Here is a 56542-nt window from a genome sequence, read left to right as displayed (position 1 = left end):
CCCCGGCGACCCGGACCCCAGCGACAGTTGCTCCGCAGACCCGGGTGAGTCCCCCTCACCGAGCCCCGGCGAAGACCCGGGTGCGTCCCCCTGCCCGGACGACTCCACCTCACCGGATCCGTCGGGAACCACCTGACGGGACGCCGGCACACGATCGCCCGGTCCGCGCCGGGGCGCCGACCGGGCGATCGGGGTGTGCGCAGGGCGTCGCTCAGACCAGCGTGGCGTTGAGCGTGATGTTCTTGACGCCCGCCAGCGCCTGGCTCACCGGGCAGTTCTTCTTGGCGTCCTCGGCGGCGGCCTGGAACTCCTCCTCGGAGAGCCCCGGCACGGTCGCGCGCACCGTCAGCACGATGCCGGTGATGCCCTCGCCGGGCTGGAACGTCACGTCGGCGCTGGTGTCCAGGGACTCCACGGTGTGGCCCTTGCCGGCCAGGCCGTGCGAGAAGGCCATGGAGTAGCACGCCGAGTGGGCCGCCGCGATCAGCTCCTCGGGGCTGGTCTTGCCGCCGGGCTCGGCGGAGCGGGCCGGCCAGCTCACGTCGTACGTGCCGATCTTGGAGGACTCGAGGGCGACGGTCCCCTTGCCCTCGAGCAGGTTGCCCTCCCAGTGGGTCTTCGCGGTGCGGGTGGTTGCCATGGCGGTCAGCCTCCGAGTCTGGAGCGAAAGACGGTACGTGCCCCAAGTTATCGGTGCCGGGGCGCCCGAGGGCGCCCGGCCCTGGGCCCGGCGCCCGCGTGGCGCAGATCACAGTGAAGCCGGGAAATAGCGGGGAGTGCCTCCCCGTTTAGCTGGTGTCGGAAGAAAGCGGGGAGAGATTCCCCGGAAGCCACCAGGGAGGCAACCATGGGCAGGGGCAAGGGCGCCACGCTCACCGGGCAGCGGCAGCCGCGCATGCGGGCCGACGCCTCCCGTAACCGCGAACGGATCATCGACGCCGCCCGGGAGGCGTTCGTGGAGTGGGGCCCGGACGTCCCGCTCGACGAGATCGCCCGCCGCGCGGGCGTCGGCAACGCGACGGTCTACCGTAACTTCGCCGACCGCCGCGAGCTCATCCTCCAGGTGACCCTGGAGTCCATGCGCCGCATCGCCGACCTGGCGGAGGCCGCGCTCGCCGAGGACACCGAGGCGTTCGAGGCGCTGCGGGGGTTCGTGCACCGGGGCGCCGACGAGCGGATCGGGTCGCTGTGCCCGCTGCTCGTCGACGGCTTCGACCACGCGGCCCCCGAGGTGATGAACATGCGCGAGCGCCTCGACACCGCGCTGGAGGACCTGATGGCGCGGGCCCGCGCCGAGGGGACGCTCCGGTCGGACGTGGGCGTCGGCGACCTGATGGTCGCGCTCGCCCAGCTCACCAGGCCGCTGCCCGGCCTGGAGTGCGGTGTGGGGTTCGACACGTACATGCACCGTCATCTGGAGCTGTTCCTCGACGGGCTGATGAATCCGGCCAGGTCAACGTTGTCCGGCAGCGCCGCCACGTTCGAGGCTCTGCGGCAGAAGGGCACGTAAATGAGGTGATCCGCGAGCGGTGAGTCTGTTCTGATCATCGAGACTCCCTTTTCCGAGCCCTGTGCGGTGATGAGCACCGGTTCGTTCTGATTCATACCAAGATCAACCCTGAACTCGAATGGTGGGTACCCCCATGCCAGAAACGGCACTGCAGCCTGATCCGAGGCGCTGGAAAGCCCTCGCGTTCATCGCTGTGGCCCAGTTGATGGTCGTCCTCGACGCGACCATCGTGAACATCGCGCTGCCCTCCGCCCAGGAGGACCTCGGCATCTCCGACGGCAACCGCCAGTGGGTCATCACGGCCTACGCGCTCGCCTTTGGCGGCCTGCTGCTCTTCGGCGGCCGCATCGCCGACCTCTGGGGCCGCAAGCGCACCTTCATCACCGGCCTCGCCGGCTTCGCCGCCGCCTCCGCGCTCGGTGGCGCGGCGACCGGCGAGGTCATGATGTTCGGCGCCCGCGCCCTGCAGGGCGTCTTCGGCGCGCTGCTCGCGCCCGCGGCCCTGTCCCTGCTCGCCGTCCTCTTCACCGACGGCAAGGAGCGGGCCAAGGCGTTCGGCATCTACGGCGCCATCGCAGGCGCCGGCGGCGGCGTCGGGCTGATCCTCGGCGGCGTGCTGACCGAATACCTGGACTGGCGCTGGACGTTCTTCGTGAACATCCCGTTCGCCGCCGTCGCCATCCTCGGCGCGATGGCCGTCATCCACGACCCCAAGGGCAGCCGGAACCGCTCCACGCTCGACATACCGGGCGTGCTGCTGGCGACCACCGGTCTGGTGGCGCTGGTGTACGGCTTCACCCGGGCCGAGTCGGACGGCTGGACCGACACCCTGACGCTGGTCATGTTCGTCGCGTCCGTGGTGCTGCTGGCCGCGTTCGTGGCGGTGGAGTCGAGGGTGAAGAACCCGCTGCTGCCGCTGCGCGTCCTGCTGGACCGCAACCGCGGCGGCGTCTACCTGTCGCTCGGCCTCGCGGTCATCGCGATGTTCGGCGTCTTCCTCTTCCTCACCTACTACCTCCAGGTCGTGAAGGGGTACACCCCGGTCAAGACCGGCCTGGCGTTCCTTCCGATGATCGTGGGCATGATCATCGGCTCGACCCAGATCGGCGCCCGGCTGATGACCCGCGTACAGCCGCGGCTGCTGCTGGTGCCCGGCTTCCTCGTGGGCGCCCTCGGCATGCTGCTGCTGGCCCAGATAGAGCCGGGCAGCTCGTACGCCGCGGTCGTCCTCCCCGGCCTCGTGCTGCTGGGCCTGGGCCTCGGCACGGCGTTCATGCCGGCCATGTCCCTGGCCACCTTCGGGGTCGAGCCGCGTGACTCGGGCATCGCCTCGGCGATGGTCAACACCTCGCAGCAGGTCGGCGGCGCCATCGGCACCGCGCTGCTGAACACGATCGCCGCCAGTGCGACGACCGACTGGATCTCCTCGCACGCCTCGGAGGCCCGCAGCCTGGGCCGGCAGGGCTTCGAGAACTCCGCGGCCGTGCACGGCTACTCGACGGCGATCTGGTGGGCCGTCGGCATCCTGGTCGTCTCCGCCGCCATCGCCTACGCCCTGGTCAACGCCCGGGCGCAGGCGGGGCACGAGACGGTCGGCGACGGGACGGGTGCGTCGGACGAGGTGCAGGCGCCGGTGATGGTCCACTGACCGCGCCGGTGCACTGACTCGAAGGAGAGTTCAGGGCCGGGTGAGGGCCCCTTTCCGTTCCTCGGGGGGACGGGAAGGGGCCTTCACCATGCCTGGTTCCGCTCTCCGCTGCCGCTCGTGCTCAGCCCAGTTGGAGGGAGCGCTTGGCCAGTCCCATCCAGAAGCCGTCGATGACGCTGCGCTGGCTCGGCAGGTCGTCCTCGGCGGCGCCGAGGGTGACGAAGAGCGGGGCGAAGTGCTCGGTACGGGGATGGGCCAGCCGCCCGGCGGGGGACTTGCGCACGAAGTCCAGCAGCCCGTCCACGTCCTGCGCAGCCAGCGCCTCGCGGCCCCAGGCGTCGAACTCCGCGGACCACGCGGGCGGCCCGTCGCCGGTGTGCCGCAGGGCGGCGAGGTTGTGGGTGAAGAAGCCGCTGCCGACGATGAGCACGCCCTCCGCGCGCAGCGGCGCGAGCCGGCGGCCGAGCGCGAGCAGCCGCTCCGGATCGAGGGTCGGCATGGAGAGCTGGAGCACCGGGATGTCGGCGTCCGGATACATCTCCACCAGCGGCACGTACGCGCCGTGGTCGAGTCCGCGGTCGGGGAAGTCCTGCACGCTCTCGCCGGGGGTGCGCAGCAGTTTGCGTACGGACTCGGCCAGCTCCGGGGCGCCGGGGGCGGGGTAGCGGACGCGGTAGTAGTGCTCGGGGAAGCCCCAGAAGTCGTAGACCAGCGGGACCGTGGTGGTGGCGCCGAGGGCGGCGGGGGCCTCTTCCCAGTGCGCGGAGACCACGAGGACGGCGCGCGGACGGGGCAGGTCCGCGGCCCAGGCGGCCAGCTCGGCGGGCCAGACGGGATCGTCCGCGAGCGGCGGGGCGCCGTGGGAGAGATAGAGCGCGGGCATGGTGGGCATGGGTGGGTCGCCGCCTTCCGGTCCCCTGAAGTTTAGACTTCAACCATACCCGCGCTCGGCCGGATGCTCCCGTGCGGTTCGCTCAGAACGCCGGGTCGATGAGCGCGACGGACTGCAGCGCGGCCACCCGCGCGGTGTCGTCGCCGACGTCCAGCGCGGTGTCGACGAACTTGATCGTGTGCTCGTCCCCGTGCGCCGCCGCCCGGGTCAGCAACTCGTCGGCCGCGGCGGCCGCGTCGCCGGCCGGCGGCGCCGGGATGCGCTCCGGCGGCAGCGGGGCGGCCGGTCCGTACGCCGCGGTGACGGCGGCGCTCGCCGCCCAGGCCGCCGCGTAGCTCGGGACCCACAGGCCGCGGGGGAGCGCGGGCAGGGCGCGGAGCACCGCGTTCGGGGCGGTCGCGGCGTGCACCAGCATCACCGGCTCGCCGTGGCCGTACGCCGCATAGCGGTGGACCGCGGCCCGTACCAGCGAGGCCAGCGCCTCGCGGGCCTCCTCGGGGGTACGCGCCGGGGTCAGCGCGCTCACCGCCGCCGGCCAGCCGGGCGTCGCCTCCGCGGTGAGCTGCGCCAGTCGCTCGCGGATGCCGCCGGCCTGCGCGGGCACGGCGGGCACGGCGGCCAGCGCGGCGTCCGGGCCCGCGGTGCCGGCCGGGACGGGGGCGCTGGGTAGGCGGGCGTAGCGGGCGGCCCAGTAGCCCAGGGCGTGCGCCAGTTCGGTGACGCGGGGGGCGGTGGGGGCGTGGCCCGCGGCCTCGGTGTCCTGGAGGGTCCGTACGGCATGGCCCGCGCGGATCACGGTGTGCGTCGCGGCGCCGGCCAGCCCGGGCAGCAGCCGCGGCCACCACTCCGCCAGCACCTCGCGCCACGGCCGGGCGGCCAGTTCCCGGGCGAAGTACGCGGGCCAGTCCCCGAGCCGGGCCGGATCGCCGAGCGCCTCGTGCCAGGCGGCGGGGTCGATGGGCCGGGCCTGCGGCGGCATGTCCTCCAGCTTGTCCCGGTAGCGGTCCAGCCAGCGGTGCACGGTCGCCGCCCGGTCGCCGTGCACCAGGGCCTCGACGGCCATCGGGCCGTGGTTCGTCAGCCAGCCCTGCCGCTCGGGCCCCGCGGCGTGCAGCCGCTCCAGGGCCTCGTCGAGCACTCCGCTGTCGTCCCGGATGCGGCTGTCGTCCCGGGTGCGGCCGGTCTCCGTACGCGCGTCCTCACGGCTCTTCTCCATGCCGGCGACGCTACGTGCGCCGCCGCCGGTCCGTAACGGCCGCGGGCCCTAGGTCCCCGTAGGTCTACAGGTCCAGGCGCCCACCCGCACTTTCCGGCCGCGGGAGCAACCGGACGGCCCCGCGCGCCGTCTTCACAGGGGGAGGGCGGCGCAGAGCGGCGCTGCCCCCTGGGGGGAGGCCACGATGCCGGATGTGACGGGCATCTCACGGGCCGGCGGCGGCCGGCACCGGTCCGGGCCGGCGACGGGCGCCGGCCGCCCGGTCTGACCAGGCTCCTCTCCGGCCCGTAACCGCGCACCGTACGGCGGCCTGAGCCTGCCTTGAGGCGGGGCAGGATACTGCAAGATCACGAAAATCGGGGCACCCGAAGGGAATTCTGTCCTGATTCTCTGCGTTGGACAGGGTGAAACGGACACCCGGTAGGTGTCGACCACCGGTTAGGAACTCACTCGCAAGGGAGCACGCATGGCAACCCGTGCCGTCGCCCGCCGCCAGGCCGAGACCCCGGCCGGCGGGGCAAGCAGCGCTCGCGGCGCTCGCGCCAAGAGCGGCGAGATCGCCGACCGCGACCTCGTCGGGATGTACCTCGACGAGATCGCGCGCACGCCGCTGCTCGACGCCGCGAAGGAAGTCGAGCTCTCCCTGGACATCGAGGCCGGCGTCTACGCCGGGAAGCTGCTCGCCGGCGAGGCGAAGCCCGAGGCGGTGGACGCGCCGAGCGCGTCGGCGAACCGGGAGGAACTCGAAGCGATCGTGGCCCAGGGCGAGCGTGCGAAGGACCTCTTCATCCGCTCGAACCTCCGCCTGGTCGTCGCCGTCGCCCGGCGCTACCCGCGCAGCGGGCTGCCGCTCCTCGACCTGATCCAGGAGGGGAACGCCGGCCTGGTGCGCGCCGTCGAGAAGTTCGACTACAAGAAGGGCTTCAAGTTCTCCACGTACGCCACGTGGTGGATCCGCCAGGCCATCACCCGCTCCATCGCCGACCAGTCCCGGACGATCCGGCTCCCCGTCCACCTCGTCGAGGAACTGGGCCGTATCCGGCGCGTACAGCGCGAGTTCAACCGCGAGCACGGCCGTGAGCCGGAGCCCGCCGAGGTCGCCGCCGAGCTGGGCTCGACGCCCGAGCGCGTGACGGACGTCCTGGACTGGGCCCGCGACCCGGTCAGCCTCAACATGTCGGTCGACGACGAGGGCGAGACCCAGTTCGGCGACCTGCTGGAGGACACCGGCGCGGACTCGCCGGAGGACTCCGTGCTGGTGATGATGCGCCGCGAGGAACTGGAGGGCCTCATCGGCCGCTTGGAGCCGCGCACCGCGTCGATCATCAAGGCGCGCTACGGCATCGAGGACGGCCGCGAGCGCACGCTCACCGAGGTCGGCAAGCAGCACGGCCTGACCCGCGAGCGGATCCGGCAGATCGAGAAGCACGCGCTGGTCGAGCTGAAGAAGCTCGCCCGCGACACGGGCTTCGAGTCCGCGGCCTGACCGCGCGCCTGACGGCGCACCCCCGAGCAGCCCCCGATGTCTCCCCCCGGCATCGGGGGCTTCCCCATGCCGGTGGGGAGGCGGGATCACGCGCCGAGCGCGGCGTCGGTCATGTGGGCGGCGGAGGCCAGGGCGAGGAGCAGATACACCCCGGGGAACGCGATGTTGTGGAAGACCCGTGCCCTGACGTGCGCGGCGACGGCGCCGACGAAGAAGAGGGTCAGGCCCACCCCGGCCGCGACCCCGAGCCACGGCACCGCCGCCAGCCCGACGACGAGCCCGGCCGCACCGGCCAGCTTCAGCGCCCCGAGGTAGGGCAGGGCGGCGGCGGGAGTGTGCACGGCGGCGGAGTTCTTCATGACGAACCCCGCCTTGGCGAAGTCGGCGACGGCGATGAACGTGTTCGCCGCGATGCACACCACCACGGCGGTGGACAGCGCACTCGTCTGTACGCTCATGGGCCGCAGACCTCCTCCGATGGTGGGCTACCGGGACGCGAGAGTGGTGGTCTCGTCCGTCCCAACGCTCCTGCCCGGGAAAGGTGACACCCGGTGGTACGGGTCGCGGAGTGCGAAGCGGCCCGGCCCGGTCGACCGGGCTCGCCGACGTCGGCCGGCGGCGCCGCCGTACCGGCAACCCCGACGGGCGGCGGATCGGACGGGTGAGCGCGGCCGTTGTCAGGCGGGGGTGTAGAGGTCGGTGTAGGACGGGAAGGTACCGCCTGGGCCGTCGATGGATTCCGCGGTGCGGAGTGCCTTGGCCATCGCCCGGGTGAGGGTGTCCGCGCTGGCCGCGAAGACCTCGTTGAGGGCACCGGCTTCCTGGTGGACCGCGAATGCCGGGTCGGGGGTGGCGGTGTCCGGGGACAGCAGCGGCCGGGCGCCGGTGGCCAGGGCGAACACCGTGTCGCCGTCGGAGAGCAGGTGCGCGGGTCGTACGGCACGGGCCAGACCGTCGTGCGCGGAGCCGGCCAGCTTCTGCGCCTGCGCCTTGCCGAGCGCGGCGTCCGTGGCGACGACCGCCAGCGTCGTGTTCAGCGGCGGCCGGGCCGACGCGGCGAACCGCCGCGCGGTCTCCTCCCGCGCCGCCTCCAACCGCCGCAACGCGGCGGCGTGCACCTCCGCGCCGGGCAGTCCGCCCGCGGCGCCGCTGGAGAAACCCCCGGAAGAAGCCCCGGGGGGGACCCCCCGCCCCCCATCCCCACCCCTTGCTTCGCCGGGCGTCGCGGGTCCGCCCGCTGCCGCGCCGGGCAGTTCCGCGTAGAGCGCGCCCGTGGCCGGGTCGAGGCCCGAGCCGGCGGCGTTGACGACCGCCAGCGCGGCGACCGTGGTGCCGGAGGGCAGCACCGTGCTCGCCGTGCCGACACCGCCCTTCATCGCCCCGCACACCGCCCCCGTGCCCGCGCCGACGTTGCCCTGCGCGACCGGGGCGCCGGACGCGGAGGCCGCAGCCGCGGCGGCGGCCTCCCGGCCCATGGCGGCGTCGGGGCGGGCCCGGAAGTCGCCGCCGCGGCCCAGGTCGAAGAGGGCCGCCGCCGGGACCACCGGGACCACCTGCGCCGGGTCCGGCCCCACCCGGAAGCCGCGGCCCTGCTCCTCCAGCCAGGCCATCACGCCGGAGGCGGCAGCCAGCCCGTACGCGCTGCCGCCCGTCAGCACCACCGCCTCCACCCGCGGCACGATGTTGCGCGGGTCGAGAGCATCGGTCTCCCGGGTGCCGGGCCCGCCCCCGCGTACGTCCACGGAGGCGACGGCGCCGCCCTCCGGCGCGAGCACCACCGTCGTCCCGGTCAGCCACCCGTCACCGACCCGCGACGCGTGCCCGACCCGCACCCCCGCCACATCCGTGATTCCGTCCACGCCCATCCACGCACTTTAACCGCCGACCTCACGGGCCCCGGCGGCAAAGCCCCGGGCCCGCGCATGGGCACAGCGCGCGCCTGCGCCCGCGCACCGACCACGGTGCCTGTCTACGCCCGCGTGCGTACCGCCCGTCCCGCGTGCGCGCCGGGTCGCCGGACGTGCCGCCCCGCTCCGCTCCGGCGCCGCCCCGGCCGCCGACCGGGGCGGCCCCGTACCCTGGGGGCTATGAGCACCGAGCCCGAGAACCCGCTCGTCTTCGACGATCCGCTGGCGCAGCAGAGCCCGGACGACACCGACGAGGGCTGGGGCGAGCGGCCCGCCGCCGAGGGGAGCGCCGCCGATCTGGCCCGCTTCCTCGACGAGAAGCCGCCGCACCACCTCTGACCCCGCACGGGGCCGCCTCGGCGACGACGGCCCCGCCGCTTCCGGGCGGCCGCCCGCCGCGCTACCTCTGCGTCGGCAGCGTGCCGCCTTCGCGGTGCGGCGTCGCGCCGTTCCGCTGGGCCACCAGCTCGTCGCGGATCTGCGTCAGCAGTTCGATCTCCGTGGCCTCCGCGGGGGTCTCCGCCACCGGCGCCTTCGCCGCCTGCCGCTCCCTGAGCTTGTTCATCGGCAGGATCATCGCGAAGTACACGACGGCGGCCGTCATGACGAACGTCAGCGTCGCGCTCAGCACCGGGCCCCACAGGATCGCGATGCCCTTGGTGACCTCGCCCTCCGGGCTCGTCGTGCAGACATCGCTGAAGCACGAGTGGTACTTGTCGAGGTTCTTCGAGCCGAAGACACCGACGATGGGGTTGATGACGCCCTTGACCACCGCGTTCACGATGCTCGTGAACGCCGCGCCGACGACGACGGCGACCGCGAGTTCCATCACGTTCCCGCGCATCAGGAACTGCTTGAACCCGGCGATGACGCCCTGACTCTCCGAGCTGCTCCCGGCGTCCTGCGTGCTCAATGCCCTTCCTCGCTTCACTCTCGACGGGTCGGCCGACCCAGCAAGGTATGGCAGAGATACGGAAGGATTGTCCAATCCTCCCACTCATGCCGGTGACCATCCGCGCAAGTGTCGTCATCGCAGGGTCACCGCCAGCCGCTCGCCGGCCGCCGCACCGGCCAGTGCCGCAGCCGTGGACCGCGGCACGGACAGCACGACCAGCGTCCCGTCGTCCCACCCCGTCAGCCCCGCTGCGCCGGACGGCAACTCCACCTCCGGGATCTTCGCCAAGTCCGACGCGTCCGGCGCCTCTTCCGACCCGTCCGGCTCCTCTATCGACTCCGGCGAGCCCATCGCTCCCGCCGTCTCCGCGGCCCCCGGCGCGTCCGCCCCCTGCTCCGCATCCGGTGCCCCCGCCGTCCCCGGGACCTCGGCCACCCGTGCCGCTCGCGCCACGACCCGCGCCGGGCCCCCGTCGTCGGCATCCACGGCCAGCACGTCCACCACGTCGCCCGGCTTCAGGAGCCCGGCCACCCCCGCGTCCGCGATCCGCACCGGGGCCAGCACCTCGCCGCCGCTGCCCTCGCCTTCGTCACGCGTCTCGCCCGCCGGTCCCGTGGCCTCCCCGGAAGCCTCCCGCTCCGCGCCGTCCGGTGCCGCGGCAGGCGGCGGGTCTTCCGTGTCGCCGCGCGGCGCCGCGGCCAGGGCCGCCGCCGCCATCGCGAGCAGGGCGGCCAGCAGCCGCCGCCGGCTCGCCAGCGCCCGCCGCAGCCGGGCCCCGCGCGCCGGCCGCAGCGGCTCGAAGTCCGGCACCCCGCCCGGCGGCGGCGCCCCACGCGGCAACGAGCCCGGTGCTGCCGGCGGCCACGCGCAGGATCCCGCCGGCGGCGCTGAGCCCAGCCCCGCCGTCGGCCGCGAGCCCGGTCCCGCCCCCGGCGACGGGCCCGGTCCTGCCGCGCCCCCGCCGCCCTCGCGTGAAATCACCGCCCCCGCGGGGCCGTTGCCTCCGGCCCTCACCTCGCCGTACCGCAAGCCGGCCTCGGCGCCGGGAGAAGAAGCCAGAGAAGAGCCGGGAAGAGTGCGGGCCAGGGCGGACATGGCGGTCACCACCTGTTCGTGACGAGTCGGTCGCGTTCCGTAACGCCCTCGACTCTGCCCGATCCCCGCCCGCCCCGCTCCAGCCTGTGGATAACTCCCCAGTTGTGGATAACTCCGTCACCCGTGCCCGGGGGAAGCCGCCCCCACGGCACGGGCGAATCGCCCTACGGCAGCTCGATCCCCGGGTCCATCCCGGCCAGCGCACCCGCGCACAGGCAGTTCCGGTCCTCCGTCGCCGGCAGCCGCCCCACCGCGTCGAAGAGCACGTCCCGCAGCCGCCCGACGTTCGCCGCGAAGACCTCCAGCACCTCCTCGTGGGAGACGCCCTCGCCCGTCTCGGCGCCCGCGTCCAGGTCCGTCACCAGCGTCATCGACGTGTAGCAGAGCTCCAGTTCACGCGCCAGCACCGCCTCCGGGTGCCCGGTCATCCCGACCACGGCCCACCCCTGTGCCCGGTGCCACACCGACTCCGCTCGCGTGGAGAAGCGCGGCCCCTCGATGACGACCAGGGTCCCTCCGTCGACCGCCTCCCAGCCGCTCTCGTGCGCGGCCTTCAGCGCGGCTCCCCGCCCGGTGGGGCAGTAGGGGTCGGCGAGGCTCACGTGCACGACGTTCGGCGTGGCGCCGTCGGGCAGTTGCTCGCCGTCGTAGTACGTCTGCGCGCGCGACTTCGTACGGTCCACCATCTGGTCCGGCACGAGCAGCGTGCCCGGCCCGTGCTCCGGCTGCAGCCCGCCCACGGCACACGGCCCCAGCACCTGCCGTACGCCCAGGGAGCGCAAGGCCCACAGGTTGGCGCGGTAGTTGATCCGGTGCGGCGGGATGTGGTGCTTGCGGCCGTGCCGGGGCAGGAACGCGACGCGCCGCCCCGCGATCTCGCCGAGGAACAGCGAGTCGCTGGCCGGCCCGTACGGTGTCTCGACGGCGATCTCCGTGACGTCGTCGAGGAACGAGTAGAAGCCGGAGCCCCCGATGACGCCGATCTCTGCCTGTACTGCCGCTGCCTCAGCCATGCCGCAACGATAACCGCGCGGCCGGGCCCGGCGGCGCTCAGGCCGCGGACGTCCCGCTGGACGACTTGGAGGACGACGAGGAGGAAGAAGACGAGGACGCCGAGGAAGACGACGAACCCGAAGAGGAGGAGGAAGGCGAGGACGACGACGAAGAGGACGAGGTCGACGACTCGGAACTCTTCTTCTCGCCCGACCCCGACCCGGAGCCGCCGGAGCCCGATCCCCCGGAACCCGAGCCGGAACCGCTGCGGCTGTCCGTGCGGTAGAACCCGGAGCCCTTGAAGACGACGCCCACCGCGGAGAACACCTTGCGCAACCGCCCCTGGCAGGCGGGGCACACCGTCAGCGCGTCGTCGGTGAACTTCTGCACCGCTTCGAGGCCCTTGCCGCACTCGGTGCACTGGTACTGGTAGGTCGGCACGTGCTTCCTCCTGGCACTCTCAACTGTTGAGTGCTAACGACGCTTCATCATGCAGCATTCCAGCCCGTCAGTCCACCGGCGCCGGCACGGGGCGCCCACCGCCACGGACCGTGATCGCTCCGTGGCTGTCCGCAGGTCGCAGGCGCCGCCGGAGCAGAAGCAGTGTGGCGCATGCGAGCGCGGTCGCCGCCAGCGGTACGAGGAACCCGGCTCTCGCGCCCGGGCCGTCCGCCAGCCGACCGGCCGCCGTCGTCGCCGCGGCCTGCCCCAGCGCGACGGCACCCGTCAGCCACGTGAACGCCTCCGTGCGCGCCTCCCTGGGCACCAGCGCGTCCGCCAGGGTGAAGCCCGTGATCAGCGCCGGCGCGATGCACACGCCCACCGCGAGGCCGAGCCCGCCGAGTGCCGCCGCCGACTCGAGACCCGCGACCGCCCACAGCCCCGAGGCGGTGGCGACCAGCAGCGGGTACGCGACGAGGAGGCGCCGCTGCGCCGGGCCGCGCAAGCGGACCATGCCGATGACGACCCCGGCGAGCATGTTGCCGGCGGCGAAGACCCCGTACAGGACCCCGCTCAGCCCGGGGCGGCCGATCGACTCGCTGAAGGCCGTCAGTGACACCTGCATGCCGCCGAAGACCGCGCCGACCCCGAAGAACGCCGCGACCAGCACCGGCAGCGCGGGCGCCCGCAGCGCGGAGACCCGCCGTCCGCGCGACAGGCCCGTGCGATCCGCGCGCCCCACGGGCGGCGCCGTCCGCCGCTGCGCCGCGAACAGCAGCCCGCCGGCCAGCGTCAGCACCCCCTCCGCCACCAGACCCGCGGCCGGATGCACCCCCGTGCACAGGGCCGCGGCGAGCACCGGCCCGACGACGAACGTGAACTCGTCCGTCACCGACTCGAACGCCGTCGCCGTGTGCTGCAGCGGGGTGCGCGCATCCGGTCCGGTGGCGAAGAGATGTGACCAGCGGGCCCGCACCATCGGCCCGATCTGGGGTATGGACGCACCCGTCGGCACCGCCGCGGCCACCAGCGCCCACCCCGGCGCACCCGCCAGCGCGAGCACGCTCAGCAGGGCCACCGCGGCGGCGTGCAGCAGCACGCTCGGCAGCAGTACCGCGCGCTGCCCGTAGCGATCGGTGAGCTTGCCGCTGACGGGGGCGCAGAACGCCATGGACAGACCCGCCGCGGCGGCCACCGTGCCGGCCAGGGTGTACGAGCCGGAGGTGTGCTCCACGAGCAGCACGATGCTCATGGTCAGCATCGCGAACGGCTGCCGCGCGGCGAAGCCGGGGAACACGAAGCTCCGCGCCCCGGGCGTGCGCAACAACTGACGGTAACCGGGCCGCTCGCCGGGTGCACCGGAGAGAGTTCCCGAAGGCGAAGGGGATGCCGAAGACGAAGGGGATCGCGAGGGAGAAGGGGATCCCGGAGGCGGAGGCTGAGACGGGCGCGACACGGCCCGGTCCTTCCTGCTGCCTGGTAGTGCCGCGCACCGAGGGCCGTCCGCTGTGCGCACCCCTCAGGCGCGCCGGCCCTGCATCAGACAGAGACAACTGTTCGTACGAAATTCCACCCCGACCCTACCGCCCCCGCCGCTCGTCCGCCGACAGCCACCGCGCCAGCTTGCCGCCCCGCCCGACGTCCCGCAGCCGCTGCTCAGCCGCGTCCCGTACCTCGTCGGTCGTCACCACCAGCAGCTCGTCGCCCCGCCGCAGGATGTCCGTCGGCGCCGGCACGAAGCTCGTCCCGTCCCGCACCACCAGCGTCACCGCCGCCCCCGGCGGCAGCCGCAGCTCGCCGACCTCCACCCCGTGCATCCGCGACCGCTCCGGCACCGACAGCGACAGCAGGTGCCCCCGCACCCGCTCCAGCGGCGCCGACTCGATGCCCAGGTCGTACGCCTCGTCGCCGTCCCCGAGCCGCAGCCACCGGGCCACCAGCGGCAGCGTCGGCCCCTGCACCATCGTGTAGACGATGACCAGCACGAAGACGATGTTGAACACGCGGCCCGAGTCGGCGACCTCGTTCACCATCGGGATCGTCGCCAGCACGATCGGCACCGCGCCGCGCAGCCCCGCCCACGACATCAGCGCCTGTTCCCGCCACGGGATGCGGAACGGCAGCAGGCTCACGATCACCGACGCCGGCCGCGCCACCATCGTCAGCACCAGCCCGACGATCACCGCGGGCACGATGTCGTCGCCCAGCTCGTGCGGCGTGACCAGCAGCCCGAGCAGCACGAACATCCCGATCTGCGCCAGCCAGCCCACTCCGTCGGCGAAGCCGCGGGTGGCCGACCAGTGCGGCAGCTTCGCGTTGCCCAGGACCATCGCCGCCAGATAGACCGCCAGGAAGCCGCTGCCGTGCGCCAGGGCGCCCACGGCGTACGCGACGATGGCCAGCGCCATCACGGCGATCGGATACAGGCCGGAGGCCGGCAGCGCCACGTGCCGCAGCGCCATGGAGCCCAGCCAGCCGATCGCCAGCCCCAGCGCCGCCCCGATGGCCAGCTCCAGCAGGATCTCGCCGAGGAGGACGTACCAGGACTCCAGGTGCCCGGAGGTGGAGAAGGCGACGACGAGGATGACCACGGGCGCGTCGTTGAACCCGGACTCGGCCTCCATCACGCCCGTGATCCGCTTCGGCAGCGGCACCCTGCGCAGCACGGAGAAGACCGCCGCGGCGTCCGTGGAGGAGACGACGGCGCCCATGATGAGCGCCTGCTTCCACTCCAGGCCGACCAGGTAGTGCGCGCCGGTCGCCGTCACGCCGACGCTCACCGCGACGCCCGCCGTGGAGAGGACGGCGGCCGTGGGCAGGGCGGGTTTGATCTCACTCCACTTCGTGCCGAGGCCGCCCTCGGCGAGGATCAGTGCGAGGGCCGCGTAGCCGAAGACCTGGGTGAGTTCGGCGTCGTCGAAGTTGTAGCCGAACAGGCCGTCCTCGCCGACGAGGACGCCGATGCCCATGTACAGCAGGAGGCTGGGCAGGCCGCTGCGGGACGCGAGCCGGACCGCCGCGACCGCGACCAGGAGCACCAGCGCGGCGACGAGCGCGAGCTTGTTGAGTTCTTCGACTGACAGCTTTCTCCCTCTCGTCTGATCCGCCTTGACGGAGAATTTACCCGGAGCGACCGCCCGCCTGCTGCTTCGGGGGACAGCGCAGGGGCCGTTCGGAGCCCCTTGACCGGGCGCCTAAGGTTGCTCCAGCAAGTGCTCCGCTGGCTCCAGAAGGACAGGCATGCCCGTCAACGAGAACGGCCGCACGGCAGGCAAGAGGCGCCGCCTCATCTTCGTCGCGATCGGGCTCGCCACCCTGCTGGTGCTGGGCGTCGGCGCCGCCGCGTTCTGGACCGTCAGCACGGTGCGCGACTCCTTCCCGCAGACCACCGGATCGCTCAAACTCCCCGGCCTGGCCTCGCCGGTCACGGTCAAGCGCGACGCCCGCGGGGTGCCGACGCTCTACGGGGACAGCGCCGAGGACCTCTTCCGCGCGCAGGGCTTCGTGCACGCGCAGGACCGCTTCTGGGAGATGGACGTCCGCCGGCACATGACGTCGGGCCGATTGTCGGAGATGTTCGGCAAGGACCAGGTCGAGACGGACGAGTTCCTGCGCACACTGGGCTGGCGGCAGGTGGCGCAGAAGGAGTACGACGAAGAGCTCTCGGGGGAGACCAAGAAGTACCTGCGGGCCTACGCCGACGGGGTCAACGCCTACCTCGCGGACCACAGCGGCTCCAGCCTGTCCGTGGAGTACGCCGCCCTGGGGTTCGTCAACGACTACGAGCCGGAGAAGTGGACCCCCGTCGACTCCGTCGCCTGGCTGAAGGCGATGGCGTGGGACCTGCGGGCCAACGTCGAGGACGAGATAGATCGCTCGCTGCTCTCCCAGCGCTTCGATGAGGGCGAGATCGCGGACCTGTACCCGCCGTACCCGTACAAGCGCAACAAGCCCATTGTGGAGGGCGGCACCGCCACCACCGACGGCTACGAGCCGCAGAGCGCCGGCGGGGCGCAGGGGGTGGAGAACACGTACAGCACCGCCTCCGAGGGCCTCAGGAGCCAGATGGGCTCGCTGGCGCAGACCATGGACGACATCCCCGCCCTCCTCGGCCCCAGCGGAAGCGGCATCGGCTCCAACTCCTGGGTGGTCTCCGGCGACCTGACCACCACGGAGAAACCCCTCCTCGCCAACGACCCGCACCTCTCGGCGCAGCTCCCCTCCGTCTGGTACCAGATGGGCCTGCAGTGCACCCGGGTCAGCGACGAGTGCCCCTACGAGGTCAGCGGCTTCTCCTTCTCCGGCATGCCCGGCGTCGTCATAGGTCACAACGCCGACATCTCCTGGGGGCTCACCAACCTCGGTGCCGACGTCGCCGACCTGTATCTGGAGAAGGTCGAGGACGACGGGTACCTGTACGACGGGAAGACGCGCGAGTTCGGCACCCGCGAGGAGCTGATCAAGGTCGCGGGCGGCGAGGACAAGCGCATCACCGTACGCACCACGCGCAACGGACCCGTGATCTCCGACCGCAGCGACGACATGGCCGAGGTGGGCAAGGAAGCCCCCGTGGGCAACTCCGCGCCCGACCGCGGCGACGGCTACGCCGTCTCGCTGCGCTGGACCGCCCTGGAGCCGTCCAGCACCATGGACGCCGTCTTCGGCATCAACAAGGCCGCGGACTTCGAGGAGTTCCGCCAGGCCGCCCGCGACTTCGCGGTCCCCTCCCAGAACCTCGTCTACGCCGACACCGACGGCAACATCGGCTACCAGGCACCCGGCAGGATCCCGCAGCGCGGCAGCGGCGACGGCAGCCTGCCCGCGCCCGGCTGGGACCCGGCGTACTCCTGGGACGGCTACATCCCCTTCGACGCGCTGCCCTGGGAGCTGAACCCCGACCGCGGCTACATCGTCACCGCCAACCAGGCCGTCGTCGACGAGAAGGACTACCCGTATCTTCTGACCACCGATCCCGGCTACGGCGCCCGCAGCCACCGCATCTCCGGCCTCATCGAGGAGAAGATCGAGGACGGCGGGAAGATCTCCCCCGACGACATGCGCACCATGCAGCTCGACAACCACAGCGAGATCGCCGAACTCCTCACCCCGCTGCTGCTGGAGATCGAGATCGACGACCCGATGGTGCGCGAGGCCCAGGACCTGCTGAAGGACTGGGACTACAGCCAGGACACCGACTCCTCCGCGGCCGCGTACTTCAACGCCGTCTGGCGCAACATCCTCAAGCTCTCCTTCGGCGACAAGATGCCCAAGGAGCTGCGCCCGGACGGCGAGTGCCTGCACGTGCCCCCCGCCAACCCGGCCGCGAACCCCGACGGGCCCGCCACCGTCCGCGAGTGCGGCGAGCGCGACGCGGACGCCGCCCAGCCGGACGGCGGCGACCGGTGGTACGAGGTCGTGCGGAGCATCCTCAAGGACGAGGACAACCGCTGGTGGAAGACCACCGGCAGCGACGGCGAGCCCCTCGACGAGAACCGCGACGAGCTGTTCGAGCACGCCATGAACGACGCCCGCTGGGAGCTCACCGCCGAGCTGGGCAAGGACATCGACACCTGGTCCTGGGGCCGGCTGCACCGGCTGATGCTCCGCAACCAGACGCTGGGCACCGAGGGCCCCGGCGTCGTGCAGTGGCTCCTCAACCGCGGCCCGTGGAACCTCAGCGGCGGCGAGGCCGCCGTGAACGCCACCGGCTGGAACGCGGCGGGCGGCTACGACGTGCAGTGGGTCCCGTCGATGCGGATGGTGGTCGACCTGGCGGACCTCGACGCCTCGGGCTGGGTGAACCTCTCCGGCGCCTCGGGGCACGCCTTCCACCCGAACTACACGGACCAGACGACGGCGTGGGCGAAGGGCGAGCTGTACGAGTGGGCGTTCTCCGACAAGGCGGTGCAGGAGGCCGCTGAGGACACGATGACGCTGTCGCCGTGAGGCGTACGGGGCCGGTGCCCCGGCGGCTACGGAGGCGGGAAGCGGTGCACCGCGGAGGGCGTCACGGCCGCGGTCACCGGGCGGTCGTGGGGCTCGGCCGGTACGTGGTCGAGGACTTCGCCGTCGTAGAGGAGCACGACGAGGGCGGGCCCGGCGGCGGACGGCGCACCGTCGGGGGGCGCGCCGGTCTCCGCGCCCGTACGCCGGGGGCTCACGCCTCCGGCACCCCCGCCGCCGGCACCCCCCGCCAGCCGCGCCAGCACCCGGTCGTACGACCCGCCGCCGCGCCCCAGCCGCAGCCCCCGGCCGTCGACGGCCAGCCCCGGCAGCAGCACCGCGTCCGCCGCCCGCACCGCCTCGGTGCCCAGCCGCGGCCCGGCCGGCTCCAGCAGCCCGCGCCCGGCGGGCCGCAGCGCGCCGGGACCGCCGTACTCCGCCCAGTCCAGGTCGTCGTCCGCCAGCAGCACCGGCAGCAGCACCGCCGTCCCGCGCGCCCGCAGTGCCTCCAGCAGTTCGCGCGTGCCCGGTTCGCGCCCCACCGACACGTACGCCGCGACCGTCCGCGCGCCCGCAAGCTCCGGCAGCTCCAGCGCCCGGCGGGCCAGCCGCCGCGCCGCGGCCTCGGCCTCACCCGGCGGCACGGCGGCCCGCGCCGCGAGTAGGGTGCGGCGCAACGCCGCCTTTCTGGCCTGGTCGCTGCCCACTTGTCCGTACCTACCCTTATGGTGCTGAACATGGATTCTTCGCGTACTCGGATCACCAAGGCTGTCATCCCGGCCGCCGGCCTCGGTACCCGCTTCCTGCCGGCGACCAAGGCGACGCCGAAAGAGATGCTGCCCGTCGTGGACAAGCCCGCGATCCAGTACGTCGTCGAGGAGGCCGTCTCGGCCGGACTCACCGACGTCCTCATGATCACCGGGCGGAACAAGCGCCCGCTCGAAGACCACTTCGACCGCAACCACGAGCTGGAAGAGGCCCTGCGCAGGAAGGGCGACGACGGGCGCCTGGCCAAGGTCGCGGAGTCCAACGACCTGGCGAACATCCACTACGTCCGTCAGGGCGACCCCCGCGGCCTGGGCCACGCCGTGCTCTGCGCCGCCGAGCACGTCGGCGACCAGCCGTTCGCCGTCCTCCTCGGCGACGACCTGATCGACCCGCGCGACCCGCTGCTGGCCCGCATGGTGCGCGCCCAGGCCGACCACGGCGGCAGCGTCATCGCGCTCATGGAGGTCGACCCGGAGCAGATCCACCTCTACGGCTGCGCGGCCGTGGAGACCACCGCGGACAGCGACGTGGTGCGCGTCACCGGCCTGATCGAGAAGCCGGCCGCCGCCGACGCGCCCAGTAACTACGCGGTCATCGGCCGCTATGTGCTCGACCCGGCGGTCTTCGACGTGCTGCGCACGACGGAGCCCGGCCGGGGGAACGAGATCCAGCTCACCGACGCCCTGCAGCGGCTGGCGACGGACGAGGCGCTCGACAGCCCGGTGCACGGCGTGGTGTTCAAGGGCCGGCGGTACGACACGGGCGACCGCGGCGACTATCTCCGGGCGATCGTCCGCCTCGCGTGCGAGCGCGAGGACCTCGGCGCCGACCTGCGCGCGTGGCTGCGGAAGTACGTCGCTGAGGAGATGGCGGATTGAGCGAGGCGGTGAAGGGGGCGACGGACGCGGGGGAGCAGGAGCCGGAGACCGGGGTGCGGGAGCCGGGGACCGGGCACGAGCAGGACGGCGCTCCACGGGCGACCGGTGACGCGGCCGGGGAGGACCGGCCGGGGCGCAGGCCCGCCGGGGTGTGGTCCGTCGACGAGCACATCGACGACATACTGCGGCAGATCCGCCCGCTGGAGCCGCTGGAGATGCAGTTGCTCGACGCCCAGGGCTGCGTCCTCGTCGAGGACGTCACCGCGGCCGTCGCCCTGCCCCCGTTCGACAACAGCTCCATGGACGGGTACGCGGTCCGCACCGTCGACGTCGAGGGCGCGAGCGACGAGTTCCCCGCCGTCCTGCGCGTCGTCGGGGACGTACCGGCGGGCGGCGGCGGCGAGTTGCCGCACGTCGGCGCCGGCGAGGCCGCCCGCATCATGACCGGCGCCCCGCTGCCGCCCGGCACCCAGGCCGTCGTCCCGGTGGAGTGGACCGACGGCGGCACGGGCCGTGGCCGGGTCGACGCCATGCGCCCGCACAGCGAGTCGCCCGCGGGCGCCGGCGGCGCGGTGCGGATCTACGAGCCCGCCGGCACCGGCCGGTACGTGCGCACACGCGGCAGCGACGTCCTCGCCGGCGACCTGGTGCTGCGCGCCGGCACCGTGCTCGGCCCGGCGCAGATCGGGCTGCTCGCCGCCATCGGCCGCGGCACGGTGCGGGTCCGCCCGCGCCCGCGGGTCGTCGTGCTCTCCACCGGCAGCGAGTTGGTGCCCCCGGGCGAGCAGCTCGCCCCGGGACGTATCCACGACTCCAACAGCTACGCGCTCACCGCCGCCGCCCGCGACGCGGGCGCCATCGCTTACCGCGTGGGCGCCGTCGCCGACGACGCCGAGACGCTCCGCGCCACCGTGGAGGACCAGCTCATCCGCGCGGACGCGCTGGTCACCAGCGGTGGCGTCAGCGTCGGGGCGTACGACGTGGTGAAGGAGGCGCTGGCCGAGCTGGACGGCGAGGCGGGCGGCGGCGTGGAGTTCCGGCGGCTGGCGATGCAGCCGGGCAAGCCGCAGGGCTTCGGCCGCATCGGCGCCGACCGCACCCCGCTCTTCGCGCTCCCGGGGAACCCGGTGAGCGCGTACATCTCCTTCGAGATGTTCGTCCGGCCGGTGATCCGCAGGCTGATGGGCGTGGAGCCGGTGCAGCGCCCGGTGGTACGGGCCCGGCTGGCCGGCAGCGAGACGCTGACCTCGCCCGCGGGCCGCCGGCAGTTCCTCCGCGGCTGGTACGAGCACGAGCCGGCGGACGGCGGCACGGACCCGGCCGGCACGGACTCCGGTGTCCCGGGCCCCGGCGGCCCCGGGGCGGTCACCCCCGTCGGCGGCTCCGGGTCCCACCTCATCGCGGCGCTGGCCCGCGCCAACGCGCTCGTCGTCGTGCCGGAGGAGACCACGGAGGTGACGCCGGGGGCGCCCGTGGACGTCGTACTCCTCGACTGAGCGGCGGGAGCCGGGAAACGCGCGGAGCCGGACCGCGGGCCGTGGAGGTAACGTGGCTCCGCGCGAATTGACCCCGGGAGCTCCTGACGCCATGAGCCAGCCAAGCCGCCTGACCCACCTCGACGACACGGGCGCCGCCCGCATGGTCGACGTCTCCGCCAAGGACGTCACGGCACGGACCGCCCGCGCCTCCGGACGCGTCCTGGTCTCGCCGCGCGTCGTCGGCCTGCTCCGCGGCACCGCGCCCGGCGAGACGCTGCCCAAGGGCGACGCCCTGGCCACCGCCCGCCTCGCCGGCATCATGGGCGCCAAACGCACCCCGGAGCTGATCCCCCTCTGCCACCCGCTGGCCCTCTCCGGCGTCACCGTCGACCTCGCCGTCGCGGACGACGCCGTGGAGATCGCGGCGACCGTGCGCACCACGGACCGTACGGGCGTCGAGATGGAGGCACTGACCGCGGTGTCGGTGGCGGCGCTCACCGTGGTCGACATGGTCAAGGCCGTCGACAAGGCGGCGGTCATCACGGACGTGCGGGTGGAGACGAAGACCGGCGGCAAGTCCGGCGACTGGAGCCGGTCGTGAGGGCCCTGGCGGTCACGGTGTCCAACCGGGCGGCCGCGGGGGTGTACGCGGACACGGGCGGCCCGCTGCTCGTCGCGGGCCTGACGGAGATGGGCTTCGCCGCGGACGGCCCGCTGGTGGTGCCGGACGGCGAGCCGGTGGAGGCGGCGCTGCGCGAGGCGGTCGCCGCCGGCTACGACGTGGTCGTCACCACCGGCGGCACCGGCGTCTCGCCGACCGACCGCACCCCGGAGATGACCGCCCGGGTGCTCGACCGCCAACTGCCGGGCGTACCCGAGGCGATCAGGGCGTACGGGTACGCGAAGGTGCCCACCGCCGCGCTCTCCCGCGGGCTCGCCGGGGTCGCGGACCGTACGGTCGTCGTGAACCTCCCGGGCTCGTCCGGGGGCGTACGCGACGGGCTCGCGGTGCTCGCGCGGCTGCTGCCGCACGCGGTCGACCAGGTGCACGGCGGCGACCACGCGCGTGCGGAGGACGGCCCGCATGGCGACGACGGCTCGCGTGCGGAGGACGGCCCGCGCGCGGAGGACGGCTCGCGCGCCGACGACGGCCGTCACAGACACCCCGGCGGTGCCCACTGAGCGCGTCCTGGCCCGCGGTGCTGTCGGAGGGACCCGTGACCCTCCGCCCCATCCGCGTGCGCGACCAGCGCGCCTGGCGGGAGATCAACCAGCGCAACCGCGACTGGCTGCGCCCCTGGGAGGCCACCCTCCCGCCCCCGCCCCCCGGCACCCCGCACACCCGCCGCCCCACGTTCCGGCAGATGGTCCGGCATCTGCGCAGCGAGGCGAGCGCCGGAAGGATGCTTCCCTTCGTCATCGAATACGAAGGCACGCTGTGCGGGCAGTTGACCGTGGCGGGTATCACATGGGGTTCGATGCGCTCCGGACACGTCGGTTACTGGATCGACCGCGATTACGCGGGCCGCGGGGTGATGCCGACGTCGGTGGCCCTCGCCGTGGACCACTGTTTCCGGACGGTGGGGCTGCACCGAATCGAGGTCTGTATCCGGCCCGAGAACATGCCGAGCCGTCGCGTGGTGGAAAAGCTGGGCTTTCGCGAGGAAGGCGTGCGCCCGCGCTACCTGCACATCGACGGGGCCTGGCGCGACCACCTGGTGTTCGTGCTGACCGCGGAGGAAGTCCCGGAGGGGCTCGTCAACCGGTGGCGCGGGCTGCGTCACTCGGAGAAATGAAACAAACATTCGATAGTGTGGGCGTAAAAAGTCAGAAGAAAAGGTCGAGATATCAGCCAGATGGTGCGACACACCGAGCCAATTGGCCCATGCGCTGTCGCCGCGGCCTCTACCGTGTAAGGCGTGAGCAGCAGCGGCCTCATCTACGCAATGATCGTCGGGGCCTGGGCCGCCTACTTGGTGCCGATGTGGCTCCGTAGGCAGGACGAGCTGAACGAAGCCCGTCCGACGGAACGCTTCAGCACCGCCATCCGGCTGCTGACCGGACGGGGTGGGGCGGACCGTAGCCAGGACCGGGACGGCGCCGATTCCGGTGCGGACGCGGACGCGGACTCGGGCTTGGTCCCGGGGCCCGTTTCCGGTTCCGGGGAGGACGCCGGGGGCGACGACGAGAGCCCGGATGCCGCACCCGCCGCAGGCGGCGTGGTGGACGTCCGGGCCGCTGCCGTGCCCGTGACCGACCCCCGCGCCGTAGCCCCGCGCCCGCGCCGTAGCCGCAAGGAGACCCCGGCGGCGCCGGTGGCGCGCCAGGGCGTGACGGCGAGGGCGGAGGAGGAGCCGGAGGCGGCTCCGGCGGGGCGTACGGACGCACAGGCAGGCGCGACCGCGGACCCCCGCGCCCCTGAGGAGAACCCCCCGCGCCGTCCGCCCGCACCCCGCAGTCCCTGCCCACTCCCGAGCGCCGGGCGCGCGCGCGGGTGCTCGCGCGCCGGAGGCGCACGCTGACGCTGCTGTTCGTGGCGCTGACGGCGGGCGCCGTGGCGGCCTCGGTGGGCGGCCCGCGCTTCCTGTGGGCGGTCGTGCTCCCGGTGGTGCTGCTCACGGCGTACGTGGTCCGCGTACGCACCCAGGAGCGCCGCCGCCGCACCTTCACCGCGGACCAGGCCCGCGGCGAAGCGGCGGCCCGCAGGCTGCGCGAGGACCGCGAAGCGGCGCCGCGCCGGCCGCAGGAGAACGCGCCCGGCAGCGGCGACGGGGACCCCCGGGACGCGGAGGCCGGCCCCGAGGACGACCCGTCCGCGACCGCCCCGTTCGACGCCCCGGCGGCGGCGTACGAGGCGGACCGCAGGGCGCTGGTGGAGCAGACCGACCACGCGGAGTGGGTGGACCAGCAACGCGAGCGGGACCGCCCGGCGGACGCCGGCTGGGACCCCGTACCGGTGCCGCTGCCCACGTACGTCACGGCCCCGGTGGCCCCCCGCGCCACCCGGGGCCTGGACTTCGACGCCCCGGACACGTGGAGCTCGGCCCGCTCCAGCACGGCGGAACCCCAGCAGCCGTACCCGGAGCCCACACCGGCCGACCCCACCCCCGAAGCGGCCCCCCACCCCGCCGCCCCACCAACCGAACCCCGCTCTTCGACCAGTACGCCGACCCACCCCGCCGCCGCGCCGCGAACGAGTAGCGCAGGCGTTCGCCCACGACGGGAACCGATTTCCTGGCCAGGGACCGGGGATGCTAAGGTTCCTTCCGTTGTGAGGGCCTGTAGCGCAGTCCGGTAGCGCACCTCGTTCGCATCGAGGGGGTCTGGGGTTCAAATCCCCACAGGTCCACTTCAGAGCCGTTCACGAGTGACCTCGTAGACGGTTCACGAGATCCCGTTTGATCGTCTCGATCAGGCGGGATCTAGCTGTTTCCGGGTTCGTCGGGAGGTCTGCGTGCCGGTGCCGCCGGGGTCTGGCGGGCGTGCATCGTGCGCTCGCCTTTTTCCGGGCATGGGGAAGCACGCCAATCGTGGTGATCGACGTGCTTCGGCGATGTGGTGTTGTTTCGCGAAAGCTCGGTCAGGCGGTGCGCGGTGGCGGCGGGCGTCCCGTCGGCACGACGTGCCTTACGTCGTGGGCGTGCATGGTGGCAGAGGGCCGCTCGCGTCGAAGTCGGCGGTGGTGAGTTCGTCCGGGCCATCGCGTTCCAGAAGCCAGGTTTCCAGGACGGTCAGGTTGGCGACCGTGAGCATGACCGCGAGGAGGAGCGCCTGGGTGACCTGGCCGGGGGCGGGCCGGTGTTTGGGGTTGCCGATGTCGAGTTTCCCGCTCTTGAAGCGTCCGTTGGCGCCTTCGTTGTGGCTGCGGATGGGCCGGTAGGTGTTGGCGTCGGTCGGCCCCTTCGGCGTCCGCGGGCACGGTGATGGAGCCCGCGCAGCACACCTTGGGCAGCGCCTCCTCAGCTTGGTGTTCAACCTCGGCCGTTCACCTGACCCGCTGATCTTGGTTCGTTCCGGGGACAGACAGGGCGGCCGTTCTTCACGCTTCGAGGTGTCGAGCAACGTCGCGTGAAGGAACGGCCGCTGGTGAAGAGTCTCACCGCTGAACAGTCTGCTGACGCCGCGTTGGGCGTCCTGTCCCACATTCGTGTCCAGCCTCTACACCCGGGCTGATGCGCTCTTCGAGCTCACCGACGCGGTGCTGTGCTCAGACGGCCTGACCGCCACCCAGCTGCGCGAGGTGGTCACCCGACTCGTGCAGGCAGGGCAGTGGCGGCCGGGCGACGCGGACATCCCCGTCGTCATGGACACCGGCTACGACGTCACCCGCCTCGCCTACGTCCTGGCCGACCGGCCCGTCGGGCTGGCCGGCCGGCTCCGCTCGGACCGCGTCATGCTCTGGGACGCCGGACCGCGTCACTCCACCCCGCGCGGCGGACAGCCGCGCAAGCACGGCGGCGTCCTCACCTTCTCCAAGCCGGACTCCTGGCACACCCCCGACCAGGCCACGACGTGCGACCCCACCCGCTACGGCGCGGCCGAAGCCCTCGCCCGGGACCGGATGCACCCCCGGTTGCGGGCAACGATGCGCGGACCGGCTCGGCGCCAAGCCCGCGCCGCCGCCGTCCCCAACGGGCCGGCCCGCAGCTGGGCCACCCGGCTCGTGGCGCTGCTGCTGGTCCTCAACCACCACCAATACCGACCGCTGACAGACGATCTCCACCGCAGACAGCGCCGACGACCAGCACGTTCAGGACGAACACGAACCACTCAAGCCGGTCGGATGGCTGCAGTCAGGGCGCGGCAGCCAGGCAGCGCAAGAAAATCCGAGGTCTGTGTCATCCAGTTTCGGTGTGGGCGGCGTTTAGGAGGGTGGAGAGGCGCCCTCCACCTTGTTCGTTCCAAGCCGACAGGAGCATCGCCCGTGACACGGATGAAGATGTATGGGGCGGCAGCGCGGTTGCGGCCGCGGGGGTGGGGGTGTCCACGATGGTCCCGACCTTCGCGGCCACCAGCACGGCTGGAGTCGCCGCCCACACCCAGACCGGGGCATCCACCTCGGCCCAGGCTTCCCAAACGGCGTCGGAGGTGTGGGTGGTGGCGCCGGGTGAGCGGGTGCAGGCAGCGCCGAAGGTGCAGCTGTGGCTCACCGAGGACGGCAAGCACTGGTCCACCCCCGACCAGCCCAACCAGTTCCGCAGTGTCGTCGACGGCAACCTGGACCTGAGCCGGCCCGGGGTGAGCTTGCAGGCCGAGCAGGTGGAGGGGCACTACTTCCTGTCTGGCTTCTGTACCACGGCAAGGGGGACGTATCCGGCGTCACGGTGGTGGGTGGGGCCTTGCCCGTCACCGGGGAAGGTTCGGTGACCGGCCGCGTGGTCCACCTGGCCGGCCAGCCCGGCTGGGGCGCCTGGTACGCCACCAGCCCCCTGCCCAGCGGCTCGCACAGCACGGGCCCCACCCCCAGGCCCACTTGAGAAAGGACACGGATGCAACCGAAACATGGGCGCTTACAGTCGATACTGGCCGGCCTGTTGGTCACCGGCCTGACCGTCTCACCCCTCACCTCATCGGTGACAGCCAACGAGTCAGCCTCGGCCATCACCCCAGCGAGCCGGCTGAGCACCCTTGGTTCGTCGAAGACAGTGACGCTGATCACCGGTGACAAGGTTGTGGTGTCAACGGGACCCTTGCATCGCCGGTCGGTGACTATCGAGCCGGCGCCCGGCCGGGAGGAGATCAGCTTCACCGAGTCTCGGACCGAGGACGGCCAGGTGAGCATCCTGCCGTCCGATGTTGTGGACCTGGTCGCCGCCGGCAAAGTGGATCGTCGGTTGTTCGACGTCAGCGGCCTCATCAAGCAGAAGTACGACGACAGTTCCAGCAAGCAACTGCCGTTGATCGTGACCTACGGCGGGGGAAAGTCACGCGAGGCCGAGGCCGGCGAGCGCATCATCGCCTCCGGCGCCAAGCTCAAGCGCGACCTGACGAGCCTGCGTGGCTCCACGGTTACGACCGCGAAGGAGAAGCTCGGGACTCTCTGGTCGGGGCTGACCGAGGGTTCGGCATCGAAGCGGACCCTCGATCCCGGTGTCGCCAAGGTCTGGCTGGATGCCCGCATACGCGCGAACCTGGCCGACAGCGTGCGGCAGGTGGGCGCGCCGAGCGCCTGGGAAGCTGGGTTCACAGGCAAAGGCGTCAAGGTAGCCGTGTTGGACACCGGCATCGACCCCGGGCATCCCGACCTAGCCGACGCTGTCGTCGCCGCGAAGGACTTCACCGACAGCGGATCACCCGCTCCCACCGATGACCTGCACGGTCACGGAACCCATGTGGCCTCGATCATCACCGGCAGCGGAGCCGCCTCCAACGGCACCTACCGCGGTGTCGCACCTGATGCGCAACTGCTCAACGGCAAGGTCCTCGACGACGGTGGCTACGGCTCCGAGTCGGGGATCATCGCCGGGATGGAATGGGCGTCCGACGAGGGCGCCCGGGTGGTCAACATGAGCCTCGGCGGCTGCCCGAGCGGCGGTACAGATCCGATGTCGCAGGCGGTGAACCGGCTGACCGAACAGTCCGGGACGCTGTTCGTGATTGCTGCGGGAAACCACCCGGGAGGTCAGCCATGTGCGGATAACGAGGAACAGGTCTCCTCACCCGCCGACGCCGACCACGCGCTGGCCGTGGGCAGCGTGACCAAAGCCGACACACTCAGTGACTTCTCCAACTACGGGCCGCGCGTCGGCGACGGCGCTGTGAAACCGGAACTCACCGCGCCCGGCGAGGGGATCATCGCGGCTCGGGCCGGCGAAACCGACCTCGGCCAGCCCGTCGACGACTCGTACACAAAACTGTCCGGGACCTCGATGGCCGCCCCCCACGCGGCAGCTACCGCAGCGATCCTGGCGCAGCAGCACCAGGATTGGGACGCCGACGAACTGCGCTCGGCAATGATGGGCAGCGCCGCCCCCCATCCCGCGCTCGGCGTGTTTCAGCAGGGCGCCGGCCGAGTCGATCTCAGCCAGGCCATCGACCAGCAGGTGCTGGCGTTCCCCGCAGTGCTGAGCATGGGAACCGCCCGGTGGCCGCACGGCGACGACCCGACGGTTACCAGCAAGGTCACCTACCGCAACACCGGCCAGAACCCGGTGACCCTCGACCTTTCCGTCAGCGGCACCGACCCCGCCGGCGACCCGGCACCAGCCGGCATGTTCGGCGTCTCACCGGCAAGGATCACCATTGCGGCAGGGGGAAGCGCTGAGGCGAGCGTGACCGCCGACAGCACCATCGACGGGCCAGACGGTCTGTACTCCGGTCAACTCACCGCCAGCACCGGGAGCACCACAGTCGTCCGGACCCCGATCGGGATCGTCAAGGAGGTCGAGTCGTACGACCTCACCATCGACACGGCCGACCGTGCCGGGAACCGCGCGGCGACACCGGTCTACCTGAGCACCGAGAACGCCGCCCTCCGTAAGATATATGTCGACGACGAACCCGTAACGCTACGCCTCCCCAAGAACGAATACGACCTGTCGGCGGCGGTGTTCACCCCGGGAGCCGAGCGAGACAGTCAGACGCTGGTGACCAGGCCGGAACTCAACCTCACCTCCGACACGACGGTGACGCTCGATGCGCGGGACGGCCTACCGGTCCGGGCCGACGTCGACAGCCCGACGGCGAAGCCGGTGGGCGTCCAGTCCATCAGGGTCGACACCCCTTGGCTCGGCCTGCGGGTCTGGGGCGGGTACGACGCCAACAACGCTGCCGACCTCTACTCGACACCGACCGAGAAGGTCGACTCCTATTCCTACCTGTTCGGATTCACCACCTCGCTGGTCGAGCCGGAGCCGCTGAAAGGCTCCGATCGGCTTCCACGCGGCTACAACCTCGACCTCACCACGCAAGGACGGATCCCCAACCCCCCGACATACCGGGTCCATGACAGTGAGCTCGCGGCCGTCCACTCCACCGTGCACGGCCAGGGCGTCGGCGAAGAGCAGACGACGTCCCTACGCGCCGATGGCTTCACCGACGACGGGTGGGGCTCCCTCACCAGCCTTGGCTACGACGTCCGAACACCCGGCAAACGGATCGACTTCTATACCGGCAGGAACGGCCTTCGGTGGGTCAACGCGCTAGAAGCCGGGACGGCCTGGGAGTACGACGCCTACGACGGGTTCGAGCACCGGTACGAGGCCGGGAAGGAGTACGACAGGCACTGGAACGCCGCTGCCATCGGCCCGATCGCCCGGCCGGTCTTCGCTTACGACCGACTCTGGGCGGCGCTCGGCGCGTTCTCCACCTCCTCACCACTGCACTTGAGCGGTGACGACGGCTCCGGAGTCACCGGAAGCACCACGCTTACCCGCAACGGTGTGCTCGTGGGCACTAACGACACGTCGGACGGCGGCTCCTTCGACGCTTCGCCGGACGAGACGGCCGAGTACATCCTGACCACGAAGTCCACCAGAGACGTCCCGTGGTCGGTGCTGGCCACCCAGGTCGAGGCGACCTGGACGTTCAAGGCGGGCCCGGTGGAGGAGTTCGAACGGCTGTCCCTGCCGAATCTGCGGATGACGGGAGCCTTCGACCTGCTGGACCAGGCACCGGCCCACCAGCCATTCCCGCTGAAAGTCAGCGTCGAGGATCCAAGCGGGGCGAAGCCGCAAGTCGAGCAGCTGAGCGTCGAGGCGTCGTTCAACGACGGCCGAACCTGGACCAAACTCAAGGTGCAGCCGGACGGCGACCGACTCCAGGTGGTCGTACCGAGGGCACCCAAGGGCGCGGCCTTCGTCTCACTACGGGCCACTGCCACCGACTCCAACGGCGCCAGCATCAAGCAGACCGTGATCCGCGCCTACGGACTGAGCCGATGATGGCCGCACCCCCCGCCTCGCCGCTCTTCGAAACCGGCCGCGTGATCCCGAAGCCGGCGCACGGAGACGGAGCAGGTATCAGGGCCTGGACGGCGCAGGATCTCCATCGGGAGCTGTGGAAGCGCGCCACTGTAGGCGAAACGGAGGCGTTCGGGTTGATCTTCGAACGGCGCTCTCGGGCGGGCCACGTCCGTGCCCCGATGTACGGATTCGCCCGCCGAACCGGTACCTACAGCCTGACAGCCACGAACCCGCAGGCCAACCACCAACCGAGACCCCTACCGAGCTGGGGCGCCGCAGGAGATACCACCGCCACCCCCGGCTCCCGCTGACCGCGTGCGACCCAAGGTGGGGCCCGGCTCTTCCGGGCCCCACCTTCCACGACCGATCGCCCATCATGGTGAGGAACGACCAGTTGTGACGGATCAGAGGCACGCCGAGTTCGCCGAGTTCGCAGCGGCGGCCTGGCCTCGTTTGGTACGCACCGCGCACATGCTCACGGGCGACTTCCACGAGGCCGAGGATTTGGTGCAGACCACACTGGCCAAGGTGTATGCCCGATGGCAGCGCGTCCCCCGCGACGAGCCCCACACCTACGTGCGCCGGGCTTTGGTCAACAACAACCTCAGCCGGATCCGCAAGAGGCGCGTGGTTCATCTGCTCATGCCGTTCCTCCCCGAGCCGGTGCACCCTGCTGCGCTCGGTGGACACGCAGAGCTTACCGAGCACCGTGCGGCCATCACGCAGGCGCTGGCGACGTTGCCGCCCCGCCAGCGGACCGTGATGGTGCTTCGCTACTTCGAGGACCTGAGCGATCAGGAGATCGCCACGGTGCTGAACTGCTCACTTGGCACGATCAAGACGCATGCCCGGCGTGGCCTTGACGCCTTGCGTGGTCATCCTGCCCTCGCATCCGACGACTTCCACTCCGGAGCCCACCGATGATCTCCCACCCCGACAGCGAGCGGCTGCGTCAACTGTTTACGGAAGCCGCCCTCGACGTCACGCCCTCCCGGCTGCCGCTGGTCGCCATCGAGGAGGCAGGCCGCACCCGGCGGCGGCGGCGCACCGCAGCGCTGACCGTTGCCGGCGGACTGCTGCTGATCCCGCTGGCTGCGACCGCCGTCCGCGTCGCCGCACCCCCTCCCCAGACCATCGCGCAGCCAGCCCCCACAGCCCCCACAGCCCCCACAGCCCCCACAGCCCCCACAGCCCCCACAGCATCGACGGCGTCGGAGGTGTGGGTGGTGGCGCCGGGTGAGCGGGTGCAGGCAGCGCCGAAGGTGCAGCTGTGGCTCACCGAGGACGGCAAGCACTGGTCCACTCCCGACCAGCCCAACCAGTTCCGCAGTGTCGTCGACGGCAATCTGGACCTGAGCCGGCCCGGGGTGAGCTTGCAGGCCGAGCAGGTGGAGGGGCGCTACTTCTTGTCCGGCCTGTACCACGGCAAGGGGGACGCAGCCAGTGTCACGGTGGTTACCGGCGACGGTTCGGTGACCGGCCGCGTGGTCCACCTGGCCGGCCAGCCCGGCTGGGGCGCCTGGTACGCCACCATCCCCCTGCCCAGCGGCTCGCACAGCACGGGCCGCGAGCCCAACTTCGTCCACAGCGTCACTGTCCGGGACGCCGCAGGCCACACCATCGCCACCCTCAGCACCCGCTGACTTGACGTTGCCGGGGATCTTGGTTGCGCCGCGAGGCGCTGTGGTTCGAGTGGCGGTGAAAGTGCGTCACCTCTGGCCTGTCGCAGCAGGTCGGTGTAGCTGGGGGCAGCCTGATCTGGGTGGTGCCGGGAGGTTAGGGCGGCGTCAGCTTGACTCTGTTGGAGATCTTGGACTTTCCGGTGCGGCAGCGTGGTCAACCGGCATGCTCGGGTGGTTCCGCCGACCGATGCAGCTGCGGTCTTCACGCTCCCGGCGGACCCGGGCGGGGGTGAGCCGGCGCGGCTCGGCGGGCCGTTCCCAGGGGCGGCAGAGGCCCTCGGCGAGAGGCCGGGCGAGGCGGAGTCGGGTGTGGGCGGCGATGATCGGCCAGGTCCACAGGCCGGCCGTGTGCGGGTCGCGGACCTTGGAGACGGCCGCGGCGCAGCCCGCCTCGTCGTCGGAGCTGCCCGGCGGGTGGCAGGAAGTGCGGGGCCCGGAGGCGGCCGCCGCCGACGGGGCGCGCGCGGTTACGGCGGGCGCGGCCGAGCCCGTCGCGATCCGGTCCGTCCGCAACGGCGGGTTCGCGACCGCCGAGGTCAACTACCCGGCGCCGCGCACCGGCGTGCTGCGCGCCCGGTCCGCCACCTCCGGTGCCTGGGAGCAGTTCTCCCTCTACGACCGCAGTCCACTCCCCGCCCCACCCGGGCGGCCGGAGGCTCGGACCGGGCCCCTTCCTCGCGTCAATCTGCACCGGGGTAGGCGGTGGTACGCCACCAGAGGCCGGGCCTGAGATGCTCGATCAGTCGTGAGTCGGTGACCACGACGTCGTAGTCGGCCCCCACGCGCACCTCCTCGCACCGGAGGAAGGCCGCGGCGGATTCGGGGGACATCTCGTCGAACGGCCCCTCGTCCTCCCAGGGAAACCCTCGGCCGCTCCGGGAGAGCCGTTCTTCGGCCTCAGCCGTGAAGGGGTAGTTGCGGGTCGCGATTCGCTCCACACTCTCGACGAAGTCCTGATCGACCCCGTCGTCCTCGTCGGCAAGGAGGTCGAGTACGGCCTCATCCTCTTCCAGGTCACGGGCGAAGAAGTTCTTGTCGGGCAGCGGCCAGTGCCATACGTCCGGGTTGAACGCGGTCACTCGCAGTTGTATGCGCCGCCGCGGCGGATCGACGGCCAGCACCCGTACCGCGTAGAGGTCAGTCACGGCGCCATTCTCGGCATCGGCACCCCGCACCGGCAAGGTCCTCCCGCGCGGGCGCCCTGCCCTGATGCCTCCCGCGATTTTAACGTTACGCGGCCGGGAGTGGCTGCTGGCTTCGGGCGTGGTTTACAACGTTGCATCTTGGTGCTGTGATGGCAGGGACCGCATCCCGTCCGATCTGACGTCCTCCCCCAGGAGACCCTTCGCCATGCCCGATTCGCACGCTCCCTCCGCCCCCGCCGGGACTCCACGGCCCGAGTACCCCCGGCCCGGCTTCGTCCGGGCGGACTGGCTCAACCTCAACGGCACCTGGCAGTTCGCCCGTGATCCCGGTGACAGCGGGTTCGAGCGGGGGCTTGCCCACAGCGAGCTGCCCGAGCGCATCGTCGTTCCGTTCTGTCCCGAGTCGGAGCTGTCCGGGATCGGGGACACCGACTTCCACCACGCCGTCTGGTACCGGCGCACCGTGCGGATACCGGAGGCGTGGGCCGGGCGGCGGGTGCTGTTGCACTTCGGGGCCGTCGACCACGACGCCACCGTGTGGGTCAACGGGCGGGAAGTCGCGCGGCACAGCGGGGGGTTCACGCCGTTCAGCGCCGATCTCGGCGGTGTCGTACGGGCCGGGGAGGAGGCCGTCGTCGTGGTGCGGGCGCGGGATGCCGCGCGGGGGCCGCAGGCGCGGGGGAAGCAGTCGACCGCGTACGACAACCACGCCTGCTTCTACACCCGTACCACCGGCATCTGGCAGACCGTCTGGCTGGAGCCCGTCGCGGACACGCACGTCCGGCGGCCCCGCATCACCCCCGACCTGGCCGCCGGCTGCTTCCACGTCGAGGTCCCCCTCGCCGGCAGCCGCACCGGCCACCGCGTCCGCGCCGAGCTGCGCGACGGGCACGGCGTCGTCACCGAGGCCGCCGTCGCCGCGGACTTCGACCTCGCGCCGCGCCTCGTCCTGCCCGTACCCGACGAGCGGCGCCGCCCCTGGTCCCCCGAGGATCCGCATCTGTACGAGCTGGCGCTGGAACTGACCGGTCCCGACGGCACCGTGATCGACCGTGCCGTCTGCACCGCCGGGCTGCGCGCCGTGACCGTCGACGGCAAGCGGATCCTGATCAACGGCAAGCCCGTCTTCCAGCGGCTCGTGCTCGACCAGGGCTACTACCCCGACGGCCTCATGACCGCCCCCGACGACGCCGCCCTCGTCCGCGACATCGAACTCTCCCTCGCCGCCGGCTTCAACGGTGCCCGCCTGCACCAGAAGGTCTTCGAGGAGCGCTTCCTCCACCACGCCGACCGCCTCGGCTACCTGGTCTGGGGCGAGTTCGGCGACTGGGGCGCCAGCACCGGCGGCCCCGTCGGCCCCGACAACCAGCAGCCCACCGCCGGCTTCGTCGCCCAGTGGCTGGAGGCCGTCGAACGCGACTACTCCCACCCCGCGCTCATCGGCTGGTGCCCGCTCAACGAGACCCGGCAGGTGCTCACCGACCGGCAGAGCGTCCTCGACGACGTCACCCGCGCCATGTTCCTCGCCACCAAGGCCGCCGACACCTCCCGGCCCGTGCTCGACGCCTCCGGTTACGCCCACCGCGTACCGGAGACCGACGTCTACGACTCGCACTGCTACGAACAGGACCCCAAGGCGTTCGGCGAGCTGATGGCCGGGCTGCGCGCGGGCACCCCCTTCGTCAACCCGCAGGACGAGGCGGCCGGGCAGACCTGGTCGCTGCCGTACGGCGGACAGCCCTACTTCTGCAGCGAGTTCGGCGGCATCTGGTGGAACCCCGAGGACGCCGCGTCCGCGGGGGAGGACCGGCTGGTGTCGTGGGGGTACGGGCAGCGGCCGCGCGACGAGGAGGCGTTCCACGAGCGGTTCGCCGGGCTGACGGGGGTGCTGCTCGGCGACCCGGACATGTTCGGCTACTGCTACACGCAGTTGACGGACGTCTTCCAGGAGCAGAACGGCATCTACCGGTTCGACCGGTCGGAGAAGCTGGACGTCGCCCGCGTACGGGCCGCGCAGCTCCGGCCGGCGGCGTTCGAGGGGGAGTAGATCCGTGCCGGGGGTGTGCGCGTCCGTGCGTACGCCCCCGGCTCACGTGCTCCGCCTGACCTCCAGCCTGTGCGCCGCGACCACCTGCCGCGCCGCCCGCCCCCCGTCCGCGATCCGGTCCAGCAGCAGCCCCAGCGCCGTCCGCGCGATCTCCGCCTTGTCCGGCGCGATCGTCGTCAGCGTCGGGTTGCTGTACCGGCCGTCGTCGATGTCGTCGATGCCGATGACCGCCACGTCCTCCGGCACCCGCAGCCCGCGCTCGTGCAGCGTGTGGATGGCGCCGAGCGCGAGGAGGTCGGTGTAGCAGAAGACCGCGTCGGGGCGGGCGCCGCGGTCCAGGGCGGCGGCCATGGCCAGGGCGCCGTCGCGGCGGTGGTACGAGGGCGTGTGGACGACGAGCGACGGGTCGTACGGCACGCCCGCGGCCTGGAGAGCCCGGCGGTAGCCCTCCGTCCGGCGGGGCGCCGTGCCGCCGCCGCGCGGCTCCTGGTGGCCGAGCGCGGCGACGCGGCGGCGGCCGCGGCCGAGCAGATACGCGGTGGCGTCGGCGGCCGCGGCGACGTTGTCGATCGCCACGTGGTCGACGCCGGTTCCGGTGATGCGCTCGCCCAGGAGCACCAGCGGGGTGCTGCCGCGACGGTTGTCGAACTCGTGCCGCTCGATGCCGAGGGGACTGAAGAGCACGCCGTCGACCGTGCCGGGGTTCATGCCGCTCAGCACGAAGCGCTCGGCTTCCAGGCGGCCCTCGGTCTGGTCGATGAGCACCGTGTAGCCGCTCTCGCGGGCGGCCTGGACGACGTGCCGGGTCAGCTCGGCGAAGTACGGGATGTCGATCTCCGGTACGGCGACGGCGATCAGGCCGGCGCGGCGCAGCCGCAGGTTGCGGGCGGAGAGGTTGGGGCGGTAGCCGAGTTGGTCGATTGCCCAGTGCACCCGTTCGCGGGTGGCCGCGCTGACGGGACGGTTGCCCGACAGCACGTTGGACACCGTCGTGGGCGACACCCGCGCCAGCGCGGCCACGTCGCGTACGCCGATGGCGCTGCGCTGGGGCGGTGCTCCGGGGGGCGGCATGGGGTCATCTTCTCAGGCAGGCGCGACGGGGGTGTGCGGGGGAACTCCGGGACGTGCACAATCCGTTGTGTCGAAAGTTCGCAGAGTTACCGAGGTGCGCACACCCCTGCCGTCCCATGCCACGGAAGGCCCGCAACCATGACTCCGAACCACCCCAGACTCTCCCGCCGCCTGCTCCTCGGCGCCGCCGCCGGCGCGACGTTCACGGCCGCGACGGCCGCCACGGCCGCCGGCGCGGGCGCGGCGTACGGCGCGAACAGGCCGTCGGGCAACACCAGGCCGAACGGTACGACCAGCCCCTACGGCACCACCGGGCCCACCGACGGCGCCTGGCCCACCGAGTTCCCGCTCCCCGACGGCTGGCTCCCCGAGGGGATCGCCATCGGCAGCCGTCCGTACGCCTACATGGGCTCCCGCGCCCACGGCGGCATTCTCCGCGCCGACCTGCGCACCGGCGCGCTCAAGGTCCTCCGCGCCGGCGCCCTCGGCGAGGCGTCCATCGGCCTGAAGCTGGACCGCGACGACCTGCTGTACGTGGCCGGTGGCGCCGGCGGCACGGCGAGTGTCATCGACTCCCGCACCGGCGCCCTGGTCGCGACCCACCGGCTGACGCCCCCGGCCGGCCACTTCGTCAACGACACCGTCCTCCTCGGCCGGGACGCCTGGTTCACCGACTCCAACGAGGCGGTTCTCCATGCCGTCCCCCGCGGCCGCCGGGGCGAGGTCCGCGCCCTCCCGCTCACCGGCGACTGGGTCCAGACCCCCCACGTCTACAACGCCAACGGCATCGTCGACACCCCAGACGGCCGCGGTGTCATCGTCGTCAACAGCATCCCCGGCCGCCTCTACCACGTCGACGTGCGGACCGGCCACGCCACGGAGATCGCGCTGCGCGGCGCGGCGGACGTCCTCAACGGCGACGGCCTGGCCCGCGTCGGCCACACGCTGTACGTGGTCCGCAACCGCGACAATCAGGTCGCGGTCTTCCGCCTCGACCGCGCGGTGCGCACCGCCACGTTGCACCACACGATCACGGACCCCCGCTTCGACGTCCCCACCACGGCGGCCCGCCACGGCAACCGCCTCTACTTGGTCAACGCCCGCTTCACCTCCCCCCAGAAACCGGACACCACCTTCAACGCGGTGGCCGTCCCCCTCTGAGGCCGTCCGCGAGGGGCACGCATGAGCGAACGCCGGCTGAGCGCGCGGGAGATCGCCGAGATCACCGCGTACGTGGACGTCTCCGCACCGCCGCCCGCCGGGCGGGCCACCGCGCATCTCGTCTTCGGCACCAACCAGTTCGGCCCGCCCGTGGAGATCGTCGCCGAGCGCCACCACCGCGGGCTGGCGCCCCTGGTCATCCTCACCGGGGGAGTGAACCGGCACGACGGCGTCGTCGAGGCCCGGGAGTTCCGCCGGCTGCTGGTGGCCCGCGGGGTGCCGGAGGAGGTCATCCGGTGTGAGGACAGGTCGGCGAACACCTGGGAGAACGTGGCGTTCTCGCTGCCGTACGTCCACGAGGCGCTGGCCGCCGGGCTGTCCGTCACCACCGTCAGCAAGTGGTACCACCGGCGCACCGTGCACATGCTGGCCACCCAGGTACCCGGCATCGGCCCCTTCTCCGCGCTGACCTGGGATCCCGCGTACGGCGGACCGGTGGTGACGCGCGATGCGTGGGCCGCCACCCCCGGTGGGCGGCGGCGCGTGCTCCGGGAGTGGGAGGAGACCGTGCGGCGGGTGGCGGACGGGAGCTTCAGCGCGGTGGCGCTCGTGGGCGGGGCGTGGCGGTCCCGCGACGGGCCGGGGGCCGGCAGAGGACGCAGCGCAGCACGTGTCGAATGAGTTCGATTCCGTACGCACCTTGACCCCCCTCCGGCGGCGCCGCATTCTGGGAGCGCTCCCACGCGGCGCCGCAGCCAACCCGTGGAGAGGACCCCCCAACGTGCGCAGGATCAGCAGACTCCGACTCGCCGGATCGGTCCTACTCGCCGCCGGCCTGCTCGTCTCCGGGCCCGCGGCGGCCGAGCCGTTCGCCGAAAGTGCTCAGAGCGCCGAGGCGGCCCGGAGCAACGGGAAGACCACCGCCGTGCCCTACGACTGGCGTAACGCCCGTATCGACGGCGGCGGTTTCGTCCCCGGCATCGTCTTCAACCGTTCCGAGCCCGGCCTCGCCTACGCCCGCACCGATATCGGCGGCGCCTACCGCTGGCGGGAGTCCGACAAGACGTGGACCCCCCTCCTCGACTCCGTCGGCTGGGACGACTGGGGCCACACCGGCGTCGCCAGCATCGCCTCCGATCCCGTCGAGCCCGACAAGGTCTACGCCGCCGTCGGCACGTACACCAACGACTGGGACCCCGGCAACGGCGCCGTCTACCGCTCCGCCGACCGCGGAGCCACCTGGCGGAAGTCCCCGCTGCCCTTCAAGCTCGGCGGCAACATGCCGGGACGCGGCATGGGCGAGCGCCTCGCCGTCGACCCGCACGACAACGACGTGCTCTACCTCGGCGCTCCCAGCGGCCACGGCCTCTGGCGCTCCACCGACGCCGGCGTCACCTGGGCCGAGGTGACCGCCTTCCCCAACCCCGGCAACTACGTCGAGGACCCGGGCGACCCCAGCGGCTACGCCTCCGACAACCAGGGCGTCGTCTGGGTCACCTTCGACGAGTCCACCGGTTCCGCGTCCAGTCCCACCCGCACCGTCTACGTCGGCGTCGCCGACACCCAGAACTCCGTCTACCGCTCCACCGACGCCGGCGCCACCTGGGAGCGCCTGCCCGGCCAGCCCACCGGGTACCTCGCCCACAAGGGCGTCCTCGACGCCGAGAACGGCTTCCTCTACCTCGCCTACAGCGACAAGGGCGGCCCCTTCGACGGCGGCGCCGGCCAGGTCTGGCGCTACGCCACCGCCACCGGCGAGTGGCGCGACATCAGCCCCGTCCCCGCGGCCGACACCACCTTCGGCTACAGCGGCCTCTCCGTCGACCGCCGGAATCCCGGCACCGTCATGGTCACCGGCTACAGCTCCTGGTGGCCCGACACCCAGATCTTCCGCTCCACCGACAGCGGTGCCGGCTGGACCCGGGCCTGGGACTTCACGTCGTACCCCGACCGCGAGAACCGCTTCACCATGGACGTCTCCTCCGTCCCCTGGCTGTCCTGGGGCGCCGATCCGCAGCCGCCGGAGCAGACGCCGAAGCTCGGCTGGATGACCGAGGCGCTGGAGATCGACCCCTTCGACTCCGACCGGATGATGTACGGCACGGGCGCCACGATCTACGGCACCGAGAACCTCACCGCCTGGGACGCGGGCGCGAAGTTCACCGTCACGCCGATGGTCCGCGGCCTGGAGGAGACCGCGGTCCTGGACCTGATCTCACCGCCCTCGGGTGCCCCGCTGCTCAGCGCGCTCGGCGACGTCGGCGGCTTCCGGCACACCGACCTGACCCAGGTGCCCGACCTGATGTACACCCAGCCGAACTTCACGACCACGACCAGCCTCGACTACGCCGAGACGCGCCCCGATGTCGTCGTACGCACCGGAAACGCCGGTTCCGGCCCGCACGTGGCGTTCTCCGCCGACAACGGCGCCCACTGGTCAGCGGGCCAGGACCCGGGCGGTGTCACCGGCGGCGGCACGGTCGCGGCGGCGGCCGACGGCAGCCGGTTCGTGTGGAGCCCGCAGGGCGCCGGCGTGCACACCACCACCGGCTCCGGCACCTCCTGGACCGCCGCCACGGGCATCCCCGCGGGCGCCACCGTCGAGGCCGACCGCGTCGATCCAGAGAAGTTCTACGGCTTCGCCGCCGGCAGGTTCTACGTCAGCACCGACGGCGGCGCGACGTTCACCGCCCGGCCGTCGACCGGCCTGCCGGCCGCGGGCGACGTGCGCTTCAAGGCCGTCCCCGGCCGCGAGGGCGACATCTGGCTCGCCGGCGGCAGCGGCGGCACCTACGGCCTGTGGCACTCCACCGACGCCGGCGCGACCTTTGCCCGCGTACCCGGCGTCGACGAGGCCGACACGATCGGCTTCGGCAAGGCCGCGCCGGGCGCGACGTACCAGGCGCTCTACACGAGCGCCAGGATCGGCGGCGTACGCGGGATCTTCCGCTCCACCGACGCCGGCGCCACCTGGGAGCGCATCAACGACGACGCCCATCAGTGGGGCCGGACCGGTGCCGCCATCACCGGGGACCCGCGGGTCTTCGGCCGCGTGTACGTGTCGACCAACGGACGGGGGGTCGTCTACGGCGACGTCTCCTCGAAGTAGGCGTCGAGAGCGGACTCCAGGTCGGCCGCCCACGTCTTCAGCGTCGCCTTGTCCGGCGCCTCCACCTCGGCCGGGCAGATGCCCCGGTCGTCGTGGACGCTGAGGACGAGGCGGCGGCCGAACCGGGAGGTCTTGTACTCGACCGCGCCGATCTCCGGCCAGGTGAACTCGGCCTCGGTGTCGTCGAGCCGGAAGCGGACGCCGGCGCTGTCGACGGTCACCGAGCCGCGGCGGTCGGCGGCCTCGAAGACGGGGCCGCCGTCGTCGGAGCCCGAGTCGTCGGAGGCGCCGGCCCCGGAGTCCCCGGACGCGGCCGCCTTGTCCTCGTCGGCGTCGTCGCCGGCGTCCCCTGCGGCGTCCTTGCCGGCGGGCTCGGCCTTGTCCGCCTCGTCCTCGTCGCTGTCGTCGTCCGCGGCGTCCTCGGTGTCCGCGGCGGCTGCGGTGTCCGCGGAGTCCTCGGATTCCGTCTTCTCGTCGGTCGTTTCTGCTTCGTCCTGCTCCTTCTCCTTCTCGTCCGGCGGCGACGGTACGAGGCCGGGCAGAGCGGCCGGGTCCATCGCTGCGGCGTTGACGGGCGTGACCTTCAGACCTTTGTTCTCCTCCACGGTCCCAAAGTATGGCCGCTGGCCCCCCTCGCGGTCTCCGGGTCCGGTCACCTGCACCGTGATGCCCGGTTCGGCACCCGGCGGCGGCTTCGTACCATTGCCGTCATGGAGATCGTCCCCGTGCCCTACGACCATCCCGACGCGGTCATGCTCAACGACCGGGTCCAGCTCGAGTACGCCGAGCGGTACGGCGAAGGGGATCACACGGTGATGGACCCGCTGCACTTCACGCCGCCGCGCGGGCTCTACCTGCTCGCGTACGACGCCGACGGCACCCCCCTCGCCACGGGCGGCTGGCGGGCCATGGACGGGACCCCCGAGGGGCACCGGCCCGGTGACGCCGAGCTGAAGCGGATGTACGTGGTCCCCGAGGCCCGGGGGCGCGGTCTTGCGCGGCGGATACTCGCGGCGCTGGAGGAGAGCGCGCGGGCCGCGGGGCGGGCGCGGATGGTGCTGGAGACGGGCAGCAAGCAGCCGGAGGCCATAGCGCTGTACCGGTCGGAGGGGTACGAGCCGACGGAGAAGTTCGGTTACTACCGCTGCGAGCCGGACAGCCGCTGCTTCGCCAAGCCGCTGCGGGCGGCGCGGGACGGCGAGCAGGCGGAGGGCGTCGCGGCCCGCTGAGCCACGGCCGAGGCCGCACCGGAGCCGCCGCGGAAGCCGCACCGGAGCCGCGGCGCAGGCCGCGCCGGGGGCCGTGCCCGTACCGCCTAGCCCTCCCGTTCGTCCACCACCCTGCGGATCTTGCCCACCGACCGCTCCAGCGTCTCCGGTGCCACGATCTCCACCTCCACGCCGACCCCCACGCCCTCCCGCACCCGCCGTGCGATCGCCTCGCCCGCCGCCGTCCACTGCTCCACCGGCGCCCCCGGCCGGGCCTCGGCCCGTATCGTCATCCGGTCGAGACGGCCCTGGCGGGTCAGCCGCAACTGGAAGTGCGGTGCCACCCCGGGGGTGCGGAGCACGATCTCCTCGATCTGGCTGGGGAAGACGTTGACGCCGCGCAGGATGATCATGTCGTCGCAGCGTCCGGTGACCTTCTCCATCCTCCGGAACGCCGGCCGCGCCGTGCCCGGCAGCAGCCGGCTGAGGTCGCGGGTGCGGTAGCGGACGACCGGCATGGCCTCCTTCGTCAGGGACGTGAAGACCAGCTCGCCGCCCTCGCCCGCCGCCCGCACCTCGTCCGTCACCGGGTCCACGATCTCCGGCAGGAAGTGGTCCTCCCACACGTGCAGCCCGTCCTTGGTCTCCACGCACTCCTGCGCGACGCCGGGCCCGATCACCTCCGAGAGCCCGTAGATGTCCACCGCGTCGAGACCGGCCCGCTCCTCGATCTCGTGCCGCATCTCCTCCGTCCACGGCTCGGCGCCGAAGATGCCGACGCGCAGCGAGCCGGCGCGCGGGTCGAGGCCCTGGCGTTCGAACTCGTCGATGATCGTGAGCATGTAGGAGGGCGTGACCATGATGACCTCGGGCGCGAAGTCCCGGATGAGCTGCACCTGCCGCGCGGTCATCCCGCCGGAGGCGGGGATGACGGTGCAGCCGAGGCGTTCCGCGCCGTAGTGGGCGCCGAGGCCGCCGGTGAAGAGCCCGTAGCCGTACGCGACATGGACCCGGTGCCCGGGCCTGCCGCCCGCGGCGCGGATGGAGCGGGCGACGAGTCCCGACCAGGTGTCGAGGTCGGCCGCCGTGTAGCCGACGACGGTGGGCAGGCCGGTGGTGCCGCTGGAGGCGTGCAGCCGGCGGACGTCCGCGACGGGGACGGCGAACATCCCGAAGGGGTAGTCCTCGCGGAGGTCGTCCTTGGTGGTGAAGGGGAAGTGCGCGAGATCGGCGAGCGTGCGGCAGTCGTCGGGGGTGACGCCTGCGGCGTCGAACTTGCGGCGGTAGAGGGGGACGTTGTCGTACGCGTGGCGGAGCGTGGCGCGGAGGCGGTCGAGTTGGTACGCGGCCAGCTCGCCGGGGGTCATGCGCTCGCCGTCGTCGAGCAGCGGGGCGGGGGTGCCGGTCGTCGTGTCGCTCACGCGCGTCCCTCCGGTCCTCTCCCGTCGTCCTCGCCGTTCGCCCCGTTGCCGCCTGTTCCGTACGGGCCCCGCGCGCCCGTCGACGGGTCGCGGACGATACGGCTCCGGCCGCGGAACTCCGCGATCACCTCGGCGCCGCGCAGCACCCGCACGTCGTAGACCCCGTTCCGGCCGAAGCGCACCCGCTCCTCCGCCCGCGCCACCAGCACGTCCCCGACGTGCGCGGGCGCCGCGTACGTGATGTCCGCGCCCGCCGCGACGGCGACCCCGCGGCTGTTGCACGCGCAGGCGAACGCGGTGTCGGCGAGGAGGAAGACGTAGCCGCCGTGGGCGATGCCGTGGCCGTTGGCCATCTCCGCCGTGACCGCCATCCGCAGCACCGCGGCGCCCGGCGCGGCCTCCAGCAGCTCGATGCCGTGGCGGCGGGCCGCGGCGTCGGCCGCGAACACCGTCGTGCCGTCGTGCGGCGAGGTCATGTGCTGCACCACCTGACTCCCCTTGTGGCCCGACCGATCATTCGGTTAGCTTGCGGAGCGGCCGGATCCCAGTCAAGAGGTACGACAGGACGTACGACATGACGGAGCACAGCACAGCGCCCGACGAGCCCGGCGCCCAGGCGCCCCGCGCCATGGCGGTCGTCGGCGGCGGCCGGATGGGCGCGGGGATCGCCCAGTCGTTCGCGACCGCCGGGTCGCGCGTCGTGATCGTGGAGAGCGGCGCGGACGCGGCGGCGGCCGCGGTGGCGCGGGTCGCCGCCGCGCTGCGACGGGCCGCGGAGCGGGGCCGGCTGGCCGCGGGGGTGGACCCGGACGAGGTGTGCGCGCGGATACGGGCCGTGGGCTCCGTCGCGGAGCTGCCGGCACAGGCGGGTCTCGAGCTGGTGGTGGAGGCGGTGCCCGAGGACGCGGGGCTGAAGGCGCGGGTGCTCGCCGCCGCCGAGCGGGCGGTGGGCCCGGACGCCGTGCTGGCGACGAACACCAGCTCGCTGTCCGTCGCCGAGCTGGCCGCCGCCCTCGGCCGCCCCGCGCGGTTCCTCGGCATGCACTTCTTCAACCCCGTCCCCGCTTCGGAGCTGGTGGAGCTGGTCACCGCGCCGGAGACCGGTGCCGCGGCGCTGGCGGCGGCGCGCGGCTGGACGCGGACGCTGGGCAAGACGGCGGTGGTCGTACGGGACTCGCCGGGCTTCGCCAGCAGCAGGCTCGGGGTGGCCCTGGGCCTGGAGGCGATCCGCATGGCCGAGGAGGGCGTGGCGGCGCCCGCGGACATCGACACCGCGATGGAGCTGGGCTACAAGCACCCGATGGGCCCGCTGCGGCTGACGGACCTGGTCGGGCTGGACGTCCGGCTGGCCATCGCCGAGCACCTGCGCGAGACGCTGGGGGAGCGGTTCGCGCCGCCGGAGCTGCTGCGGGCGAAGGTCGCGCGGGGCGAGCTGGGGCGCAAGACGGGGCAGGGCTTCTACGCCTGGCCGTGAGCCGGCGCCGCGCCGCCACGGTCCGGCGCCCGCCTACCGGCCGGTAGCCGATTGCCGGGCCGGACCGCTCGCGGGCGGGGAATGCGACCCGGGAGGGGTTCCCACGGCGGTCGTACTGCTCCGGCAGTACGACTCAGAGCATCCGCCAGGATGACGACTTTCGCCGGCGATCGCGCGATCGTTGCTATATGAGCCCACTCATGCTGTCGGTGCTGCTTTCGCTGGTGTCAGCGGTGGCGTACGCCGGCGCCGCACTCGTCCAGGAGCGTGTCGCGGCCACCACCACCGACGCCGACGGTGCGGGCGGGGCGTTCGCGCCGCTGCACCGCGGGAGCTGGTGGGCCTCCGTGGTGCTCAACGCCTCGGGCGCGCTGCTGCACGTGGTGGCGCTCGCCTACGGGCCGCTGAGCCTGGTCCAGCCGCTGGGCGCCCTGACCATCGTCTTCGCGCTGCCGATGGCGGCGATCTTCTTCAGCCGCCGCGCGGGGCGGGCCGCCTGGCGCGGCGCACTGCTGTCGACCGTGGGGCTCGTGGTGCTCCTGATGCTGGTCGACCCGGTGGAGTCGCGGGAGCTGGGCGGGACGACGGCGCTGGCGCTGGCCGTGGCGACGTTGGCGGTGCTGGCCGTGCTGACGCTGGCGGGCACGCGGATCCGGCACATGGCGGCCCGCAGCGTGACGCTGGCGGTGGCCTCGGGCGCGGCGTTCGGCATGGCGTCGGTGTTCACCAAGGACGTCACCGCGGACTTCACCGACCCGCTGGCCATCGGCATGATCGCGATCCTCGCCCCGGCCGGGCTGCTGCTGTCGCAGGCGGCGTACCGCGGCGCGGGGCTGTCGGCGCCGCTGGCGACGCTGACGGTGGTCAATCCCGTGATAGCGGCGGCGGTCGGCGTCACCGCGCTGGGCGAGACGGTGCGGTACGGGGCGCTGGGCGCCCTGCTCGCCATCGGGGCCGGCGCGGTCGCGGCGGCGGGGCTCATAGAGCTGACGGTCCAGGCGCACCGTACGCCGCCGGAGCAGCCGGCCGGCGCGCCCGCCACGGAGCCCGCCGCGGGCCCGGCGGACGAGGCCGCGGCGCCGGTCACCGGCAGGGTGCCGGCTCCCGCCGCGCCGCCCGAACCGGTCGCACCGCCCGAGCCGGCCGGGCCCGGCTCCGTACCCGCGCCCACCCCCGCGTACCACGCGGGCGCCGCAGCGGCAGCGGCGCTCTACGAGACCGCCCCGGCCGCCGAGGCCGGGCCGGAGGCGGGCGGGTCCGACTGGCCCGGGACGGATGTGTCCAGGACAGGTGTGCCTGAATCCGGCCGTGGCCAAGCGGCTCGCGTGGACGCGGCGCACGCCGGGCCCGGCCGTGCCGGTACGGGGCGCCCCGGTGCCGCGCAGGCCGCGAGCCGCAGCGGCGAGCCCCGTACCTCCGAGGCCACCGCCCCCCACACCCCGGCGCCCGAGACCCCCGCACCCCGGGTCCCGGCGCCGGAGAACGCCGCCCCCGCGGGCCCGTCTCCCGCGGTGGCGGCGCTCATCCTCGCGGGTGCCGCCGCGTCCGGCGGCGCCGCCCTGGCGCCGCACCACGCCGGTTGCTCCCGCTTATCCGGCACGCCGGGCCCCCGCCTGACCACGGCGACCGGCACGGCGCTGCCCGGGGGCGTCCCGCTCCCGTAGCGCCCACCGCCCTCGCTCCCGCTCCTCCCGCTCCTCCCGCTCCTCCTGCGACCTCCTCTGCCGCCGCCTCCGCCGACGACACCGAAGCCGCCCCGCCCCCGTGGTGTGCGGCGGCTGTGCCAGGGTGGCCTCATGCGCCGCATCGCCGTGACCGCCTCCGCCCTCCTCGCCGTGGCGCTGGCCGCGTGCTCGACCGGGGACCCCGAGGCGGCGGCCAGTGAGGGCGTAGCCGGTGGGAATGGGGGCACCCCCGCCAATGAGGGCGTAGCCGGCGGGGGAGGGGGCGGCCGGAGTCCGGCACCCACGGACCAGGACGTACAGGAGCTGCGGGTACGGGTGCTGGAGCGCCTGCCGCATGACGCCGAGGCGTTCACGCAGGGCCTGGAGCTGCGCGGGGACGTCCTCTACGAGGGCACGGGACTGGAGGGCAGTTCCTCCGTACGCCGCGGCCCCGTCGGCGGCGCCCCCACCGTCCGCCGCGAGCTGCCCGCCCCGCTCTTCGGCGAGGGCCTGACCCTCGTCGGCCCCCGGCTCTGGCAGCTCACCTGGCAGAACGGCATCGCCATCGAGCGCGACGCCGACACCCTCGAGGAGCTGCGCCGCGTGCGCTACGAGGGTGAGGGCTGGGGCCTGTGCCTGGACCGTACGGACGGCGGCACCGGCGGCCGGCTCGTGATGAGCGACGGCAGCTCCCGGCTCACGTTCCGCGACCCGGAGACGTTCGAGCCCACGGGACACGTGGACGTCACCCGCGCCGGCGCCCCCGTCGACCAGCTCAACGAGCTTGAGTGCACCCCCGACGGCAGCGTCTACGCGAACGTCTACCAGACCGACACCCTGGTCCGTATCGACCCGGACACCGGCGCCGTGGCCGCCGGCATCGACGCCGCGGGGCTGCTCGAGCCCGCCGAGCTGGGGGCCGGGGCGCGCGAGCTCAACGGGATCGCCGCGGTCCCCGGCGGCGACGAGTTCCTGCTCACCGGCAAGTACTGGCCCCGGATGTTCCGGGTCGAATTCGTGGCGCGCTGAGGGCACGGAAAAAACTTCCGGCGGGGTGTCGATCCGGCAGGGTGCCGTTCGACGCATGGGCAGAAGGACGGCACCGGGCCGCCCGTGACGAGAACGAGGAGACGCGCGATGCGCTACATGATGCTGATCGAGCCGGACCTGGAGAACAGCCCCGCCGACGGGATGCCCAGCCAGGAGATCATGGACGAGATGGGCAAGCTGCTGGAGGAGATGACCAAGTCCGGCGTGCTGCTCGACACCGCCGGGCTGAAGCCCAACGAGGAGGCCGTACGGGTCGTCTCCGACCACGGGAAGATCTCCGTGGTCGACGGTCCTTTCACCGAGTCCAAGGAACTCGTCGGCGGCTATCTCATCGCCCAGGTCAAGTCGAAGGAAGAGGCGATGGAGTGGGCCAACCGGTTCCTGAAGGTGCACGGCGAGGAGTGGACCATCACCCTTGAGCTGCGGGAGATCATGGAGCCGTAGCCGGACATGACGGCCCAGGTCAGGGCCGTGGTGAGTTGCCTTCGGCCGGGGCGGGCTGTTCTGATGTGGGGCTGTGACGGCTTCGCAGGACGCCCGCGCCCGGCGGGAGGACGCACCAGGGCCGCCCGCCGCCGCGCGGGGGGCCGCCGACCGCGCCGTGGCGGCGGTCTGGCGGATCGAGTCCGCGCGGATCATCGCGGGCGTGGCCCGTATCGTGCGCGACATCGGCGTCGCGGAGGAACTGGCGCAGGACGCGCTGGTCGCGGCCCTGGAGCAGTGGCCCGGGTCGGGGGTGCCCGACAACCCCGGCGCGTGGCTCATGGCCACGGCCAGGCGGCGGGCCATCGACCTCGTACGCCGCAAGGAGCGCTACGCGCGCAAGCTGGCGGAGATCGGCCACGACCTGGAGAGCCGCCGCCCGGAGGGCGAGGCGCAACTCGCCGCGGTCCTCGACGACGACATCGAGGACGACCTGCTGCGGCTGGTCTTCACGGCCTGCCACCCGGTGCTCTCCACGCCCGCGCGGGTGGCGCTCACGCTGCGGCTGCTGGGCGGGCTGACGACGGAGGAGATCGCGCGGGCGTTCCTGGTCACGGAGCCGACGGTGGCGCAGCGCATCGTACGGGCGAAGCGGACGCTGGCGAAGGCGGAGGTGCCGTTCGAGCAGCCGCAGGGGCCGGAGCGGGCGGAGCGGCTGGAGTCGGTGCTGGAGGTCATCTACCTGATCTTCAACGAGGGCTACTCGGCGACCGCGGGCGACGACTGGATGCGCCCGGGGCTCTGCGAGGACGCGCTGCGGCTGGCGCGGGTGCTGGCCGGGCTGATGCCCAAGGACCCCGAGGTGCACGGTCTCGCGGCCCTGCTGGAGATCCAGGCGTCGCGCGCGGCGGCACGCACCGGGCCCGGCGGCGAGCCGGTGCTGCTGCTGGAGCAGAACCGCGGGCGGTGGGACCACCTGCTGATCCGGCGCGGGTTCGCGGCGCTGGCGCGGGCGCAGTCGCTGGTCGCGGCGGGGGCGCCGGGGCCCGGGCCGTACGCGCTCCAGGCGGCGATCGCCGCCTGCCACGCGCGGGCGCCGCGGGCGGAGTCCACGGACTGGGGGCAGGTCGTCCGGCTGTACGAGGCGCTGGCGCGGGTGGCGCCGTCGCCGGTGGTGGAGCTGAACCGGGCGGTGGCGGTGTCCATGGCGTACGGGCCGCAGGACGCGCTGCAGATCGTCGACGGGCTCGCGGACGAGCCGGCGCTGAAGGACTACCACCTGCTGCCGAGCGTGCGCGGCGACCTGCTGCGGCGGCTGGGGCGGGTGGAGGAGGCGCGGGAGGAGTTCGCGCGGGCGGCGGACCTGACGCGCAACGCGCAGGAGCGCACGCTGCTGCAGACCCGCGCGGAGTCCTCGCCGGACGGGCCGTAGCAGACGGGGCCGACGCGGCGCGCGGTGGCGGAACGGGCCGCAACGATGAGCCGGGGCGGATCAGGGCGTGGCGGACGTGCCGCACCGCACAGGTCTGCGGCGCCTCGGCGGTCCGGCCGCGCTCAGTCCTTCAGCACCAGCGGCAGGCCGAAGAGCGGGAAGAGCCGGTCCACGCCCAGGAAGCTGTTCATATGGGTGACCTTGCCGTCCTCGATCTCCAGGACCTGGATCGCCCAGCCGCGGTGACCGCCGCTCTCGGGATCCGGGTGGTACTGCGCGAAGGCCGGCATCCCGTTCGCCGAGCAGGGGACCAGGCGCGAGCCGCGGCAGACCGAGCCGGTGCCGAGGAACCAGGTGCGGATGTCCTCCGGGCCCTGCAGCCAGAGCGGCAGCGGGGGCATGGAGAGGATGACGTCCTCGCGCATGAGCGCCGTGAGCGCATCCAGGTCATACCGCTCGAAGGCGTCCACGTACCGCTCGAGGAAGCGCTGCTGGTCGGCGTCCAGCGGCTTGGCGGGCTCGCTGTCGGCGGGGGCCTCGGCGGCCAGCGTGGCGCGAGCGCGCTGCAGCGCGCTGTTCACCGACGCCACGGAGGTCTCCAGCAGCTCCGCGACCTCGCTCGCCTTCCAGGCGAACACGTCCCGCAGGATCAGCACCACGCGCTGGCGGGGCGGCAGGTGCTGGAGCGCGGCGACGAAGGCGAGGCGCACGGAGTCGCGCTGGGCCGCGACCTCGGCGGGGTCGCCCCCCGCGGGGAGGACCTTCGTGTCCGGCATCGGCTCCAGCCACGTGGCCTCCGGGAGGGCCGCGCCGAGGGCGGCCTCCGGGGGCGTGGTGGCGGCGCCGGGGGACGACAGGTCCATCGGGCGGGCGCGGCGCTGGGGACTGCCGTGCATGTCGAAGCAGACATTGGTGGCGATGCGGTACAACCACGAGCGCATCGACGCGCGGCCCTCGAAGCGCTCGAAGCCCTTCCAGGCGCGCACCATCGTCTCCTGGACCGCGTCCTCGGCCTCGAAGGCGGAGCCGAGCATGCGATAGCAGTACCCGGTCAGCTCGATGCGGTGGGACTCCAGACGCTTCTCCACCGGCTCTTCTGCGGCGGGGTCCGCCACCGTTTCTCTGGTCACGTGCGCCATCGTAAGGGCGGCCACTGACAACGGTCACCGGGTGGGACAGATGCGCAGAATTCACCAACCAGCCACCGCAAGGGCTTACTTCCCGTCGTTTCGCGTGGCACTGTGCGGATGATGTTGATCAGAGCAACCCGTCAGGAGTGCCCATGACCGGCAGACCCACCCGTCGTACGGCCCTGCTCACCGCGCTCGGCGCGGGCGCGGCGGCCACGCTCCCCGCCGCCGCCGCGCACGCCGCCGGCGGCAGGCCCACCCCGCCCGTCGCCGTCACCGACCAGAAGTCCCGCCGCGTCCTCATCCTCGACTCCCGGCTGCCGTGGGACTCGCCGGACGCCGTGCGCTGGGCGTTCTCGCCGGAGGGCGACGAGCGGTACGCGGACCTGGTGCCGCAGGCGAGCTGGACGTACGTCGACGAGGCCAAGGCCCGCCGCCACAGGGGCCGTACGTACCTGCTCACCAGCGCCTCGTTCGGCTTCGCCGCCGTCGTCGAGGTGCCCACGGGGCGGCGCTACTGGGCCGGTGCCCTCGCCGGCGGTACGGACTCGGTCAACCCGCACAGCGTCGAACTGCTCCCCGACGGCAACGTCGCCGTCGCCGGCAGCACGGGCGACACCATCCGCCTCTACGCCGCCTCGCAGGGCCCGGCGACCGACGCGTACGTCGAGTACCGCTTCGACGACGCGCACGGGCTGCAGTGGGACACCAGGAACGGCCTGCTGTGGGCCATAGGCTACGACGAGCTGATCGCCCTCTCGGTCGGCGGCACCCCCGCCGCGCCCACGCTCACCCGCGTCCACACCGCCGCGCTGCCGCACCCCGACGGCGTGCGGGCCGGCGGGCACGACCTCAGCCTCGTCGCGAGCCGCCCCGGCCGGCTGTGGCTGACCACCAACTACGGGGTGTACCAGTACGACATCGCCCGGCGTGAGTTCAGCCAGGACTTCGCCGGCGCCGCGCAGATCAGCAGGCGCAGCGTGAAGGCGGTCAGCGACGTGCCGGGCAGCGGCCGGGTCGCCACGACCGTCCCGGAGCCGGGCCTCGGTAAGACGTGGTGGACGACGACGGTGTCGGCCCACAACCCGGAGGGCGCGTTCAAGCTGCCCGACGGCGGGATCTACAAGGCCCGTTGGTGGCTGCCGGAACCCCGGTGAACGCCCGCCGGGCCCCGTGACGGGGCCCGGTCACGCCGCGGCGGCGCCACGGCCCCGGACCTGACCTCCGGCGACGTGCCCTCCGCGGCCTGAGTCCCGGGGCCCCCGAACGCCGGTGCAGGACCGGCCGGTTCAGCCCTCCGGCTCCTCGGCGGTGGACCCGGCGCGCGTGCGCTTCCACTCCTCGAACTCCTTGCGCACCCGCCGGTCCATCGCCATGGCCACCTCCGCCTCCAGTACATCCATCGACACCGGCCGCAACTGCTCCAGCGCGTCCGTCAGCCGCTCCACCTGCTCACCCGTCAGCTCGCCCGCCGGCGTCTCCATCACGTCGGCCAGCACGTGCACCCGTATGAGCGCGGTGAAGAGCTCGGCCAGGTCGTCGGCGTGGGCGCGCACCTCGCGGGCGGCGGCGAGCACGGCGGCCAGCGGCACGCCCCTGGCCACCAGCTTCGACGAGGCGTCCAGCAACCGCCTGCTGACGTGGATGAACTCCTCGCCCTCCACGGCGACATACCCCATGTCGATGGACGTCGCCAGGTTCTCCGGCGACACCTCGCCCGCGAACCGGTCGGCCAGCTCCTCCGGCGTGATGCGCACCGGGGTCTCCTCCGACCACGGCTTGGTCAGCGTCTCCTCCAGGCCGAGCAGTTCGGCCGCGCCCCGCACGTCCCGGCCGCTCTCGAAGGCGGAGATCAACTCGGCGATGCCGCCGAGGGTGTGCCCGCGGTCCAGCAGCGCGGCGATCGTCCGCAGCCGGGACAGGTGACCCTCCCCGTACCAGGCGATACGGCCCTCGCGGCGCGGTGGCTGGAGGAGCTTGCGCTCGCGGTAGAAGCGCAGGGTGCGGACGGTGATGCCGGCGCGCTCGGCCAGCTCCTCCGTCCGGTATTCGCGTCCCACCGTCGCGTCCCCTCCGCCGGTCTTCGACCGGTCTTCTTCCGTCCCCGCAGGTCCGTGCCGTACGTCCCGACCACCAGGGTAGGACCTCCCGCCGACACCCCGCCGCCGGGCGGAAGTCGATCTCGCCGGCCCCCTACCCATCGGTAAGGACTGGGCCTACGCTCTCATCGTGCCAGTGAATGCTGGCGCAATCGACTCCACGGCTGGGAGGACGACGGCGATGACGCGTGAACACGTCAGGGTGGCGGTGATCGGCTCCGGCTTCGGCGGCCTGGGCGCCGCCGTACGGCTGCGCCGGGAGGGGATCACGGACTTCGTCGTGCTGGAGCGCGCGAGCACGCTCGGCGGCACCTGGCGGGACAACAGCTACCCGGGCTGTGCCTGCGACGTCCCCTCCCACCTCTACTCGTTCTCCTTCGCGCCCAACGCCGAGTGGCCGCGCACCTTCTCCGGACAGCGGCACATCCGCGACTACCTGGAGCAGGTCGCCGACGTCTTCGGCATACGGCAGCACATCCGCTTCGACCACGAGGTACGCGGCATCCGCTGGGACGACGACGAACTGCGCTGGGAGATCGACACGGCGCGCGGCGAACTCGCCGCCGACGTCGTGGTCTCCGCGACCGGCCCGCTCTCCGACCCGAAGGTCCCGGACATCCCCGGCCTCGACACGTTCCCCGGCAAGGTCTTCCACTCCGCGCGCTGGGACCACGACGTGCCGCTGGGCGGCAGGCGCGTCGCCGTGGTCGGCACCGGCGCCTCCGCCATCCAGATCGTGCCGTCCATCCAGCCGGAGGTCTCCCGGCTCACCGTCTTCCAGCGCACCCCGCCGTGGGTGCTGCCGCGGGTGGACCGCGCCATCAGCGGCCCCGAGCGGTGGCTGCACGCGCGCGTACCCGCGACCGCGAAGCTGCGCCGCGGCATCCTGTGGGGCATCCGCGAGCTCCAGGTGGGGGCTTTCACCAAACACCCCGACGAGCTGGGATTCGTGGAGGGGCTGGCCAAGCGGAACCTCGGCCGGGCCGTCAAGGACCCCGAACTGCGCCGCAAGCTCACCCCCGGCTACCGCATCGGCTGCAAGCGGATCCTGCTCTCCAACGACTACTATCCGGCGCTCGCCCAGCCCAACGTCGACGTCGTCGCCTCCGGTCTGAAGGAGGTACGCGGCTCGACCCTCGTGGCCGCCGACGGCACCGAGACCGAGGCCGACGCGATCATCTTCGGCACCGGCTTCCACGTCACCGACATGCCCATCGCCGACCGCATCAAGGGGCGTGACGGCACCACCCTCGCGGAGGCGTGGAGCGGAGGGATGGAGGCGCTGCGCGGCGCCAGCGCGGCCGGTTTCCCGAACCTGCTGACGATCATCGGCCCCAACACCGGCCTCGGCAACAGCTCGATGATCCTCATCATCGAGGCGCAGCTCACCTACATGGCCGACTTCGTGCGCCAGCTCGGCCGTCTCGGCGAGCCCGGCGCCCGCGTCGCGCTCGACGCGCGCCCGTCCGCCGTGAAGCAGTGGAACGCGCGGGTGCAGGAACGGATGAAGCGCACCGTATGGAACACCGGCGGCTGCGATAGCTGGTACCTCGACGCCAACGGGCGCAACACGACGGTCTGGCCGGGCACGACGACCGAGTTCCGGAGGGTGACGAGGAGGGTGCATCCGGAGGAGTACGAGGTACTGCGCACCGGGAGAGGGGCGCTGCGCACCGGGGGTGGGGCGCTGCGCACCGGCGAAGGGGTGCCCGGCGCCCGGCAGTCCGGTGCGGCGCGGCATGGCGAGGAGGCCGTCCGATGACCCGGCTCATGCACGTCACCACCGGTCCGTACGCCCCGCCCGTACCGCGGCGGGAGCTGACCGCCGTCTCCGCGGACGGCACCCGGCTGTACGTCGAGGAGCACGGCCCCGGGGACGCGCCCGCCGTCGTCCTCGCGCACGGCTGGTGCTGCTCGACCGCCTTCTGGGCTCCGGTCGTCCGGCAGCTCGCGCCCGATTACCGCGTCGTCGTGTACGACCAGCGCGGCCACGGCCGCAGCCCCGCCGGCGGCTACGGCTCGTACCACACCGCCACCCTCGCCGACGACCTCGGCGCCGTGCTGGACGCGGCGCTGGCGCCCGGTGAGAAGGCCGTGATCGGCGGCCACTCGATGGGCGGCATGACACTGATGGCCGCCGCGGGCCGCCCGTACCTGCGGGAGCGGGCCGCCGCCGTGCTGCTGTGCAGCACGGGCAGTTCGGGGCTGGTGCCCGAGTCGCGGGTGATACCGCTGCGGGCCCGCGCGCTGCGGTCCGCGATCCAGCGCGCGCTGCTGGTCTCGCGGCTGCCGATGGGGCCGGTGACGCCGCTGTCGAAGAAGGTGCTGGGACCGGCGATCCTGGGCCGGGGCGCGACCCCGGCGCAGATCGAGGCGAGCGTACGGATCGTCTTCGCCACCCCGCGCAGGGCGCGCGGCGCGTGGGGGAGGGTGCTGGCGGAGCTCGACCTGGACGCGGAGGTGGCGCGGATGCCGGTGCCGGCCGCGGTGGTGCACGGCGGCGCCGACCGGCTCACGCCGGTGAAGCTGGCACGGAAGATCGACGGGCTGCTGCCGGAGCGCGCGGGGTTCACCGAGCTGCCCGGGCTGGGGCACATGACGCCGGTCGAGGCGCCGTACGCGGTCGCGGAGGTGCTGCGCGGGCTCGTACGCGACCACCTGGCGGGAGCGCCGGAGGAGGCGCAGGCTGAAAGGGGCGCTGAGACGGCCGGCGACGCGGCCGACGGGAAGACTGCCGGTCCGGCCGCCGCGGCGGCCGTCGAGAAGGAGGAGGCGGGCGCATGAGCCGGCGGCACGGAGTCGAGGGCAGGACCGTCGTGGTCACCGGCGCCGCCCGCGGCGTCGGCGCGCTGCTGGCGCGCAGGCTCGCGGCGCGCGGGGCGCGGCTGGCGCTGGTCGGGCTGGAGCCGGACGAGCTGAAGAAGGTCGCCGACTCGCTCCCCGGCGAGGCCGCCCACTGGTACGCGGACGTCACCGACCACGACGCGATGGCCGGCGCCGCCGCCGAGGTCGAGGAGCACTTCGGCGGTGTCGACGTCGTCGTCGCCAACGCGGGCGTCGCCACCGGCGGCCCGTTCCTCGACTCCGACGCCCGCTCCTTCGACCGCGTCATCGAGGTCAACCTGCTGGGCAGTGTCGCCACCGCCCGCGCCTTCCTGCCCGCGCTGGTGCGCGCCCGCGGCTACCACCTCCAGATCGCCTCGCTCGCCGCCGTGACGCCCGCGCCGATGATGGCGGCGTACTGCGCGTCGAAGTCGGGCGTGGAGGCGTTCGCGCACTGCCTGCGCGGCGAGGTCGGGCACCAGGGCGTGGACGTCGGGGTCGCCTATCTGAGCTGGACCGACACCGACATGGTGCGCGGTGCGGACGAGGACGAGGTGCTGCGCGACATGCGTGCGCGGCTGCCGTGGCCGTCCAACAAGACCTATCCGCTGGCGCCCGCCGTCGAGCGTCTGGTCGCGGGCATCGAGCGGCGCTCGCCGCACGTCTACGGGCAGTGGTGGCTGCGCGGCATGCAGTCGGTGCGCGGCGCGCTGCCCTCGCTCGTCACCGGGCCGCTGGGGCGGCGGGAGATGGGCAAGCTCGCGCCCCGGCTCGCGGCGACGCGGGGGGCGCGCGGCGGACTCGTCGGCGCGGGCGGCGCGGCGGATGAGCGCACGCGGGCGCTGCGGGAGACGCCGGAGCGGTAGCGCGGGGCGGGGGCCCGGCGCGTACGGCGGCGGAGGTGAACGCCCGTACGCCGTACGCCCGTACGCGCTGAAAGCGGGCCCCTGCGCGCTCGTAGGCGCCCGGCGCGGGAGAACGGCGAAGGGGCGCACCCGGCGTGCGGTGCGCCCCTCGGGCGTGGCTCAACGACGCCGTATCAGCGCTGCTCCCGCTTGTCGTCGCGCTCGTCGCGGTCGCCCTTCATGCGGTCGCGGCCCTGCTCCGCGCCCTCCTTGGCGCGCTGCGAAGGGTCCTGGCCGGACTCCTGCTTCTGCTCGCGGCTCTGCTGTGCCTTCTGCGCGGCCTGCTTGGCCTTCTCGGCCGCTTCGCCGGCCATGTCCTTCGCCTTGTCGAATGCGCCCATGCTGGTCACTCCTAGTGAGAGAGGGGGGTTCGGGCCTCCCTCAGGCTGACATGAACGGCCGAATGCCGCATTCCGGGATCAAGTGCCGTTACGCCTCCCGGGTGTTCTACGACCGCCGCGTGCGCGGCGGCAGCGGCGGCCGGCTGCGGTCCGGTACGTCGGTGTAGTCGGGCGGCACCGCCGCCGGGTGCTCGCGCAGCAGGTCGAGCGCGGTGGCCACCGCGACGTTCAGCTCGGAGGTCCGGCCCTCCGCCCAGTCCAGCGGCGTGCGTTCGGCGACCACGTCGGGCGGTACGCCCGCGTT

The 56542-nt window shown here is 73.0% G+C and carries 51 protein-coding genes, 1 tRNA gene and 2 pseudogenes (2 of these 54 running past the window's edge); 31 read left to right on the top strand and 23 right to left on the bottom strand.

Annotated features, from left to right (window positions below; genetic code table 11):
- Positions 1-136, top strand: the 3' portion of a protein-coding gene (locus DMB38_RS12465) for a lytic transglycosylase domain-containing protein (protein ID WP_125938978.1). It extends 1160 nt beyond the left edge of the window; only the last 136 of its 1296 coding nucleotides appear in the window; its start codon lies beyond the left edge, outside the window; the stop codon is at positions 134-136.
- Positions 137-211: 75 nt separating this feature from the next.
- On the opposite strand, the gene DMB38_RS12460 is transcribed toward DMB38_RS12465, so the two are convergent.
- Positions 212-640: an OsmC family protein gene (locus tag DMB38_RS12460; protein ID WP_125935238.1), complete on the bottom strand. Its 429-nt coding sequence runs from the start codon at positions 638-640 to the stop codon at positions 212-214.
- Positions 641-847: 207 nt separating this feature from the next.
- Between DMB38_RS12460 and DMB38_RS12455 the strand changes: the two genes are divergently transcribed.
- Positions 848-1510: a TetR/AcrR family transcriptional regulator gene (locus DMB38_RS12455; protein ID WP_125935237.1), complete on the top strand. Its 663-nt coding sequence runs from the start codon at positions 848-850 to the stop codon at positions 1508-1510.
- 133 nt (positions 1511-1643) lie between these two features.
- Positions 1644-3158: an MFS transporter gene (locus DMB38_RS12450; protein ID WP_125935236.1), complete on the top strand. Its 1515-nt coding sequence runs from the start codon at positions 1644-1646 to the stop codon at positions 3156-3158.
- Between the two features lie 121 nt (positions 3159-3279).
- Here the strand turns inward: DMB38_RS12450 and DMB38_RS12445 are convergent, their stop codons facing one another.
- Together DMB38_RS12445 and DMB38_RS12440 are read right to left on the bottom strand one after the other, a co-directional pair.
- A complete protein-coding gene (locus tag DMB38_RS12445) occupies positions 3280-4050 on the bottom strand; it encodes a class III extradiol ring-cleavage dioxygenase (protein ID WP_125935235.1) in 771 nt (256 codons plus the stop codon).
- Positions 4051-4132: 82 nt separating this feature from the next.
- The gene (locus DMB38_RS12440; RefSeq protein ID WP_125935234.1) at positions 4133-5266 is read right to left on the bottom strand and encodes a questin oxidase family protein; all 1134 of its coding nucleotides are present in this window, start codon (positions 5264-5266) and stop codon (positions 4133-4135) included.
- Between the two features lie 466 nt (positions 5267-5732).
- Between DMB38_RS12440 and DMB38_RS12435 the strand changes: the two genes are divergently transcribed.
- Complete coding sequence (locus DMB38_RS12435; protein ID WP_125935233.1) at positions 5733-6752, top strand: sigma-70 family RNA polymerase sigma factor; 1020 nt, start codon at positions 5733-5735, stop codon at positions 6750-6752.
- Between the two features lie 86 nt (positions 6753-6838).
- Here DMB38_RS12435 and DMB38_RS12430 read toward each other — a convergent pair whose 3' ends face one another.
- Together DMB38_RS12430 and DMB38_RS12425 are read right to left on the bottom strand one after the other, a co-directional pair.
- The gene (locus tag DMB38_RS12430) at positions 6839-7210 is read right to left on the bottom strand and encodes a DoxX family protein (RefSeq protein WP_125935232.1); all 372 of its coding nucleotides are present in this window, start codon (positions 7208-7210) and stop codon (positions 6839-6841) included.
- Positions 7211-7429: 219 nt separating this feature from the next.
- The gene (locus DMB38_RS12425) at positions 7430-8617 is read right to left on the bottom strand and encodes a P1 family peptidase (protein WP_125935231.1); all 1188 of its coding nucleotides are present in this window, start codon (positions 8615-8617) and stop codon (positions 7430-7432) included.
- A gap of 222 nt (positions 8618-8839) precedes the next feature.
- Here DMB38_RS12425 and DMB38_RS36075 point away from each other — a divergent pair, with 222 nt between their 5' ends.
- Complete coding sequence (locus DMB38_RS36075) at positions 8840-8998, top strand: hypothetical protein (RefSeq protein WP_164715965.1); 159 nt, start codon at positions 8840-8842, stop codon at positions 8996-8998.
- Between the two features lie 61 nt (positions 8999-9059).
- Here DMB38_RS36075 and mscL read toward each other — a convergent pair whose 3' ends face one another.
- The 6 genes from mscL to DMB38_RS12395 form a co-directional block, all read right to left on the bottom strand.
- Positions 9060-9572: a large conductance mechanosensitive channel protein MscL gene (gene mscL, locus DMB38_RS12420; protein ID WP_125935230.1), complete on the bottom strand. Its 513-nt coding sequence runs from the start codon at positions 9570-9572 to the stop codon at positions 9060-9062.
- 114 nt (positions 9573-9686) lie between these two features.
- Positions 9687-10364: a hypothetical protein gene (locus DMB38_RS12415; RefSeq protein ID WP_125935229.1), complete on the bottom strand. Its 678-nt coding sequence runs from the start codon at positions 10362-10364 to the stop codon at positions 9687-9689.
- 449 nt (positions 10365-10813) lie between these two features.
- Positions 10814-11662 (bottom strand): S-methyl-5'-thioadenosine phosphorylase, encoded by an 849-nt coding sequence (locus DMB38_RS12410; RefSeq protein ID WP_125935228.1) that lies wholly within the window; start codon positions 11660-11662, stop codon positions 10814-10816.
- Between the two features lie 37 nt (positions 11663-11699).
- Positions 11700-12083, bottom strand: coding sequence for an FmdB family zinc ribbon protein (locus DMB38_RS12405; RefSeq protein ID WP_125935227.1), 384 nt, complete (start codon positions 12081-12083; stop codon positions 11700-11702).
- 67 nt (positions 12084-12150) lie between these two features.
- Positions 12151-13410, bottom strand: a complete 1260-nt coding sequence (locus DMB38_RS12400) for an MFS transporter (RefSeq protein WP_125935226.1) — start codon at positions 13408-13410, stop codon at positions 12151-12153.
- 253 nt (positions 13411-13663) lie between these two features.
- A complete protein-coding gene (locus tag DMB38_RS12395) occupies positions 13664-15121 on the bottom strand; it encodes a potassium/proton antiporter (RefSeq protein WP_346429505.1) in 1458 nt (485 codons plus the stop codon).
- Between the two features lie 202 nt (positions 15122-15323).
- Between DMB38_RS12395 and DMB38_RS12390 the strand changes: the two genes are divergently transcribed.
- Positions 15324-18029, top strand: a complete 2706-nt coding sequence (locus DMB38_RS12390; protein WP_125935224.1) for a penicillin acylase family protein — start codon at positions 15324-15326, stop codon at positions 18027-18029.
- A 26-nt stretch (positions 18030-18055) separates the two neighbouring features.
- On the opposite strand, the gene DMB38_RS12385 is transcribed toward DMB38_RS12390, so the two are convergent.
- The gene (locus DMB38_RS12385; protein WP_125935223.1) at positions 18056-18733 is read right to left on the bottom strand and encodes a 5-formyltetrahydrofolate cyclo-ligase; all 678 of its coding nucleotides are present in this window, start codon (positions 18731-18733) and stop codon (positions 18056-18058) included.
- 30 nt (positions 18734-18763) lie between these two features.
- On the opposite strand from DMB38_RS12385, the gene galU reads away from it, so the two are divergent.
- The 7 genes and pseudogenes from galU to DMB38_RS12350 all read left to right on the top strand — a co-directional run bounded on the left by galU (position 18764) and on the right by DMB38_RS12350 (position 24499).
- A complete protein-coding gene (galU, locus tag DMB38_RS12380; RefSeq protein WP_164715964.1) occupies positions 18764-19672 on the top strand; it encodes a UTP--glucose-1-phosphate uridylyltransferase GalU in 909 nt (302 codons plus the stop codon).
- A gap of 149 nt (positions 19673-19821) precedes the next feature.
- Positions 19822-21168 (top strand): gephyrin-like molybdotransferase Glp, encoded by a 1347-nt coding sequence (gene glp / locus DMB38_RS12375; RefSeq protein ID WP_164716195.1) that lies wholly within the window; start codon positions 19822-19824, stop codon positions 21166-21168.
- A gap of 91 nt (positions 21169-21259) precedes the next feature.
- The gene (gene moaC / locus DMB38_RS12370; RefSeq protein WP_125935220.1) at positions 21260-21751 is read left to right on the top strand and encodes a cyclic pyranopterin monophosphate synthase MoaC; all 492 of its coding nucleotides are present in this window, start codon (positions 21260-21262) and stop codon (positions 21749-21751) included.
- The gene (locus DMB38_RS12365) at positions 21748-22332 is read left to right on the top strand and encodes a MogA/MoaB family molybdenum cofactor biosynthesis protein (RefSeq protein WP_125935219.1); all 585 of its coding nucleotides are present in this window, start codon (positions 21748-21750) and stop codon (positions 22330-22332) included. Before moaC ends, DMB38_RS12365 begins: the two co-directional genes overlap by 4 nt.
- A 35-nt stretch (positions 22333-22367) precedes the next feature.
- The gene (locus tag DMB38_RS12360; RefSeq protein WP_125935218.1) at positions 22368-22946 is read left to right on the top strand and encodes a GNAT family protein; all 579 of its coding nucleotides are present in this window, start codon (positions 22368-22370) and stop codon (positions 22944-22946) included.
- A 150-nt stretch (positions 22947-23096) separates the two neighbouring features.
- Positions 23097-24351, top strand: a pseudogene (gene glpR / locus DMB38_RS12355) (gephyrin-like molybdotransferase receptor GlpR).
- Positions 24352-24425: 74 nt separating this feature from the next.
- Positions 24426-24499 (top strand) — tRNA-Ala (locus DMB38_RS12350).
- A gap of 278 nt (positions 24500-24777) precedes the next feature.
- On the opposite strand, the gene DMB38_RS12345 is transcribed toward DMB38_RS12350, so the two are convergent.
- Complete coding sequence (locus DMB38_RS12345; RefSeq protein WP_240662151.1) at positions 24778-25125, bottom strand: hypothetical protein; 348 nt, start codon at positions 25123-25125, stop codon at positions 24778-24780.
- A 1014-nt stretch (positions 25126-26139) separates the two neighbouring features.
- Here DMB38_RS12345 and DMB38_RS12340 point away from each other — a divergent pair.
- The 4 genes from DMB38_RS12340 to DMB38_RS36070 all read left to right on the top strand — a co-directional run bounded on the left by DMB38_RS12340 (position 26140) and on the right by DMB38_RS36070 (position 31696).
- The gene (locus DMB38_RS12340; protein WP_125935217.1) at positions 26140-26517 is read left to right on the top strand and encodes a hypothetical protein; all 378 of its coding nucleotides are present in this window, start codon (positions 26140-26142) and stop codon (positions 26515-26517) included.
- A gap of 122 nt (positions 26518-26639) precedes the next feature.
- Positions 26640-30032, top strand: coding sequence for a S8 family serine peptidase (locus tag DMB38_RS12335; RefSeq protein WP_125935216.1), 3393 nt, complete (start codon positions 26640-26642; stop codon positions 30030-30032).
- A gap of 417 nt (positions 30033-30449) precedes the next feature.
- Positions 30450-30977: a SigE family RNA polymerase sigma factor gene (locus tag DMB38_RS12330; RefSeq protein ID WP_125935215.1), complete on the top strand. Its 528-nt coding sequence runs from the start codon at positions 30450-30452 to the stop codon at positions 30975-30977.
- Positions 30974-31696 carry a hypothetical protein gene (locus tag DMB38_RS36070; RefSeq protein ID WP_164715963.1) on the top strand — a complete coding sequence of 241 codons (723 nt, stop codon included), beginning with the start codon at positions 30974-30976 and terminating at the stop codon, positions 31694-31696. The genes DMB38_RS12330 and DMB38_RS36070 overlap by 4 nt, the downstream gene beginning before the upstream one ends.
- Before the next feature lie 249 nt (positions 31697-31945).
- On the opposite strand, the pseudogene DMB38_RS37665 reads toward DMB38_RS36070, so the two are convergent.
- A pseudogene (locus DMB38_RS37665) lies at positions 31946-32101 on the bottom strand (transposase); the annotation flags it as partial.
- Between the two features lie 314 nt (positions 32102-32415).
- A complete protein-coding gene (locus tag DMB38_RS12310; protein ID WP_125935212.1) occupies positions 32416-32880 on the bottom strand; it encodes a hypothetical protein in 465 nt (154 codons plus the stop codon).
- A 205-nt stretch (positions 32881-33085) separates the two neighbouring features.
- On the opposite strand from DMB38_RS12310, the gene DMB38_RS12305 reads away from it, so the two are divergent.
- Positions 33086-34927, top strand: a complete 1842-nt coding sequence (locus tag DMB38_RS12305) for a sugar-binding domain-containing protein (protein WP_125935211.1) — start codon at positions 33086-33088, stop codon at positions 34925-34927.
- A gap of 42 nt (positions 34928-34969) precedes the next feature.
- On the opposite strand, the gene DMB38_RS12300 is transcribed toward DMB38_RS12305, so the two are convergent.
- Complete coding sequence (locus tag DMB38_RS12300) at positions 34970-35998, bottom strand: LacI family DNA-binding transcriptional regulator (RefSeq protein WP_125935210.1); 1029 nt, start codon at positions 35996-35998, stop codon at positions 34970-34972.
- A gap of 138 nt (positions 35999-36136) precedes the next feature.
- Here DMB38_RS12300 and DMB38_RS12295 point away from each other — a divergent pair, with 138 nt between their 5' ends.
- From DMB38_RS12295 to DMB38_RS12285, 3 genes are all read left to right on the top strand, one after another.
- Entirely contained in the window at positions 36137-37159 is a 1023-nt protein-coding gene (locus DMB38_RS12295) for a superoxide dismutase (protein ID WP_125935209.1), read from the top strand.
- 21 nt (positions 37160-37180) lie between these two features.
- On the top strand, positions 37181-37840 hold the full coding sequence (locus tag DMB38_RS12290; RefSeq protein ID WP_125935208.1) for a YdcF family protein: 660 nt from the start codon (positions 37181-37183) through the stop codon (positions 37838-37840).
- Between the two features lie 109 nt (positions 37841-37949).
- Positions 37950-40268 carry a xyloglucanase gene (locus tag DMB38_RS12285; RefSeq protein WP_125938977.1) on the top strand — a complete coding sequence of 773 codons (2319 nt, stop codon included), beginning with the start codon at positions 37950-37952 and terminating at the stop codon, positions 40266-40268.
- Here DMB38_RS12285 and DMB38_RS12280 read toward each other — a convergent pair.
- On the bottom strand, positions 40244-40873 hold the full coding sequence (locus tag DMB38_RS12280) for a hypothetical protein (protein ID WP_125935207.1): 630 nt from the start codon (positions 40871-40873) through the stop codon (positions 40244-40246). The genes DMB38_RS12285 and DMB38_RS12280 overlap by 25 nt on opposite strands.
- Before the next feature lie 105 nt (positions 40874-40978).
- On the opposite strand from DMB38_RS12280, the gene DMB38_RS12275 reads away from it, so the two are divergent.
- On the top strand, positions 40979-41497 hold the full coding sequence (locus tag DMB38_RS12275; RefSeq protein ID WP_206337684.1) for a GNAT family N-acetyltransferase: 519 nt from the start codon (positions 40979-40981) through the stop codon (positions 41495-41497).
- Between the two features lie 86 nt (positions 41498-41583).
- Here the strand turns inward: DMB38_RS12275 and paaK are convergent, their stop codons facing one another.
- Both paaK and paaI read right to left on the bottom strand, forming a co-directional pair.
- On the bottom strand, positions 41584-42843 hold the full coding sequence (gene paaK, locus DMB38_RS12270) for a phenylacetate--CoA ligase PaaK (protein ID WP_240662695.1): 1260 nt from the start codon (positions 42841-42843) through the stop codon (positions 41584-41586).
- A gap of 50 nt (positions 42844-42893) precedes the next feature.
- Positions 42894-43373, bottom strand: a complete 480-nt coding sequence (paaI, locus tag DMB38_RS12265) for a hydroxyphenylacetyl-CoA thioesterase PaaI (RefSeq protein WP_240662694.1) — start codon at positions 43371-43373, stop codon at positions 42894-42896.
- A 98-nt stretch (positions 43374-43471) separates the two neighbouring features.
- Between paaI and DMB38_RS12260 the strand changes: the two genes are divergently transcribed.
- The 5 genes from DMB38_RS12260 (at position 43472) to DMB38_RS12240 (ending at position 48940) form a co-directional block, all read left to right on the top strand.
- Entirely contained in the window at positions 43472-44371 is a 900-nt protein-coding gene (locus DMB38_RS12260) for a 3-hydroxyacyl-CoA dehydrogenase family protein (protein WP_125935205.1), read from the top strand.
- A gap of 188 nt (positions 44372-44559) precedes the next feature.
- The gene (locus tag DMB38_RS12255; RefSeq protein WP_240662149.1) at positions 44560-46035 is read left to right on the top strand and encodes a DMT family transporter; all 1476 of its coding nucleotides are present in this window, start codon (positions 44560-44562) and stop codon (positions 46033-46035) included.
- A 132-nt stretch (positions 46036-46167) separates the two neighbouring features.
- Positions 46168-47064, top strand: a complete 897-nt coding sequence (locus DMB38_RS12250) for a glutaminyl-peptide cyclotransferase (RefSeq protein ID WP_240662147.1) — start codon at positions 46168-46170, stop codon at positions 47062-47064.
- A gap of 108 nt (positions 47065-47172) precedes the next feature.
- Entirely contained in the window at positions 47173-47529 is a 357-nt protein-coding gene (locus DMB38_RS12245) for a YciI family protein (protein ID WP_125935204.1), read from the top strand.
- 73 nt (positions 47530-47602) lie between these two features.
- Entirely contained in the window at positions 47603-48940 is a 1338-nt protein-coding gene (locus DMB38_RS12240) for a sigma-70 family RNA polymerase sigma factor (RefSeq protein ID WP_125935203.1), read from the top strand.
- 122 nt (positions 48941-49062) lie between these two features.
- Here the strand turns inward: DMB38_RS12240 and DMB38_RS12235 are convergent, their stop codons facing one another.
- Positions 49063-50070, bottom strand: coding sequence for a sigma-70 family RNA polymerase sigma factor (locus tag DMB38_RS12235; RefSeq protein ID WP_276314955.1), 1008 nt, complete (start codon positions 50068-50070; stop codon positions 49063-49065).
- A gap of 152 nt (positions 50071-50222) precedes the next feature.
- Here DMB38_RS12235 and DMB38_RS12230 point away from each other — a divergent pair, with 152 nt between their 5' ends.
- A complete protein-coding gene (locus DMB38_RS12230) occupies positions 50223-51227 on the top strand; it encodes a DUF6528 family protein (protein ID WP_125935201.1) in 1005 nt (334 codons plus the stop codon).
- Between the two features lie 132 nt (positions 51228-51359).
- On the opposite strand, the gene DMB38_RS12225 is transcribed toward DMB38_RS12230, so the two are convergent.
- Positions 51360-52130: a MerR family transcriptional regulator gene (locus DMB38_RS12225; protein ID WP_125935200.1), complete on the bottom strand. Its 771-nt coding sequence runs from the start codon at positions 52128-52130 to the stop codon at positions 51360-51362.
- A 220-nt stretch (positions 52131-52350) separates the two neighbouring features.
- Between DMB38_RS12225 and DMB38_RS12220 the strand changes: the two genes are divergently transcribed.
- The 3 genes from DMB38_RS12220 to DMB38_RS12210 are packed head-to-tail and all read left to right on the top strand — an operon-like array spanning position 52351 to position 55858.
- Entirely contained in the window at positions 52351-53931 is a 1581-nt protein-coding gene (locus tag DMB38_RS12220; RefSeq protein WP_125935199.1) for an NAD(P)/FAD-dependent oxidoreductase, read from the top strand.
- Positions 53928-54953, top strand: coding sequence for an alpha/beta fold hydrolase (locus tag DMB38_RS12215; protein WP_125935198.1), 1026 nt, complete (start codon positions 53928-53930; stop codon positions 54951-54953). The genes DMB38_RS12220 and DMB38_RS12215 overlap by 4 nt, the downstream gene beginning before the upstream one ends.
- The gene (locus DMB38_RS12210) at positions 54950-55858 is read left to right on the top strand and encodes an SDR family oxidoreductase (protein WP_125935197.1); all 909 of its coding nucleotides are present in this window, start codon (positions 54950-54952) and stop codon (positions 55856-55858) included. Before DMB38_RS12215 ends, DMB38_RS12210 begins: the two co-directional genes overlap by 4 nt.
- A gap of 173 nt (positions 55859-56031) precedes the next feature.
- Here DMB38_RS12210 and DMB38_RS12205 read toward each other — a convergent pair whose 3' ends face one another.
- Positions 56032-56238 (bottom strand): hypothetical protein, encoded by a 207-nt coding sequence (locus DMB38_RS12205; protein WP_125935196.1) that lies wholly within the window; start codon positions 56236-56238, stop codon positions 56032-56034.
- A gap of 106 nt (positions 56239-56344) precedes the next feature.
- Positions 56345-56542, bottom strand: partial view of a S41 family peptidase gene (locus tag DMB38_RS12200; protein WP_240662145.1) — the 3' end only. The gene runs 3243 nt beyond the window's last position; the window shows 198 of its 3441 coding nt (coding positions 3244-3441); its start codon lies off the right edge, out of view; the stop codon is at positions 56345-56347.

The organism is Streptomyces sp. WAC 06738 (genome assembly GCF_003945505.1).
GTDB lineage: Bacteria > Actinomycetota > Actinomycetes > Streptomycetales > Streptomycetaceae > Streptomyces.
Note: the sequence above shows the minus strand (reverse complement) of the source record. Positions and strands in the feature narration are given on the sequence as shown.

Bases quoted from the DNA above. Each gene is read 5' to 3' on its own strand.
- DMB38_RS12220 (WP_125935199.1), top strand. From the start codon at position 52,351: ATGACGCGTGAACACGTCAGGGTGGCGGTGATCGGCTCCGGCTTCGGC.
- DMB38_RS12455 (WP_125935237.1), top strand. From the start codon at position 848: ATGGGCAGGGGCAAGGGCGCCACGCTCACCGGGCAGCGGCAGCCGCGC.
- DMB38_RS12250 (WP_240662147.1), top strand. From the start codon at position 46,168: ATGCGCCGCATCGCCGTGACCGCCTCCGCCCTCCTCGCCGTGGCGCTG.
- DMB38_RS12230 (WP_125935201.1), top strand. From the start codon at position 50,223: ATGACCGGCAGACCCACCCGTCGTACGGCCCTGCTCACCGCGCTCGGC.
- DMB38_RS12440 (WP_125935234.1), bottom strand. From the start codon at position 5,266: ATGGAGAAGAGCCGTGAGGACGCGCGTACGGAGACCGGCCGCACCCGG.
- paaK (WP_240662695.1), bottom strand. From the start codon at position 42,843: ATGACCCCCGGCGAGCTGGCCGCGTACCAACTCGACCGCCTCCGCGCC.
- DMB38_RS12335 (WP_125935216.1), top strand. From the start codon at position 26,640: ATGCAACCGAAACATGGGCGCTTACAGTCGATACTGGCCGGCCTGTTG.
- DMB38_RS12300 (WP_125935210.1), bottom strand. From the start codon at position 35,998: ATGCCGCCCCCCGGAGCACCGCCCCAGCGCAGCGCCATCGGCGTACGC.
- DMB38_RS12290 (WP_125935208.1), top strand. From the start codon at position 37,181: ATGAGCGAACGCCGGCTGAGCGCGCGGGAGATCGCCGAGATCACCGCG.
- DMB38_RS12245 (WP_125935204.1), top strand. From the start codon at position 47,173: ATGCGCTACATGATGCTGATCGAGCCGGACCTGGAGAACAGCCCCGCC.
- galU (WP_164715964.1), top strand. From the start codon at position 18,764: ATGGATTCTTCGCGTACTCGGATCACCAAGGCTGTCATCCCGGCCGCC.
- DMB38_RS12410 (WP_125935228.1), bottom strand. From the start codon at position 11,662: ATGGCTGAGGCAGCGGCAGTACAGGCAGAGATCGGCGTCATCGGGGGC.
- DMB38_RS12460 (WP_125935238.1), bottom strand. From the start codon at position 640: ATGGCAACCACCCGCACCGCGAAGACCCACTGGGAGGGCAACCTGCTC.
- DMB38_RS36070 (WP_164715963.1), top strand. From the start codon at position 30,974: ATGATCTCCCACCCCGACAGCGAGCGGCTGCGTCAACTGTTTACGGAA.
- DMB38_RS12210 (WP_125935197.1), top strand. From the start codon at position 54,950: ATGAGCCGGCGGCACGGAGTCGAGGGCAGGACCGTCGTGGTCACCGGC.
- DMB38_RS12260 (WP_125935205.1), top strand. From the start codon at position 43,472: ATGACGGAGCACAGCACAGCGCCCGACGAGCCCGGCGCCCAGGCGCCC.
- DMB38_RS12305 (WP_125935211.1), top strand. From the start codon at position 33,086: ATGCCCGATTCGCACGCTCCCTCCGCCCCCGCCGGGACTCCACGGCCC.
- DMB38_RS12340 (WP_125935217.1), top strand. From the start codon at position 26,140: ATGGTCCCGACCTTCGCGGCCACCAGCACGGCTGGAGTCGCCGCCCAC.
- DMB38_RS12275 (WP_206337684.1), top strand. From the start codon at position 40,979: ATGGAGATCGTCCCCGTGCCCTACGACCATCCCGACGCGGTCATGCTC.
- DMB38_RS36075 (WP_164715965.1), top strand. From the start codon at position 8,840: ATGAGCACCGAGCCCGAGAACCCGCTCGTCTTCGACGATCCGCTGGCG.
- moaC (WP_125935220.1), top strand. From the start codon at position 21,260: ATGAGCCAGCCAAGCCGCCTGACCCACCTCGACGACACGGGCGCCGCC.
- DMB38_RS12205 (WP_125935196.1), bottom strand. From the start codon at position 56,238: ATGGGCGCATTCGACAAGGCGAAGGACATGGCCGGCGAAGCGGCCGAG.
- DMB38_RS12450 (WP_125935236.1), top strand. From the start codon at position 1,644: ATGCCAGAAACGGCACTGCAGCCTGATCCGAGGCGCTGGAAAGCCCTC.
- DMB38_RS12215 (WP_125935198.1), top strand. From the start codon at position 53,928: ATGACCCGGCTCATGCACGTCACCACCGGTCCGTACGCCCCGCCCGTA.
- DMB38_RS12390 (WP_125935224.1), top strand. From the start codon at position 15,324: ATGCCCGTCAACGAGAACGGCCGCACGGCAGGCAAGAGGCGCCGCCTC.
- DMB38_RS12295 (WP_125935209.1), top strand. From the start codon at position 36,137: ATGACTCCGAACCACCCCAGACTCTCCCGCCGCCTGCTCCTCGGCGCC.
- DMB38_RS12255 (WP_240662149.1), top strand. From the start codon at position 44,560: ATGAGCCCACTCATGCTGTCGGTGCTGCTTTCGCTGGTGTCAGCGGTG.
- DMB38_RS12430 (WP_125935232.1), bottom strand. From the start codon at position 7,210: ATGAGCGTACAGACGAGTGCGCTGTCCACCGCCGTGGTGGTGTGCATC.
- DMB38_RS12435 (WP_125935233.1), top strand. From the start codon at position 5,733: ATGGCAACCCGTGCCGTCGCCCGCCGCCAGGCCGAGACCCCGGCCGGC.
- DMB38_RS12425 (WP_125935231.1), bottom strand. From the start codon at position 8,617: ATGGGCGTGGACGGAATCACGGATGTGGCGGGGGTGCGGGTCGGGCAC.
- DMB38_RS12445 (WP_125935235.1), bottom strand. From the start codon at position 4,050: ATGCCCACCATGCCCGCGCTCTATCTCTCCCACGGCGCCCCGCCGCTC.
- paaI (WP_240662694.1), bottom strand. From the start codon at position 43,373: ATGACCTCGCCGCACGACGGCACGACGGTGTTCGCGGCCGACGCCGCG.